Genomic DNA, 56,697 nt, shown 5'->3' with positions numbered 1-56,697 from the left:
GTGCTGGCCTCGCTGCTGATCACCGCGCTGCTGGAGCCCTCGGTCTCCTGGCTGCGCCGGCGCGGGGTGCCGCGCTCGCTGGCGGCGGGCGGGGTGTTCCTGAGCGGTCTGGCCGGGATCGGGCTGGTCGGCTGGTTCGTGGTCTGGCAGGTGTCGACCAACCTCTCGGACGTCACCACCCAGGTGAAGACCGGCGTCAACCAGCTGCGGGACTGGATGGTCACCGGACCGCTGCACCTGACCCAGCAGCAGATCACCGACTTCGCCAACCAGATCACCAAGGCCATCACCACCAACACCGACCAGCTCACCTCGGCCTCGATCACCGGCGCGCAGATCGCCGTCGAGGTGCTGACCGCGCTGCTGATGACCTTCTTCACCACCTTCTTCTTCCTCTACGACGGCGCGAAGATCTGGAACTGGGCGCTGCGCGGCCTGCCCCGGCAGTCCCGCTTCGCGATGGCCGGGGCCGGCCCGAAGGCGTGGGTGACGCTCACCGCGTACGTGCGCGGGACGGTCTGCGTGGCCTTCATCGACGCGGTCTGCATCGGGGTCGGGGTGGACATGCTGGGAGTGCCGCTGGCGATGCCGATGGCCGTGATCATCTTCCTCGGCGCCTTCGTCCCGCTGGTCGGCGCGCTGGTCACCGGTACCGTCGCGGTGCTGATCGCGCTGGTCACCCAGGGGCCGTGGACGGCGCTGATGGTGCTGGTGGTGCTGGTGGTGGTGATGCAGGTCGAGAGCCACATCCTCCAGCCGCTGATCCTCGGCCGGGCCGTCCGGGTGCACCCGCTCGGCGTGGTGCTGGGCGTCGCGGCCGGCGGCATCATCGGCGGCATCGGCGGCGCGGTGGTCGCCGTCCCGCTGATCGCGGTGATCAACACCGTGGTCGGCCACCTGCGCCGGCGCAACGAGGCCGGTCAGGCCGTCTTCACCGCGCTCGAAGCCGCCCGCGAGGCCGCCGAGCGCACCGCGGCCGCCCCGGCGTCCGCCCCCGCGTCCGCGCCGGCGTCCGTGCAGCCGCCCGCGCAGGCCCGGCCCGTGGCGGAGTAGCCGACGGGTACGCGAACGGGCCCGGTCGGACGTGGTGTCCGGCCGGGCCCGTTCGTGTGGACCGCGGGGTGGTGCGTCAGCCGTTGGCGGCGGCCAGGGCGGCCTCGGAGTCGAGGACGCCGGCCACGGCCTGGAGGACGGCGGCGATCTTCATCGAGGCCTGGACGACCTCGCGCTCGACGCCGGCCTTGCGCAGGACGGCCTCGTGCGAGTCGAGGCACTGGCCGCAGCCGTTGATGGCCGAGACCGCGAAGCACCAGAGCTCGAAGTCGACCTTCTCGACGCCCGGGGTGCCGATGATGTTCATCCGCAGACCGGCCCGCATCGTGCTGTACTCCTTGTCGGAGAGCAGGTGCAGCGTCCGGTAGTAGACGTTGTTCATCCCCATGATCGCGGCCGCGCCCTTGGCGGCGGTGTACGCCTCCGGGGAGAGGTTGGCCTTGGCCTCGGGCTCCAGCTCGCGCAGCAGGCCGGGGCTGCGGGTGGCCATCGCGCAGGAGAGCACGGTGCCCCAGAGCTGCTGGGCGGGGAGGTCGGAGTTGCCGATGACCGAGCCCAGGTTGAGCTTGAGGTCCTTGGCGTAGTCCGGGAGGGCGGCCTTCAGGTCGTCGAGAGCCATGGGTCAGCCCGCCAGCAGGGCCTGGGCGTCGAGGGTGTCCTCGCCCTTGCTCCAGTTGCACGGGCACAGCTCGTCGGTCTGCAGGGCGTCCAGCACCCGCAGGACCTCCTTGGGGTTACGGCCGACGGAGCCGGCGGTCACCATGGCGAACTGGATCTCGTTGTTCGGGTCGACGATGAAGACGGCGCGCTGGGCGGTGCCGTCCTCGTTCTCGACGCCGCAGGCGCGCATCAGGTCGTGCTTGATGTCGGCCAGCATCGGGAAGGGCAGGTCGCGCAGGTCCTTGTGGTCCTTGCGCCAGGCGTGGTGCACGAACTCGGAGTCGCCGGAGACGCCGAGGATCTGGGCGTCGCGGTCGGCGAACTCGTCGTTCAGCTTGCCGAACGCGGCGATCTCGGTCGGGCAGACGAAGGTGAAGTCCATCGGCCAGAAGAAGACGACCTTCCACTTGCCCTCGTAGGACTTGTGGTCGATGTCGGCGAAGGCGCTCGCGGCGTCCAGGTCGACACAGGCCTTGAGGTCGAACTCGGGGAACTTGTCACCGATCGTGAGCACGTTCGCTTCTCCTGAAATAGGTGAGGGGAGTTTGTCCGGATTCCGGACAGCACCCACCATTCCACATCGTGGACTGATCAGGGAAATAGCTAGACTTGATGTGTCTGATCGGAGATTGCTATCAGTACCGAACCCCCCATGTCGCGGCCGGGCCCCCGTCGGAGCGCCGCCGCCAAGATCGACTCGACTGTGGCGAGCGCCACAGTCCGCAGCCCCCGCACCCCGACCGTCGCCCAGCTGAAGGCGTTCGTCGCGGTGGCCGAGCACCGGCACTTCCGGGAGGCCGCCGCCGCCACCGGGACCAGCCAGCCCGCGCTGTCCGGGGCGGTCGCGGCGCTGGAGGAGTCGCTGGGCGCGCAACTGGTCGAGCGTACGACGCGCAAGGTGATCGTCACCCCGCTGGGGGAGCGGGTGCACCGGCACGCCCGCCGGGTGCTCGCCTCGCTCCAGGCTCTCACCGAGGAGGTCGAGGCCGCCCGCCGCCCGTTCACCGGGCCGCTGCACCTGGGCGTCATCCCGACCGTCGCGCCCTACCTGCTGCCCCCCGTGCTGCGGCTGGTCCGCGACCGCTTCCCGGAGCTGGAACTGCACGTCCACGAGGAGCGCACCTCCTCGCTGCTGGAGGGCCTGGCCGCCGGGCGGCTGGACGTCCTGCTGCTCGCGCTCCCGGCCGGCGGGGCCTCGCCGACCAGGGACATCCCGCTGTTCGACGAGGACTTCGTCCTGCTCACCCCGCCCGGCCACCCGCTCGCCGGACGGGTCGACGTGCCGCGCGACGTGCTGCTCGACCTGGACGTGCTGCTGCTGGAGGAGGGCCACTGTCTGCGCGACCAGGCGCTGGACATCTGCCGCGAGGTCGGCGCCGACCCGGCGGGCGCGACCACCCGCGCGGCCGGGCTGTCCACCCTGGTCCAGCTGGTCGCCGGCGGCCTCGGGGTGACCCTGCTGCCGGCCACCGCGCTGGACGTCGAGGCCGGGCGGACCGACCGGCTGGCCGCCGTCCGCTTCGCCGCCCCGGCCCCCGGCCGGCGGATCGGGCTGGCCATGCGGCCGGGCTCGGCCCGCAGCGCCGAGTACGAGCGCTTCGCCGCCGCGCTGCGCGAGGTGCTGGCCGAGCTGCCGGTCCGGATCGTCAGCTGACCGACGGTCCGTCGAGGCAGAGCCCGACGGCGGTGGTCACCAGCAGGTCGAGCGCGCGCAGGGTGTCCGGATCGGTGCGCTCGCCCGGGGTGCGCTGCGCCAGGTGGCGACTGGTCAGGCCGTCGAAGCCGGCCAGGAAGAAGACGGCGACCTCCGGTGCCGGCAGGGCGAGCCGGATGCCGTGGGCGCCGGCCAGCGCGCCGAGTATCTCCGCCGCGGTGCCCTCGATCCCGCGCTGCATCGCCCACATGATCTCCTGGAGGTCCGGGTCGCGCATGGCCAGTGCGGCGAACTCGCTGAGCAGTTCGCAACGCCCGTCCGCCTTGGTCGAGTTCTCCCACAGGGCGTGGACCAGGGTGCGGACCTGTTCGCCGAACGGGCCGTCACCCGGGTCGACGGCGCGGACGCTGTCGACGAAGTCGGCGGTCAGCTGTTCCACGACGGCCCGGTAGAGGTCCTTCTTGGTGCCGAAGGTGTAGTGCACCGTCGCCTGCGCCACGCCCAGCTCGGCCGCGATCGCGCGGGTGCTGCCGGCCGCGACGCCTTCCCTGGCCATCAGGTCGAGGGCGGCCTGGACCAGCTGCGGACGGCGTTCGGAGGCGGGGACGTGAGCCATTGGGTCAGGGTATCGCCACGGGCGCACAACTGTGTCATGCGATCTTGTCGAACGATCCTGTCAACCAACTTTGTCATGCGACAAACTTGCCCGTACGGTGGTGCCGACACCCCTCCGACCGACCCCGAGGACCGCCGATGGCCACCTACCTGTACCGATTGGGCCGCTTCGGCTTCCGGCGAAGGCGTGCCGTCCTGGCCGTCTGGATCGCCCTGCTGATCGCGCTCGGCGGGGCCGCGGGCGCGTTCGCCGGCAAGACCAGCGACGAGTTCCGGGTCCCCGGCACCGAGGCGCAGGCCACCCTGGACAAGATCAAGGGCGCCTTCCCGGAGCAGGACCACGGCTCCGCCCAGGTCGTCTTCGCGGCCTCCGCCCCCGGCGGCGTCACCGCGCCGGAGGCGAGCCGGGCGGTCAGCGAGGCGGTCGCCCGGATCGCCGCCGTCCCGGGCGTGGCCGCGGTGCCCGACCCGTACGCCACCGGCGCCGTCTCACCGGACGGCAGGGCCGCGATCGCCCTGGTCTCCTTCGACCACCGGCTCGCCGACATCACCGACCGGCAGCGCGAAGCCGTGAAGGCCGCCGCCGAACCGGCCCGCGCGGCCGGGCTGGAGGTCGCCGCCGGCGGCGACGCGTTCAACAGGATGGCGCAGGTCGAGGGCGGCTCCGAGTCGATCGGCCTGCTGGTGGCCGGGGTGGTGCTGGTGATCACCCTGGGCACCCTGGTCGCCGCCGGGATGCCGCTGCTGACCGCCCTGGTCGGGATCGGCGTGGCGCTCTCCGGGATCTGGGCCCTGACCGGTTCGTTCGAGATCCTCACCGCCGCCCCGGTGCTCGCCCTGATGGTCGGGCTCGCGGTCGGCATCGACTACGCGCTGTTCATCGTCTCCCGGCACCGCCGCCACCTGGCCGAGGGCCTGGAGCCCGAGGAGGCCGCCGCCCGCGCCACCGCGACCGCCGGCAGCGCGGTGGTCTTCGCCGGCCTGACCGTGGTCGTGGCGCTCGCCGGGCTCGCCGTCGCCGGTGTCCCGTTCCTGACCGTGATGGGCCTGGTCGCCTCCGGCGCCGTCGTGGTGGCCGTCCTGGTGGCGATCACCCTGCTGCCCGCGCTGCTCGGCTTCGCCGGCCGCGCGATCGACCGGCTGCCGGTGTGGAAGCGGGCGCTGCGCACCGACGGCCGCACCACCCTGGGCGAGCGCTGGGGCCGTTTCGTGGTCCGCCGCCCGCTGGCCGTCCTGCTCACCGGGCTGGCCGCGCTGGGCGTCCTCGCGGTGCCGGCCGCGAGCCTCTCCCTCGGCCTGCCGGGCGGCGGCTCGCAGGCCGCCGGAACCGACCCGCGCAAGGCCTACGACCTGATCGACGAGAGCTTCGGGCCCGGCTTCAACGCGCCGCTGGTGGTGGTCGTGGACGCCCACGGAACGCCGCAGCCGGAACAGGCGGTGCGGGACGTGGCGGGCAGGCTGCAGACCCTGAAGGGCGTCCGGACGCTGCTGCCGCCGGCCGTCGACCCGGCGAGCGGGACGGCCCTGGTGACCGTCATCCCGCAGACCGGACCGGACCACGAGGACACCAAGGCGCTGGTCAACGAGATCCGCGGCCAGCGCGACGAGCTGAGGTCCGCGACCGGCGCCGGCATCGCCGTCACCGGCACCACGGCCGCCAACATCGACGTCTCCGCCAAGCTCGGCCAGGCGCTGCCGCCGTTCGTCGCGGTGATCGTCGGCATCGCGCTGGTGCTGCTCGCGCTGGCGTTCCGGTCGGTGCTCGTCCCGCTCAAGGCGGTGGCCGGCTTCCTGCTCAGCATCCTGGCCTCGACCGGCGCGGTGGTCGCGGTCTACCAGTGGGGCTGGCTGGACGGCCTGATCGACGTGCCGAAGGTCGGGCCGGTGGTCAGTTTCCTGCCGATCCTGCTGATCAGCGTGCTGTTCGGACTGGCGATGGACTACGAGCTGTTCCTGGTCTCCGGGATGAAGGAGCAGCACGTCCACGGCATGGCGCCGCGCGAGGCCGTGGTGGCCGGGGTGCGCAACGGCGCCCGGGTGGTCACGGCCGCCGCGCTGATCATGGTCTCGGTGTTCGGCGCGTTCGTCCTCGGGGACGACCCGATCGTCCAGCCGATCGGCTTCGCCCTCGCGGTGGGCGTGCTGGTGGACGCCTTCGTGGTGCGGATGGCGCTGGTGCCGGCCGCGATGGCGCTGTTCGGCCGGGCCGCCTGGTGGTTCCCGAAGCGGCTGGAGAAGGTCGTGCCGAAGGTCGACATGGAGGGCGAGCAGCTGCTCGCCGGGCTGGCGAAGGAGCCGGCGAAGGAGCCCGCCGGGGTCTGAGGCCGACCGCTCCGGGGCCGACCGGTCCGGGGCCGACCGGTCCCGGACCGCCCCCGGAGCGCCCGGCGGGAGGCCCTCCCGCCGGGCGCCGTCACGTCTGGACGGGCAGCCGCTGCTCGAACCAGACCACCTTGCCGGTGCCCAGCCGGGTCGCGCCCCAGCGGTCCGCGCACCTGGCCACTATCTGGAGCCCGCGCCCGCGTTCGTCCTCCGGCCCGGTACGGCGCGGGCGCGGCAGCAGCGGGCTGTCGTCGCCGACCTCGCAGCGCAGCCGGGTGGTGCGCACCAGGCTCAGGGTGACCGGCCGGGTGGCGTGCTGGACGGCGTTGGTGACCAGCTCGCTGACCATCAGCTCGGTCGCCTCGCTGAGCTCGTCCAGCCCCCAGCGGCGCAGCGTGTGCGCGGCCAGCCGGCGGGCCCGGCCCGGCGTCTCGTTGCGCGGCTGGAGGTACCAGTGGGCGACGTCCCCGGCCGGGATGCCGTCGAAGCAGGCGCCGAGCAGGGCGATGTCGTCGCCGCGGTCGCCGGGCGGCAGGATCCGCAGCGCCTCCTGGCACAGCTGCTCGGGGGACTGCCAGCGGGCGGCGGCGATCCGGGCGCGCAGCACCTCCAGGCCGTCGCTGATCGGGCGGGTGCGGGTCTCCACCAGGCCGTCGGTGAACAGCAGCAGCGCCGAGCCGGGCGGCGCGGGCAGCTCGACGGAGTTGAAGTCCACCCCGCCGACGCCGATCGGGGCCCCGGAATCCAGCTCGACCAGCTCGGCGGTGCCGTCCGGGCGGACCAGCACCGGCGGGACGTGTCCGGCGTTGGCCATCACCACCCGGTTGGCGATCGGGTCGTACACCGCGTAGACGCAGGTGGCCAGGTGCTGTTCGCGGCCGAGCCGCTGGGCCTGTTCGTCCAGGTGGTAGAGCACCTCGTGCGGCGGCAGGTCGAGGGCGGCCAGGGTCTGGGCGCTGGTGCGCAGCTGGCCCATGATGGCGGCCGAGGTGAGCGAGTGGCCCATCACGTCGCCGACGATCAGGGCGACCCGGTTGCCGGGCAGCGGGACGGCGTCGTACCAGTCGCCGCCGACCTGCGCGCCGCGTTCACCGGGCAGGTAGCGCTGGGCGATCCGGACGCCGTGCGACTGCGGCAGCCGCAGCGGGAGCATGCTGCGCTGGAGCTCGTTGGCGATCTCCCACTCGCGGGCGTAGCGCAGTGCGGTGTCGACGGCCAGCCCGGCCTGGGTGGCGAGGTGCGCGGCGGTCGCGGTGTCCGCCGCGTCGAAGACCGGGCGGCCGCTGCGTTCGGGAGGGCGGCGGATCAGTATCAGCAGCCCGAGGACGGCCTTGCGGCCGCGCAGCGGCAGGGCGAGGACGGAGGTGCCGGCGGCCAGCCGGGCCACCCCGCGGGTGCCGTACAGCTCGCGCAGCAGCGTCTCGGTGCGTTCGGCGCCGGGGGCGCCGAGGACGGCCGCCTCGGCGGGGCGCCGGCTCAGCAGGGCGTGGGCGAGCGCCCCGCCGCGGGTCACCGGGGTGGCCGGGCCGCCGTCGGCGGTCGAGCGGGCGCCGTAGCGGGAGCGCCGCCGGTCGTCCAGGCCGCTCGGGCGGCCGCGGCGGCCGATCCGGGTGCCGGTGCTGTGGTGTATCCGCAGCTCCTCCGGGAAGCCGGGTTCGCGTTCGACGTTGGGCAGCGGGTCGCGCAGGTGGACGACGGCGGCGTCGGCGAGCGTCGGGACCAGCACCCGGCCGATGTTGCGCAGCGTCGCGGCGAGGTCGAGGGCGCTGTTGATCCGCCGGGTCGCCGAGTCGAGGTACCCGAGGCGGTCCGCCATCTCGGCCCGCTCCGGGCGCCCGGCCGTCCGCCTCGCCGGAGCCGCGGCGCCGGCGGACGGCGCCGGGGCCAGGGCGTTCGGCAGGGCCGCTGTCGCTGCCGGTGCCGGGGTCGTCGTCAGGGCCGGGACCTGGCGGCGCTGACCCGGGACGGCGGGCGGCTGCTCCGCCTCGGTCTTGAGCTGGTCGCGCACGGCTGCCTGTCCTGGATTCGGTGTGGTCGGTGAGCTGTTCTGTTGCACCGGCCGCGGGTGCGGCCGGTGCGGTCCCGCTTCGATCAGCCGACGCGTCGACAGCACAGGAACAGCTGTTCCTCCGGCGGCAGCGAGGTACTGGCCGGCGCGTACGGATGCCCCGAACACTCCTCGACGGCGAAGCCGGCCGAGACCAGAACCTGCTCCAGATCCTCCCTCAGATACCCACTGATCCGCAGCTCTCTGCCAAGGAACGGAAGCGGAACGTGATCCAGGTCCGCCTCGACCATACCGAGCGCCAGCAGCCCTCCCGGACGCAGGAGTTCGCGCAGCTGCCCGAGCACGGTCGGGATCTCGTCCTGCGGGAGCAGGATGAGGGAGAAGAACGCGGTCACGGCGGCGAACCGGCCCCGGCCGTCCGGCCCCAGCGCGGGGGCGTTCCAGACCCGGTCCGCGCGGTCGGTGGCCAGATCGTACAGGTCGATCCGGTGGAAGACCGGCGGGAAGTCGCCGGGGAAGACGGTCCGCCGGGCCAGTGCGAGCATCCCGTCCGAGAGGTCCGCGCCGGTCACCCGCAGGCCGCCCGCCGCCAGCTGGCGGACGGTCGGCTCGCCGGTGCCGCAGCCCACGTCCAGCACCCGGTCACCGGGCTCCAGCCCGGCGAGCAGTCGCCGGCCGCAGGTCAGCTGGCCGTCCTTGGCGGGGAAGGCCTCGCCGTACCCGGCACCGATGGTGTCGAAGGCGACCGCCTGCAGGGCCCGGGCCGCCCGGCGGCGCCGTACCTCGGGCTCGTCGTCCCCGGCGTCCTCGCCGACGGGGAACGGGTCGGATATCTGTCCGGTCGTCACGTTGTGAGGCACCCTTCCACCCGTGGCCTCCGGTGGCTCCTCCACGGCCCTGAGGGCCGCTGCCGGCGGCGGTACGTCACGCACGCCTCACCACACGGCCGGATCGCACCCCGATGCGTTTCCGGCAGACACTCGTGTGCGTACTGGCATCTGAGAATATGCGTGATCTCTGCGCCATGGGGTCCCTTTCCGGCCAACTCGCCGTGCTTGGGCCGATGTGGCCGGAGTTGCGGAAGCACGAGGGTGTGGGCCGGGTTGTGCGCCGCGCCCCGCGCGCCGGACGACGCGCCGCGGCAGAGTCGATGACCTGCGGTTTCGCCGATCCGAGGGCTGACCATCCGGCGTTTATCGAACGTCAATCGGTGCGGTGCACAGTGGTGCCCAGCGCCGGGGAAGCGTTGAGGGCGCTCCCGCAGCCGGGGGGCTGCGGGGGCGCCGACGCGCTGAACGGGGGAGGGGTCTCCAGGGGGGAGCGGGGACCCTACGGCGCGGGGGGAGGGAAGGGCTCGGTGTGCTGCTGGGAGATGAGGTCCGCCACGGGGGAGGCCTCTGGCACACCGAGCCGGGTGAAGATCGCGTGCGCCTCCTGGAGGCACGCGAGTCCACGGGCCGGCTGGGCGAGCGCCAGCAGCGCCTCGCCGAGCGCGGCGTTCGCGAGGCCCTGGCAGTAGGCGGAGTCCGTCTCCTGCCCGATCGCGAGTGACTCGCCGGCCGCTTCGGCGGCCTCGGCGGGCTGCGCGTCGGCGAGCAGGGCGGAGGCGAGGCGGGCCAGGGTGTAGCCCTCCCAGAGCGAGTTGCGCTGGGACTGGTAGAGCTGGTGCGCCTCGCGCAGGTGCGGGACGGCCTCGCTGCCGGGGAGCACCACGCCCAGCTGGTAGAGGGTCTGGGCGAGCAGCGGGCCGTTCTTGGACTCCCGTGCGGCGGCGACGCCCTCCCCGGCGGAGCGGATCGCCGTCTCGGTCATGCCGAGGCGGTGCTGCACCCGGGCCATGTTGCTGACGACCCGGGCCTCGGTCTTCGGCGCGCCGACGGCCTGACTGGTGGCCCGGGCCTGCTTCAGGAACGGCAGGGCCTCGGCCGGGCGGTTGCCCATGCTCAGCATCACGCCCAGCATGTTGGCCGTGGCCACCAGCAGGAAGGTCGGGTTGCCCGGGGCCTGGCGGACCAGGCTTCGACGGAAGGACTGCTCGGCGCCCTGGAAGTCGCTGGTGACGGACTGCAGGGTGCCGCGGGCGAAGAACACCCGGGCGAACACGGCCGAGTCGTCGCGACGTTCCGCGTCCTCGCCGATGGCTTCCAGGACCCGGAGCGCCCGAGGGCTGCGGGTCGGGTCCAGGTCGATGCTGATCAGGTAGTTCAGCAGGTCGACGGCCGCGCGTTGCAGCATGCCGGGGCCGCTCGCGGCGGCCTCGACGGTGCTGAGCAGCACGCCGCCCTCGGTGCGCAACCAGTCCTGTGCGGCATGGCTCGTGGCCAGGCCGAGCCCGGGCGAGGTGAGTGCGGTCAGCTGCTCGATCACCGGTTCGTCCGGCTCGATGACCTCGGCCGCGTTGCGCACGGTCGGGATCAGCAGGCCGAGCAGACGCAGCACCGCCTCCTGCTGGTCCTCGGTGTCCCCGATCCGCTCGTTCTGCCGCTGGGCGTAGAGCCGGAGCAGATCGTGGTAACGGTAGCGGCCGGGGGTGAAGCACTCCAGCATGTTCGCCTCGACCAGCGCCTCGGCGAGGTCCTCGGCGGTGTACTCGTCCACGCCGAGCAGCGCCGCGGCGGCGGCCAGCGGGATGTCGGGGGAGTCGATCAGGGCGAGCAGCCGAAAGGCCCGGGCCTCGGCCGCGGACAGCTGTCCGTAGCCGAGCCCGATGGTGGTCTCCACGGCGAGGTTGCCGAGCTGGAGTTCGTCCAGCCGGCGGCGCTGGTCCGCTAACCGACGGGCCAGGTCGGAGACGCTCCAGCGCGGCCGGCTGGCCAGCCGGGCGGCGGCGATGCGGACGGCCAGCGGCAGGAAGCCGCAGGCGGTGACGACCTGCATGGCCGCCTCCGGCTCGGCCGAGACCCGGTGCTCGCCGACGATGGCCGAGAACAGCGCCAGCGCCTCGTCCGGGGTCAGCTCCTCGACGTCGAACAGCTGGGCGCCGGGGATGCCGGCCAGCCGGGACCGGCTGGTGGCGAGCACGGCGCAGCCGGAGACCCCGGGGATGAGCGGCTGGATCTGGTCGGCGTCGCGCGCGTTGTCGAGGAGGATCAGCATCCGCCGGTTGGCGAGCAACGAGCGGTACAGGGCCGCGCGCTGTTCCAGCGACTCGGGGTTCTCGGCGACGCCGAGCGCGTGCAGGAAGTTGCCGAGGACGGCCGCCGGGTCGGCGGGTGAGGCGCCGGCCCCGCGCAGGTCGACGTACAGCTGCCCGTCCGGGAACTCGGCCCGGACCCGGTGGGCGACGTGCACCGCGAGAGTGGTCTTGCCGACGCCGCCGATGCCCGCCAGGGAGGTGACCACCACGGCCTGGCCGGTGGCGTTCATCAGGACCGCCGACAGGTCGCCCACCAGCTCGGTTCGGCCGCTGAAGTCCGATACGTCGGCCGGGAGTTGGGCCGGTGGCGGCGGCGTGGCGAGGCCGTCCTCCTGGAGCGCGGGGGCAGCTACCGTCGGGACGGCGAGCGCCGGGTCCCCCGCGAGGATGCGGCTGTGCATCGCGGACAGGCCCGCGCTCGGTTCGACCCCGAGCTCCTCGATGAGCAGTTTGCGGGTGTCGGTGTAGACGCCGAGCGCCTCGGCCTGGCGGCCGCAGCGGTACAGCGCCAGCATCAGCAGTTCGCGCAGCCGCTCGCGCAGTGGGTGTTCGGCCGTCAGGCTGTTGAGTTCGCCGACGACCTCGGCGTGCAGGCCGACGTCGAGGGCCGCGGCGCACAGTTCTTCGGCGGCGGCCACCTGGCGTTCGGCCAGCCGCCCCCGCTGGGCGTCGGCGTAGGGGCCCGGGATGCCGGTCAGCGGGCGGCCGCTGAACAGGGACAGCGCCTCCGCCAGCAGCTGGTGCGCCTTGTGCTTGTCGCCCGAGGTGCGTGCGGTGGCGGCCTCGGCGGAGAGCCGTTCGAAGACCGTCAGGTCGAGGGCCTCGCCCGGGATGCGCAGGGCGTAGCCGTCGGCGACCGAGACCAGCAGCTCGGCGGGTCGGCGCACCTCGCGGCGGGGCTCGATGACGGAGCGCAGGCGGGAGACGTAGGTGCGCAGCGCGGCCACCGCCTGGGTCGGAGGCCGGTCGCCCCAGAGCGCGTCGACCAGGTCCTGGGTGGCGACCGGGCGTCCGGAGTGCAGCAGGAGAGTGGTCAGAACCGCTTGCTGCTGGGGTGAGCCGAGAGAGAGGGGCTCGCCGTCGAGCCAGGCCTGGACCGGGCCGAGGACTTGGAAGCGCAGCGCAGGGGTCTGCGGCGTCTTCCGCAACTCCATGAAGTCCCCCGATGGCCTGTGATGTCGATTCCGTGAAAGGGCGCTCGGCGGTCCGCCGCGATGCTTCAGCTTAGGCGGACGCCCGACTCTGCCGGATCGCTCCGCAAGCCGCACGATGTTTATCGGACATTTAATCAACCCTACGATACTGTCCGCGCGCCCGCGCCACAGAGGTCGGGCCGATCACATTCGATGACCGAAAGGCGGCCGCCCCATGGCCAACGACCAGAGCGAGACCCCGGTGGCGTCGGCGCCCGAGAACGGGACGAAGACCGAGGCCCCGGCCGCCGCTGTGGAAGCGGGCAAGGTTGTCGAGGGCACGGTGCCCGCGTCCTCGGGCCCGGCCCAGTACGCCGTACCGAGCGACACGGAGAAGAGCACGTTCGAGAACGGTCCGTTCGGTGACGAGGGCGAGTACATAACGGAGCCGGCCCCGTCGGCCGCCGGGCACGTGGACAAGACCTTCGAGCCGCTGAACGCGGTCGGCGGCCACCCGTAGGCGTAGCGGCCGGCACCGGTCCCCCAGGCCCCCGTCCGGGCATGGGGGAACTCACATCTCGACTGCGGGGCAAGCGAGCTGACGCTGTATAGGATCGAACCCGCGTTCACTAGTGGGGTGGGCCTGATGGACTGGAGGGGCAATGAGTAGCCTTCGTCGGATTGCCGTGGTCGCCGCGTCGACCGTCATCGTGACCGCCGGCTACGTGGCGACCGCTGCGGGCGCTTTCGCGAGCGTCATCGGCGGCCACCCGTAAGCCGGGCCGGCTCGAGAGCCCCCGCGCCCCGTCCGGGCGCGGGGGCTCTGTCGGTTATCGGCGCGCCAATTCCCCCTCCGTGCCGACCCGGTGGCCGAAACACGACCATGGTGCACTCATGGTGACCGGCGATATCCGTAACGTGCCCGGCGGTGGGTAGGGACGTTCCGGAATTCCGGATTCACGCCGTGGTATTGCGGTGGTCGGAATGTTGCGTTCTGCCGGTGTTTTGCCGAAATTGGCGGGGAAGATCGTATTCGGTCGAATCGCCGGGCCCGCGAACGGGCGAGACCTGGTGCGGTTCGGCGGTCCATTCCCGGCCGCCGCCTTCGGGGCGCAGGTAGTGCTCGCCGCCGAGGGTGTCCATGTAGATGCCGGTGCGCCCGGTCCTCCGGTCGAGGACCCGCTCGCCCGTGTGTGGCCGGTAGGTCGAGGTGTCGCGCTGTCGTGTGCTCACCGCCTGCTCCTTTCGGCGTGTGCCCAGCATCTCTAGAGAAGCTAATATCTCTAGAGATGTCAACGGTCCGTCGTATCTCCTTACCGGCGACCGGGGGCACGCCTACGATTTGTCCCAGGCAGAGGGAGCGGCGATGACCGGCAGCAGTGGCGACAAGCAGCCCAAGTACCAGCGGATCGCCGAAGCCCTGAAGACGGCCATCGACGCAGGCCGGTACCGCGCGGGGGACCGCCTGCCCGGTGAGAACGACCTCATGGACGAGTACGGCGTGGCCCGGATGACCGCCCGCCAGGCGCTGGGCGTGCTGCAGAGCGAGGGCATCGCCGAAGCGCGCCGCGGTGCCGGGGTGTTCGTCCGGGACTTCCGGCCGCTGCGCCGGCGCGGCATCCAGCGGCTGGCGCAGGGGCACTGGGGGTCCGGCCAGTCGATATGGTCGGCGGACATCGACAACCGCAGCCTGGTGGTCGACCAGGTCTCCGTCACCGAGCAGGGCGCGCCCGAACACGTGGCGCGGGTGCTCGGGGTCGAGCCGGGCGCCCAGATGTGCGTACGGCACCGTCGCTTCGTGCTGGACGGCAAGCCGGTGCTGCTCTCGACCTCCTACCTGCCCGCCGTCCTGGTCGCGGGCACCGCCATCACCCGTGAGGACACCGGCCCCGGCGGCACCTACGCCCGGCTGGCCGAGATCGGCGCCAAGCCCGTGCACTTCCGCGAGGAGGTCCGCTCCCGGATGCCCGCCGCGGAGGAGTCGGCCCGGCTGGACCTCTCCGCCGGCACCCCGGTCATCCTGATCTGCCGCACCGCCTTCGCCGACGAGGGCCAGGTCGTCGAGCTCAACGAGATGATCCTCGACGCCGCCTCCTACGTCCTGGAGTACGACTTCGACGCGTGAGCGCCCCGGTGGCTCAGCTGGTGGTCGACCGGCGGACGTCCTGCTCGCGCAGTTCGCCGACGACCCGGGCGACAGTGGCGAAGTCGTCGTCCAGGTGGAGCACGGTCATGTCGTGGTGGACGGCGGTGCCGGCCAGTAGCAGGTCCGCCAGTCCGGCTGCCCGGTGCTGGCCCTTCTGGGTCAGCTTGTACTGAGCGGTGTCGATCCAGTCCCAGATCGACTTCGGGGGGCTGACGGCCGGGCCGAACAGCGCCGTGAGTTCGTCCTCCAGGTCGTCCCGGTCCGCCGAGTTCCGGGCGGAGAAGAGGATTTCGGCCCGGGTCGACTTGCTGATCCTGATCAGGCCCGACTCGATGTGTCGCCACCACTGCGACCGGAGGTCCCGGTCCGACGTGAGCCGGACGTAGGCCGAGGTGTCGACCAGGAAGCTGCCGATCATTCGGCTTCCGCCCGCTGCGCCCGCTTGCGGGCCTCGTACACCCGGATGGTCGGCTCGAACTGGCCCGCGGCGGCTCGGCGGGACAGTTTCTCCATGGCTTCGAGCCGCTTCAGGCGGTTGACGTAGTCGGCGAGGGCGTTGTTGATCGTGTCCTTCTTGGTCGTCGTCCCCATCAGCCGCATGGCCTCGGCCAGGATCGTGTCGTCGATGTCGACGTTGGTCATACTCATCCGAACACCTCCGTGGACTATGTGGACAATCCACCCCTGCCATCCACGGTACCCACGTTCCGCTCGCGTGGACAGACGGAACCGCCCCGGCCGCAGGGGCGGCCGGGGCGGTGAGGGGGCGTGTGGGACCGCTTGCGCGCCCTACTCCTTGGAGCGGATCCGCAGGCTGGTGATCAGCGGGCCCTCGGTGGTCTCGCGGAAGAAGTCGTTGCCCTTGTCGTCGACGACGATGAAGGCCGGGAAGTCCTCGACCTCGATGCGCCAGACCGCCTCCATGCCGAGCTCGGCGTACTCCAGCACCTCGACCTTCTTGATGCAGTCCTGGGCGAGACGGGCGGCCGGGCCGCCGATCGAGCCGAGGTAGAAGCCGCCGTGCCGGGCGCAGGCGTCGGTGACCTGCTTGCTGCGGTTGCCCTTGGCGAGCATGACCATCGAGCCGCCGGCCGCCTGGAACTGGTCGACGTAGGAGTCCATCCGGCCGGCCGTGGTCGGGCCGAAGGAGCCGGAGGCGAAGCCCTCGGGGGTCTTGGCCGGGCCCGCGTAGTAGACCGGGTGGTCCTGGAGGTACTTGGGCATGCCCTCGCCGGCGTCCAGGCGCTCCTTGATCTTGGCGTGGGCGATGTCGCGGGCGACGACCAGGGTGCCGGTGAGCGAGAGCCGGGTCTTCACCGGGTACTTGGACAGCTCGGCGCGGATCGCGGACATCGGCTGGTTGAGGTCCACGCGCACCACGTCGTCGTCGAGGTGCTCGTCGGTGGTGTCCGGCAGGTACTTCGCCGGGTCGGTCTCCAGCTGCTCCAGGAAGACGCCCTCGGCGGTGATCCTGCCCAGCGCCTGGCGGTCGGCGGAGCAGGAGACGGCCATCGCGACCGGCAGCGAGGCGCCGTGCCGCGGCAGACGCACCACGCGCACGTCGTGGCAGAAGTACTTGCCGCCGAACTGGGCGCCGATGCCGATCTTCTGGGTCAGCTCGGTGACCTTGGCCTCCAGCTCCAGGTCGCGGAAGCCGTGGCCGGTCCTGGCGTCGCCGGAGGTCGGCAGGTTGTCCAGGTAGTGCGCCGAGGCGTACTTGGCGGTCTTCAGCGCGAACTCGGCGCTGGTGCCGCCGATCACGATGGCCAGGTGGTACGGCGGGCAGGCCGCGGTGCCCAGCGAGCGGATCTTCTGCTCCAGGAACGAGAGCATGCTCGCCTCGTTCAGGATGGCCTTGGTCTCCTGGTACAGGTACGACTTGTTGGCGGAGCCGCCGCCCTTGGCCATGAACAGGAACTTGTACGCGTCGCCGTCGGTGGCGTACAGCTCGATCTGGGCCGGCAGGTTGTTGCCGGTGTTCTTCTCGTCCCACATGGTCACCGGGGCCATCTGGGAGTAGCGCAGGTTGAGCTTGGTGTACGCGTCGTACACGCCGCGGGCGATCGCGGACTCGTCGCCGCCCTGGGTCAGCACGTTCTGGCCGCGCTTGCCCATGACGATCGCGGTGCCGGTGTCCTGGCACATCGGGAGGATGCCGCCGGCCGAGATGTTGACGTTCTTCAGCAGGTCGAGCGCGACGAAGCGGTCGTTGGGGCTGGCCTCCGGGTCGTCCAGGATGCGGCGCAGCTGGGCGAGGTGGGCGGGGCGCAGGTAGTGGGAGATGTCGTGCATCGCCTCGGCCGTCAGCAGCCGCAGCGCCTCGGGCTCGACCTGGAGGAAGGTGCGACCGCCGGCCTCGACGGTGGAGACACCCTCGGAGGTGAGCTTGCGGTAAGGGGTCGGGTCAGCGCCCAGGGGGAGCAGGTCGCTGTACTCGAAGTCTGGCGTGGGAGCCATGGGGGCGGTCCTTAGCTATCCAGTTGGTCCGGCTGCGTCGGCGAAGCACCATCCAGGGTAGGACCCGGCGGGAGCCGGCCCGCGGACAGGGCAGCCTTGCGTGACCGGGCTCACTCGCGCAGGAGTGCGAGCGACTAGGCTGACCCCGTGGACAATTCGCCGTCGCACGACGACTCGGGGCAGCCGCCGGTGCCGGCGCCCGTACCGATGACCAAGCCCGAACCCAAGCCCGAGGTCAAGCCCGAGGCCGCGCCGCGGCCGCACGCGCCGGTCGCGGAGGCGGAGCTGCGGGTCTCCGACGCCGACCGCGAGAAGGTCGCGGAACTGCTGCGGGACGCCTACGCCGAGGGCCGCCTGGACGCGGACGAGCACGCGGACCGGATCGAGGCCGCCTACGCGGCGAAGACCGTCGGCGAGCTCGCGCCGCTGACCCGGGACCTGCCGGCCCGTCCGCTGTCCTTCGAGAAGCCGCCGTTGGACGCCCCGCGGCCCGCGCGCCCGCCGCAGCCGCCCGCGCGCCAGGAGTCCCCGATGGTGGTGGCCGTCTTCGGCGGCGCCGCCCGCAAGGGCCGCTGGCGGGTGGGCTCGCACCTGAGCGCCTTCGCCGCGTTCGGCGGGGTGGAGATCGACCTGACCGACGCCGTGTTCGAGTCCCCCGAGGTGGAGATCACGGTGACGGCGATCTTCGGCGGGGTCCAGGTCCGGGTGCCGGAGAACGTCAGCCTCCAGGGGTCCGGCATCGGCATCTTCGGCGGTTTCGACGTCCGCGAGGCGACCGCGGCGGACCCGTACGCTCCGGTTGTCCGGGTCAAGGGCCTTGCGCTGTTCGGCGGTTGCGAGGCCAAGCCGCGCCGGGGCAAGAAGCTGAAGGAGTGGGTGCGCCGCCAACTGGGCACCGACTGACAGCGGTTGACCTGCGCAGCGTCCGATCGGGAAGCAACTCCCGGTCGGACGCTCGGCGTTGTGGCGGGTGCGCTGTGTAGTCGATTGCGTGCAGTGTGCATGAATCGCGGCCGGACGGGGTAGTTCCTTCCGCACATCGCTTCTTGTACGGCTGCGCACCGGAGGCGGCCCCGCGGCCGTGCCGGGGTTCGACAGCGGGGGCTCGCAGCCGGCACGGGAGCGAGGGTTCCCCGTGTCCGAGAGCCTCGTCAGGAGTACGGCCGTGCTGCATCCGATCGAGTCCCGCACCACCTCGCCAGTCGCCGCCGCGCAGGTGCTGGAACGCCGTCCCGGCGTCCGGCCGCAGCCGCAGCCCCCGGGCGGGCCGGCGGGAGCCCCCGCGGGTGAGGACAACCCCTGGCACACCGGCGCGGCGTGCCGGCGGGACGAGGTGGGGCTGTTCTTCGCCCCCTCCAAGGAGCCGACGGCGGCCCGGCTGTCCCGCGAGGAGCAGGCCAAGCAGGTGTGTGCCCGCTGTCCGGTGCTGCTGGAGTGCCGTGAGCACGCGCTGGCGCAGCCGGAGCCGTACGGGGTCTGGGGTGGGCTGACGGCCGCCGAGCGGCGGGTGGTGCTGGCCCGGCGCCGCCGCCGGGAGGCGGAGCTGCGCGAGGCGGCCAGGGCGGCGGCGGCCGCGCGGCGCCGGATAGCCGGGTGACGCCGGGCCGGAGAGCGGCCGGACACGCCACGGCCCCGGCGGAAGGGGATTCCGCCGGGGCCGCCGAGTGCGTTCTGCCGGGCCTCAGTTGGCGCGGTCGAAGTCGATCGCGCTGTACGCCCGCAGCTTCGAGAGCTTGTGGGTGGAGTTGATCTCGCGGATGGTGCCGCTCTTGGAGCGCATCACCAGCGAGCTGGTGGTGGCGGTCTCCGAGCGGTAGTGCACGCCGCGCAGCAGCTCGCCGTCGGTGATGCCGGTGGCGACGAAGAACACGTTCTCGCCGCTGACCAGGTCGTCGGTGGTGAGCACCCGGTCCAGGTCGTGGCCCGCGTCCAGGGCCTTCTGGCGCTCGGCGTCGTCCTTGGGCCACAGCCGGCCCTGGATCACGCCGCCCATGCACTTCATCGCGCAGGCCGCGATGATGCCCTCCGGGGTGCCGCCGATGCCCATCAGCAGGTCGACGCCGGTGCCCTCGCGGGCGGCCATGATGGCGCCGGCCACGTCGCCGTCCGAGATGAACTTGATCCGGGCGCCGGCCTCGCGGATCTCCCGGACCAGGCCGTCGTGGCGGGGGCGGTCGAGCACCACGACGGTGACGTCCTCGACGGCGCTGCCCTTGGCCTTGGCGACCCGGCGGATGTTGACCGCCGGCGGGGCGGTGATGTCGACGAACTCGGCCGCCTCCGGTCCGGCCACCAGCTTGTCCATGTAGAACACGGCGCTGGGGTCGAACATGGTGCCGCGGTCGGCGACGGCCAGCACGGCCACCGCGTTGTTCATGCCCTTGGCGGTCAGCGTGGTGCCGTCCACCGGGTCGACCGCGACGTCGCACTCGGCGCCGGTGCCGTCGCCGACCCGCTCGCCGTTGTAGAGCATCGGGGCTTCGTCCTTCTCGCCCTCGCCGATGACGACGATGCCGTTCATCGACACGGTCGAGACCAGGGTGCGCATCGCCTTGACGGCCGCGCCGTCCGCGCCGTTCTTGTCACCGCGGCCGACCCACCGGCCGGCGGCCATAGCCGCCGCCTCGGTGACCCGGACGAGCTCGAGCGCGAGGTTCCGGTCGGGAGCCTCGGGCGCGACCTCCAGGGCACTGGGAAGGTGGTGCGGGTACTGCGTGGACATCGTCGTTACCTCTCTGTACGCGACGACCAGTGAGCGCCCGACTACTGCCAGGTCGAACGCCGTGGTGAGGGTATTGCGATCGTATCTGCCCATGAGATGACTGTCTGTGGCGCGGGTCGCTGCTCTGTGGTGGAAACGACCGGTTCGTCCCGTATCACCCGTTCGTGGACACCCCTGGTGGCCGCCGTGGGATGTGGATGAGTCACCATGTGGGGGTGGCAGCAGACAGCAAGAGCATGAGGGGCCGGCAGACCGTACGGGACATGGTCCTGTCGATGCTGGCCGTCGGTTTCGTCGTCTGGATCGGGTACCTGTTCCTCCCGCACGGCAACGGCGGCGACTCGGTGCGCGTCGTCGGGTACCAGGTGGAGGCGGCCTCCGCGAAGCGCGCCGCGCCGTACCCGCTGCTCGCCCCGGAGGGGCTGTCGGACAAGTGGCGGGCCAACTCGGTCAGCTACCGGCCGGCCTCCGACAACAACGGCAAGGGCAACGCCTGGCACCTGGGCTTCGTGACCCCCTCCGGCCAGTACGCGGCGATCGAGCAGAGCGACGCGCCGCGCGACTCGCTGCTGGCCGACTACGTGAAGGGCGCCCGGCCGGACGGCACCTCCGAGGTGGACGGCCGCTCCTGGGAGCGGGTGCAGGGCGAGAAGGACCGCGCGCTGACCGCGCGGACCGGCTCCGGCACCACCCTGCTCACCGGCACCGCCTCCTACGAGGAGCTGGCCGAGCTGGCGCAGGCGCTCAAGTAGCGGCCCCCTCCGCACGCCCCGCGCGGGCCTTCGCGCCCGCGCTCGTGCGGCTCCCGCGCTCCCGGGTGAGCCTGCACCACCCCGTGCACGTCGAAGGGCCCCTCACCGGACGAACCGGTGCGGGGCCCTTTCGCGCGGGGGCCGATCAGACGGTGGTGACGACCTCGTCGTAGGCCAGGCGCGGCGAACGCGGGAACCAGGCGTCCTCGCCCGGCTTGCCGATGTTGACGACGGCCAGCACCGAGTGGTCGCCCTCGGCGAAGAACTCCTTGTTGATGCCCGCGGCGTCGTAGCCGGTCATCGGGCCGGCGGCCAGGCCGGCGGCGCGCACGCCGATGATGAAGTAGGCGGCCTGCAGGGCGCCGTTCAGGGCGGCGGACTGCTCACGGACGCCGCGCTCCGAGAAGAAGACGTCCTTGGCCTGCGGGAAGTGCGGGAACTGGGTCGGCAGCTCCTCGTGGAACTCGTTGTCCGCGGCGAGGATGGCGACCAGCGGGGCGGTGGAGGTCTTGGCCTTGTTGCCGTCCGCGAGGTGCTGGACGAGGCGCTCGCGGCCCTCGGTCGAGCGGACCAGGACGACGCGCAGCGGCTGCTGGTTGAAGGCGGTCGGGCCGTACTTGACCAGGTCGTAGATGGCCTGGACCTGCTCCTCGGTGACCGGCTCGTCGGTGAAGGTGTTCGCGGTGCGGGCCTCGCGGAACAGCAGGTCCTGAGCGGCGGCGTCGAGTACCAGGGCGTCGGTGGTCATGCTTCTGCACCTCATGCGGAAAGGGGGTTCGTCGGTGTGATCGGCCGAGGCCGGTCACTTCCTCCAACATAGGTGAATATTCAACGATTCCCCAAGTCGATGTGACCCGGATCACATTCGACGGGCCGGCTCACTCCCCGTCCGCGGCCGGACCCTCCTCGGCGGCCAGTGCGGCGTCCAGCCGGGCCCGGGCGCCGTCCAGCCAGCGCTGGCACACCTTCGCCAGCTGCTCGCCGCGCTCCCACAGGGCCAGCGACTCCTCCAACGACGTCCCGCCGTTCTCCAGCTGCCGGACCACCTCCAGCAGCGCGTCCCGGGCGTGCTCGTAGCCCAGCGCGTCGTCCGGGTTCGGTGCCGCCGCGTCCTGCCGCTGTTCCTGCTGCTCTGCCATGCGTGCCAGCGTAGGGGCTGGCGACGACAGGGACGGCTCCGGCGGGGTGGAAACCCGGGTGCGCCCGTCGAACGTCGGCGCTAGCCTCCGCCGCATGATCGACGTACGACCCGCCGTCCCGACCGACGCGCCCGAACTCGTCCGGCTGCGCAACCTGATGTTCGAGGCGATGCCCAGCATGGCCGCCGTGGCCGGCCCGGGGCCCTGGCAGGCCACCGCGGAGCGGGTGCTGCGCGAGCGCCTGGCCGTCCCGGTCGAGGAGCTGACCATGCCCTCCTTCGTGGTCGACGACCCCGGCCGGCCGGGCCGGCTCGCCGCCTGCGCCGTCGGCACCCTGGAACGCCGGCTGCCCGCGCCCGGCAACCCGGAGGGCCTGTTCGGCTTCGTCTTCAACATCTGCACCGACCCCGGCCACCGGCTGCGCGGATACGCCCGGGCCTGCACCGAGGCGCTGCTCGACTGGTTCGACGGCCACCGGGTCGGCCGGATCGACCTGCACGCCAGCAGCGGCGGCGAGGCGCTCTACCGCAGCCTCGGCTTCGGCGAGCACTCCGTGGCGCTCTCCCGGCAGCGCTCCCACTGAGCCCGGGGCGGGGCTCCTGACCGGAGTTCCTGACCGGAGTTCCTGACCGGGCCCCTGACCGGGGCTCCCGCCCAGGGCGCGGCTCCTACCGGGCTTGCCCGCGGGGCTCCGCCGTGACATCGAAGCCGCCGCCCGCCACCCGGGCGTGCAGGCCCTCCCCGGGTTCGACCTGCGCCGGGTCGGTCACCACGGTGCCGTCCGCCCGCTGGAGCACCGCGTAGCCGCGCTCCAGGGTGGCCGCCGGGGAGAGCGCCACCACCCGGGCCAGGGTGTGCCCGAGGTCGCTCTGCGCGTGGTCCAGCCGGTGCCGCAGGGTGCGCCGGGCCCGCTCCAGCAGGCCGTCCACCTCCTGGCCGCGCCCGTCCAGCATCCGGTGCGGGGCGGCCAGCGCCGGGCGGCTGCGCAGCCCGTCCAGTCCGTGCTGCTCGCGCTCGACCCGGGACAGCACGTGCCGACGGGCGCGGTCGCGTAGCTGGCGGACCTTGGCCAGCTCCTCGCCGACGTCCGGAACCACCCGTTTGGCGGCATCGGTCGGGGTGGAGGCGCGCAGGTCCGCGACGAAGTCCAGCAGCGGCTGGTCCGGCTCGTGCCCGATCGCGCTCACCACCGGGGTACGGGCGGCCGCGACCAGCCGCACCAGGGACTCGTCCGAGAACGGCAGCAGGTCCTCCACGCTGCCGCCGCCGCGGGCCACGACGATCACGTCCACCTCGGGGTGCTCGTCCAGCTCCCGCACGGCCGCGCTGACCCGCTCCACCGCGCTGACCCCCTGCACCGGGACGTTGCGCACCTCGAAGCGGACGGCCGGCCAGCGCCGCCGGGCGTTCTCCAGGACGTCCCGCTCCGCCGCCGAGCCGCGACCGGTGACCAGCCCGACGCACTGCGGCAGGAACGGCAGCGGCTTCTTGCGCTCGGCGGCGAACAGGCCCTCCCCGGCGAGCCGCCGCTTCAGCTGCTCCAGCCGGGCCAGCAGCTCGCCCAGGCCCACCGGCCGGATCTCCGAGGCGCGCAACGACAGCTGCCCGCGCGCCGCGTACCACTCCGGCTTGGCGTGCACGACGACCCGCGCGCCCTCCCGCACCACGTCCGCGACCTGGTCGAACACCGAGCGGAAGCAGGTCACCGTGAGCGACACGTCGGCCTGCGGGTCGCGCAGGGTCAGGAACACCACGCCCGCCCCGGGACGACGGCTGAGCTGGGTGATCTGACCCTCCACCCAGACCGCGCCGAGCCGGTCGATCCAGCCGCCGATCAGCGCGGAGACCTTGCCGACCGGGAGCGGCGCTTCGGGGGAGCTGGTGTTGGCCATGCGAACGACCCTAGCGGCGTTCGCCGACACCTCCGGCGGCGGCGCCCTGGACGGCGAGCACCGCCAGGCCGACCGCCAGCCAGACCGCCCCGACGATCTGCGCCGTCGTCGAGGCCTCGTAGACCACCGCCCCGATCACCGCGATCCCGAGCACCGGAACGACCAGGTGCCGCAGCCGGTCCCGCGAGCCGTGCCGGACGGTGTACCAGCCGACCACCGAGGCGTGCAGCAGCGCGAAGGCGGTCAGCGCGCCCACGTTCACCACCGAGGTCAGCTGGTCCAGCCCGTCGTCCCGGCTCGCGGCCCAGACCGCCGCCGCCATGGTGATCACCGCGGCCGCCAGCAGCGCCCGGCGCGGTACGGCGCTGGCCGGATCGACCGTGCCGAGGAGGCGCGGCAGCCGTCCGGCCCGCCCCATCGCGAAGACCAGCCGCCCGGCCGCCGCCTGCCCGGCCAGGGCCGCGAAGGCCGCGCCGATCGCCTTGCTGGCCGCCACCAGCACGTGCAGCCAGTGTCCGACGCCGCTCTCCACGGTGTCGTAGAAGGCCGAGCCCTGCGCCGCCGGGTCGGCGGCCAGCTGCTCCGGGCCCGTCGGCTCCAGCAGCGCCGCCAGGTAGGTCTGGGCGACGAACAGCAGGCCGGCCAGCGCCAGGCACCAGAGCACCGCCCGGGCGACCGCCGCCGAGGCCCCGACCGCCTCCTCCACGAAGCCGGCGATCGCGTCGAAGCCCAGGTACGAGAGCACCGCGACGGACACCGCCGAGATCACCGCGGTCAGCGAGAAGTCCCCCACCGCGGTGAACGGGGTGCCCCAGCCGCGCCGGGCGCCGTCCTGGGCCAGCACCACCACGGCCGCCACCACGAACACCACCAGCACCGCGATCTCCATCGCAAGCACCGCGAAGCCGACCGTCGCCGCCGTCCGCACCCCGATCAGGTTGAGCGCGGTGGTCACCACCACCGCGAGCGCCGTCCACACCCAGCGCGAGACGTCCGGCACCAGGGAGTTCAGCGCGATCCCGGAGAACAGATAAGCCACGGCGGGGATCAGGAGGTAGTCGAGCATCGCCATCCATCCGGCGACGAAGCCCGGCCCCTCGCCCAGCCCGGCCCGCGCATAGGCGAACACCGAGCCGGTCTGCGGCACCGCGCGCACCATCTGGGCGTAGGAGAGGGCGGTGAAGCCCATCGCCACCGTCGCGGCCAGGTACACCGTGGCGACGGCGCCGTGGCTCTTGGCGTCCAGCACGCCGAAGACGCCGACCGGGGCCATCGGGGCGATGAACAGCAGTCCGTAGACCATCAGATCGCGGACGCCCAGGCTGCGGCGTAGGCCGCCGGACGTCTCCTGCTCGCTCACAGGGCTCATAGGCACCATATTTTGAGCACCGATGACCGGGTCTGCGCGGAAATTGTGCGATGTCGGCGCGGCTTCCCATCGGAGAGTGGAAGGGCAGACACCGCTTGCCGCCGCCCGTACGATGGGGGCCATGTCCAAGACCGCGCAGCGCCGTGTCCTGCTCGCCGCCCCCCGGGGCTACTGCGCGGGAGTCGACCGCGCCGTGATCGCCGTGGAGAAGGCCCTGGAGCAGTACGGGGCCCCCATCTACGTCCGCAAGCAGATCGTCCACAACAAGTACGTGGTGCAGACCCTGGAGAAGAAGGGCGCGATCTTCGTCGACGAGACGGAGGAGGTGCCCGAGGGCTCGATCGTCGTCTTCTCCGCGCACGGGGTCGCCCCGTCCGTCCACGACGAGGCACGGGCCGGCAAGCTCGCCACCGTCGACGCCACCTGCCCGCTGGTCACCAAGGTGCACAAGGAGGCCGTGCGCTTCGCCGACGAGGGCTTCGACATCCTGCTGGTGGGCCACGAGGGCCACGAGGAGGTCGTCGGCACCATGGGCGAGGCCCCGGACCGGATCCACCTGGTGGACGGTGCCGAGGACGTCGCCGCCGTCCAGGTCCGGGACGAGTCCAAGGTCGTCTGGCTGTCCCAGACCACCCTGTCCGTGGACGAGACCATGGCCACCGTCGACGAGCTGAAGAAGCGCTTCCCGGAGCTGGTCAGCCCGCCCAGCGACGACATCTGCTACGCCACCCAGAACCGCCAGGTCGCGGTCAAGAAGATGGCCCCGGAGACCGACCTGCTGATCGTGGTCGGCTCCAAGAACTCCTCCAACTCCGTCCGCCTGGTCGAGGTCGGCCTGGAGTACGGCGCCAAGGCCGCCCACCTGGTGGACTTCGCCGAGGAGATCCGGGAGGAGTGGCTGGAGGGCGTCGGAACGGTCGGCCTGACCAGCGGCGCCTCGGTGCCGGAGATCCTGGTCGAGGGCGTGCTGGAACTGCTGGCCGCGCGCGGTTTCGACACGGTCGAGACGGTCAAGACCGCCGAGGAGCACCTGACCTTCTCGCTGCCCAAGGAACTGCGCCGCGACCTGCGCGCCGAGGCGGCGGGCAAGCTCTGAGCCGGTCGTGAGGAACCCGGTGCCCCGTGCGGGGTGCCGGGTTCCCCGCTGTCCCGGCCCTTGTCACGCGTCCCCTTGCTGTGCGACTTGCTGTGCGACCCCGCCCGGGCTCTCGTAGCTTTGTGCACAGGCTGTGGACGATTCACCGGCCGCGGACCGGCCGGTCCGCGGCCGACGGCAGAGGGCGGACGTGATGACGGCGGTATTCGGTGTGGACATCGGCGGCTCGGGGATCAAGGGCGCACCCGTCGACCTCGCCCGGGGCACGCTCACCGAGGAGCGCTACAAGGTGCTCACCCCGCAGCCGTCCGCCCCCGAGGCCGTGGTCGCCGCCGTCTGCGAGGTGGTCCGGCAGTTCGACCACCAGGGCCCGGTCGGGCTGACCTTTCCCGGCGTGGTGGTCGACGGCCGCACGAGAACGGCGGCCAACGTGGACAAGGGCTGGATCGGTCTGGACGCGGCGGGCCTCTTCAGCCAGGCGCTGGGGATGCCCGCGACCGTCCTGAACGACGCGGACGCGGCCGGAGTGGCCGAGCTGGCGCACGGCGCCGGCCGGGGCGAGCCGGGCGTGGTCCTGGTGCTCACCTTCGGCACCGGCATCGGCAGCGCGCTCTTCGTCGACGGCACGCTGGTGCCCAACACCGAGCTGGGGCACCTGGAACTGCGCGGCAAGGACGCCGAGCGCCGGGCCTCCTCGGCCGCCAAGGAGCGGCACGAGCTGAGCTGGGAGCAGTGGGCCGGGCGGGTCGACGAGTACCTGGACCTGGTGGAGAAGCTGTTCTCGCCGCGGCTGGTCGTGATCGGCGGCGGGGTGAGCCGCAAGCACGAGAAGTTCCTGCCGCTGCTGAAGGCCCGCGAGGCGCGGGTGGTGCCGGCGGAACTGCGCAACGACGCGGGCATCGTCGGGGCCGCCATGGCGGCGGCCCGGGCTGAGGGCTGAGAGGGACGGCCCGTCGGCCCGTCGGCCCGTCGGCCCGTCGCTCCTCAGCGGGAGCGTTCTCGGCCGGGTGGTCTCGGCCGGGCGTTCTCGGCCGGTCGCTCTCAGCGGGAGCGGTGGAACCGGCGCTGGGCGACGAACCGGGCGAGCACGATCAGCGCCGCCAACCCGGTGCCGGTGAACAGCCAGTCGGCCCGCAGTGCCAGCCCGGTCGCGAGCGAGACGACCTGGGCGGTGACGCCCGAGGAGTTCACCGGTTCGAGCAGCAGCAGCGCGAGGGCGAAGGCGATCGGCCCGCTGATCGGCGCGGCCAGCAGGTCGGCGTAGCGCACCCGGACGGCCAGCTGGAAGCAGACCACCAGGTAGCCGAGGCCGAACAGCCAGCCCAGGCCGTCGAACAGCAGCCGGTCCAGGCCCGCCACCGCGAGCGTCGCCAGCACGGCGAGCACGCCGGTGCCGACGGCCGTCAGCCGGGTCGGCCGGCCGCTGCGGCGTCCGCCGTAGGACGGCTCCTCGCCGCGCCCGCGTCCGCGCAGCGGCAGGCGCAGCCGCGGAGCGGCCGGGCGGGCGGCGGACCGGTCGGCCGTCGCCCGCAGCCGGGAGGAGGACGCGGCGGGGCCCCCGGGAGCCCGGCCTGGCCCCGGGACGGCGGCTGCGGACGAGCCGGTCGGCGGACGGCGTCTTGGCCCTGGCGGCTGGGTACGGATGCTCTGCTCCACCCGCCCAACGTACGGTCCGATCATCGCCACACTGTGTAATGCACCGTTCCGGCCTTGCCCCGTGTCTCCGGACGGGGTAGTGATGTGATGGGCATTCAGGTGTGTTGACCTGCACGGCTGCGTCGACGCGCGATGATCACCGGATCCGTTCGCGGATCCTTCGACGGGGGAGCGACATGACCGATTTCACGTTCGAACGGCTCGATCACGTCCAGCTCGACATCCCGGCGGGCGCCGAGGACGAGTGCCGCGCGTTCTGGTCCGGCGTGCTCGGCATGACCGAGCTGGCGAAGCCGCCGGTGCTGGCCGCCCGCGGCGGCTGCTGGTTCCGTGGTGGCGGGGTCGAGGTGCACCTGGGCGTGACCCCGGACTTCCGGCCGTCCCGCAAGGGGCACCCCGGCATCCTGGTCCGCTCGCTGGACGCGCTGGCCGACCGCCTCACCACCCACGGCCACCCGGTGACCTGGGACGACAACCTGCCCGACCACCGGCGCTTCTACGCCGACGACAAGCTGGGCAACCGACTGGAGTTCCTGGAGCCCCGGACGGCGGCGGCCGGGGCGTGAGCCGGGGCGGGGCCTGCCCGTAGACTTGGGGGTCGGCCCGTACGGTGCCGACCCAACTCCTCCAAGCCCACGGGACTGCGCTTCATGTCGCTCACGATCGGAATCGTCGGCCTGCCGAACGTCGGCAAGTCGACCCTGTTCAACGCCCTGACCAAGAACGACGTGCTGGCGGCCAACTACCCGTTCGCCACCATCGAGCCGAACGTGGGCGTCGTCGGCGTCCCGGACGAGCGCCTGGCCAAGCTCGCCGAGATCTTCGGCTCCCAGCGCATCCTCCCGGCCACCGTCGACTTCGTCGACATCGCCGGCATCGTGCGCGGCGCCAGCGAGGGTGAGGGCCTGGGCAACAAGTTCCTCGCCAACATCCGCGAGTCGGACGCGATCTGCCAGGTCGTGCGGGCCTTCACCGACCCGGACGTGGTGCACGTGGACGGCAAGGTGTCGCCCAAGGACGACATCGACACCATCCACACCGAGCTGATCCTGGCCGACCTCCAGACCGTCGAGAAGGTCCTGCCGCGACTCCAGAAGGAGGCGCGCCTCAAGAAGGACACCGCCCCCGTGCTGGCCGCCGCCGAGGCCGCGCAGGCGATCCTGGAGACCGGCAAGACCCTCTTCGAGGCCGGCTTCGACACCGCCCCGATCCGCGACCTCCACCTGCTGACCGCCAAGCCCTTCCTCTACGTCTTCAACGTGGACGAGGCCGAGCTGGCCGACGAGGACTTCAAGAACGCCCAGCGCGAACTGATCGCCCCGGCCGAGGCGATCTTCCTGAACGCCAAGATCGAGTCCGAGCTGATCGAGCTGGACGACGCCGAGGCCCTGGAGCTCCTCCAGTCCATGGGCCAGGAGGAGCCCGGCCTCGCCACCCTCGCCCGGGTCGGCTTCAACACCCTCGGCCTCCAGACCTACCTGACGGCCGGCCCCAAGGAAACCCGCGCCTGGACCATCAAGAAGGGCGCCACCGCCCCCGAGGCCGCCGGAGTCATCCACACCGACTTCCAGAAGGGCTTCATCAAGGCCGAGGTGATCTCCTTCGCCGACCTGGTCGAGACCGGCTCCATCGCCGACGCCCGCGCCAAGGGCAAGGCCCGCATCGAGGGCAAGGACTACGTCATGCAGGACGGCGACGTCGTGGAGTTCCGCTTCAACGTCTAGTCGAACTGCGGAAAGGCCGCCTGACCTGCGACGGAGCGGGTTGGGCGGCCTTTCGGTCCGCAAGGGGTCCGCAACCCTGCCGCCCCTGGCCAACGCAACTGGCGTCGGCTACGCCGCTTCGGCGTCCGGGAGGTTGCCGCGGTCCGCGCTGCCGTCGTCGGCGTACGCGCGGTCGACGGCGGCCCTGGTCCGCTCCTCGGAGTCGGGCCAGAGGTGGGTGTAGATGTTCAGCGTCATCGCGGCGTTGGTGTGCCCGAGCCGCTCGGAGACGGTCTTCACCGACTCGCCGTGCTTGATCAGCAGGCTCGCGTAGTGGTGCCGGAGTGCGTGCGGGCCGGTGCCCTTCGGTATGCCGGCCCGCTGGCAGGCGGGCCGCCACGAGCCGTCCATGAAGTGGGTGTAGACGACCGGGCCGCCTGTGGGAGCGGTGAAGAGCCAGCCCTCGGGGTCGGCGACCGGGAAGTCCCGCAGGTGCGCCGTTACGGCTTGGACGGCCATCTTGGGGAGGGGCACTGTTCGGTACGAGCGAGTGGTCTTCGGCGGGCCGACGTAGACGCCGTGCTTGGCCGTCTGCTGGATCTGCTGCTCCACGGTGACGGTGGCGTGCAGCAGGTCGACGTGCCGGAGCTGGAGCCCGAAGAGCTCGCCCGGCCGGAGTCCCGTGGCGGCGCCCAGCAGGACGAGACCCCGGTAGCGGGCCGGGATCTCCGCCGACAGGCGACGGACCTGCTCCACAGGCAGGGGCACGACCCGCTTGCGGGGGACAGCCGGGAGCTTGGCGCCTTCGCAGGGGTTGTGCGGGATCATGCGGTCGCGGACCGCCGCGCGGAAGACCGCGTTGACCGTGTTGAAGACGGTCCGCGTGGTGCTGGCCGCGAGGCCGTGGGTGGTCGTCAGGTCGGTCACCCACTTCTGGACATCGCCCGGCTTGATGGCGCCGAGCGCCCGCTTCTCCCAGGCCGGGTAGACGTAGCAACGCAGGTGCTGGGCCACGGCTTTGGCCGTTGAGGGCCGGTGGGGCTGACGGGTGCGCCACTCCTCGGAGTACTCCTTGAAGGGCTTCTTGGCGGACCTGGGGTCGACGTACTGGCCCGTGACCAGGCTGGCCGTGACCTCGTCGAGCCAGCGCTGGGCGTCGATCTTCTGGTCGAAGTGGCGGGCATGCTCCTTGCCGTCCAGGTCCCGGTACCGGGCCCGCCACTTGCCGTTCGGTCGTTTCTGGATGTTCGCCAAGTCGGCTCTCCTCTGTGTCAGTAGTAGCCGCCCATCTCGATGTGCTCGGTCAGGGCGCGGGCATCGCGTTCCTCGCCCATGAGGCGGAGGCACTGTTCGTGGATGCCTTTGGAGCTGTTGGGGTGGGCTGCGATGTAGTCGGCGGTGGCGATGACCGCGCGATGCAGGCGGTCCTGCGCTTCGCGGGTCTCATAGAACGCCTCGACCGCCTCCTGGACGATCCGTCTTCCCTCGATGTCGACGCCCTCCAGCGGGGGCGACATCAGCTCCTCCAGCGGCAGCTCGAAGACGCGGGCGAAGCCGAGGGCTTCGTCCAGAGTGATCTTGCGACGGGGGGTGCCGTTCTCGATGCGCCAGACCGCGGTCTGGTTCATCGGGACGCCGACCCTGGTCATGCGGGCCGCCAGTTCGGTGGTGCTCCACCCTCTGACCTCGCGTTCCAACGCGATGCGCGCCGCCGCGTTGCCTTCGCTGAACAGCAGTGGGGCCTCGCCCCCGCTGGTCTCCCTGGACATGCCGCCTCCATCGCGTCTCGCTGCTATCCCGATTGAACCATGGCCTTTCCCGTTTGACTCAGCCGAGATCGCGCAGTACATCTGTGCACATCGGAAAGACGCCTAGTCGAAAGGGAAAGCGCCCCGATGGACCGCTACCTCACCACCGCTGAAGTCGCCCACCGCTACCGAACCGCCGAGAGCACCGTGCGCTACTGGCGGCACACCGGCTACGGCCCGCGAGGGGTGAAGGTCGGGCGGCGCGTTCTGTACCTGGAGTCCGAAATCGCCCGCTTCGACCAGGAACTGCGCGAGCGGAGCGACGGCTGGGTGCTGGGCGCGTGACGCGCCGCTCGAATCCCGCAGCCAACTGGAAGGCCCCCGGCGCGCCAACGCCGAGGGCCCGATGAACACCCCTACGCCTACAAGCCGTTCGAGCCGGTGGAGCAGGGCCTGCCAGCCCGCAGGCTCCACCAGGAGGAGTGCACGTTGAACCCTACGTCTCCCCAGTCCAATGACGCACCCCTGAATGCGTCGTGGCCGCCTGTCGCGATACCGGGCCAGCCGGATCGACGGCACGAGGCCGAGGTGTCTGCAGCCTGTGGACAGTCGGCGGCGGTACTGGCCGAGGCTGCCATCCCGTGCGAGATCGACCTGATCCCTGACACGGAGGCGTCGGAGGGCGCCGAGCTGCTGGCCCAGCTGAAGGCTCGGATCGCGCGGTTCGTGATTCTGCCCTCCGAGGAAGCGCTGGATGCCACCACGCTGTGGGTGGCGGCGACACACCTGCAGAAGTCGTGGCAGCACGCCCCGCGTCTGGCGGTGGTCGGTCCGGCGAAGCGGTGCGGCAAGTCGCGGCTGCTGGATGTGCTCACCGAGACCGTCCATCAGGCGCTCCTGACGGTGAACTCGTCTCCGGCTGCCGTGTTCCGCTCGATCACCGAGGAGCCGCCGACCCTGCTGGTGGACGAGGCGGACACGATCTTCGGCAGTCCGAAGGTGGCGGAGAAGAACGAGGAGATGCGCGGCCTGCTCAATGCTGGGCACCAGCGCGACCGTTACGTGCTGCGGGTCGTCGGCAACGACCACACTCCGCGCCGATTCCATACCTTCGCCATGGCGGCCATCGCCGGCATCGGCGATCTCCCGGACACGATCATGGACCGCTCGATCGTGATCCGGATGCGGCGGCGCGCCGAGGGCGAGACGGTCTCGCCGTACCGTTCTGAGCGCGACAGGCCCGGGTTTCACGAGATCCGGGACCGGATCGCCCAGTGGACCGCGCCGCTCGCTGACCGGGCCCTGCAACTGGAGCCGGAAATGCCCGTGGAGGACCGAGCCGCCGACACCTGGGAACCCCTGGTGATCGTTGCCGAGCTGGCGGGTGGCCCCTGGCCCAGGCTCGCCCGACAGGCGTGCAAGCGCATGGTCGATGCCGAGGTCCAGACGGAGGAGAACAACCCTGGTGGGGCCAAGATCCTCGCCGACATCCGGCGTACGTTCCACGCGGCTGGCGACCCGGACAGCATCACCACCGACCAGCTGTTGCTTGCCCTCAACGGCGACCATGAGGCGCCGTGGGCGGAGTGGGGCCGAGGCGGCCTGACCCCGCGTGGTCTCGGCTCGATGCTGCGCGAGTTCGGCATCTCCTCCGGCAACGTCCGCATCGGCGATGGCACTCAGCGCAAGGGTTACATGCGGCACAAGTTCACCGACGCCTGGCGGCGGTACTGCCCTGCGGTCTACCCGATCACTCTGGCCAGCAGCGTGAGCTGAACGTATCGCCCTGGCTGCCGTCCGTGCCGTCCGTGCCGTCCCTGCCGTATCAACGCAGGCCGCGCCCCACGAGGCCAAGACGGCAAGCCGAACAGGACGGCCATCGGTCCGCCGCCGCACGGACCCGAGTGTGAGCGGCGGGCCGGGCCCGGGAAGGGAAGCACACCCGTCTCGTGCCGTCCCAACCGTCCCTGTCGTAGAAGCGCAGGTCAACGGCCTTTCTGCTGGGACGTTTCACAGTCCCAAGACGGAAGAGCTTCCGTACCGGATTCCGGTGGCCGCGCCACGCCTGTCCCTTGCCGTACCGCCCTGACCTGCAGATGCAACGGCAAGACGGCGAAGACGGAATTCCCGCGAACACCCCTCCATCGCAAGGACAGGTCCCGCATGCCCACCACCCAGCCGGCCACCCGCCCGACCGGCTCCGGCACCCTCGCGCCGACAAGCTCGAGGCGGTTCAGGCGCACGCCGTGATCGCCTGACGGTCCCCCGACACACCGCTCGCCCGGTTCCGGATCCGGAACCGGGCGAGCGGCACACAGTCGGCGTGAACCGCTCGTTCCGGAACTTCACATGCCGATGCCGGGACTTCCGGAAACGGCGCCAGGCAAAGCAAGTTATCGAGTGCGACCGTCCTACGCACACAGCACACCAGGAGGACGGAGTCGAATCGGCTGGTGGGCTGTGGGAGGAGGTGCGGCCGACAGCGGTGTTTCAGGCGCTACTCGGGAATCGTGGACACTCCCAGCATTTCGCGGAGGGAGCCTTCTGCGGCTGCAACGCCTTGTTGGTCACCGAGCCTGCGGTACAGGCGACGAGCTGCCATGTAGTGCACCTGTGCCCGACTCGGGTTGTCGGACATCCATTCGAGGGTGCCGAGGAGAGTCAGCGCGCCCGCCTCGTAGGGCTCGTGTGAGATCTCTCGGAAGTAGTCGTGGGCCAGCTGGAGTGAGTGCCGGGCCTCTTGCAGTCTGCCCATCGCGAGCTGGGCATGGCCAAGATTCAGGTGGTTTAGGTGAATGCCAAATTCGTCCTGGACCTCCTGGTACGCCGGGAAGGCCGTCTGGAACGAATTTACTGCTCGTTCCGACTGGCCCAGTTGGAACAGGGCGGTGCCGAGGCCAGCATGTGCGGAGGCCTCCTTCCGGCGGTCCCCTGATTTTCGGTGGTAGCGGATAGATTCGGCGTATGCCGTGGCAGCAGGGCCAGGCATGCCAGCCTCTCGATAGGCAATGCCAAGATTCGTGAGCGACGTGCCCAGGTCGTTGACATCCCGGTTTCTTCGGGCGAGTTGGACCGCTTCGATGAGAATCGGGATGGCTTTGGCGGGACTGTGGTGCTGGCGGACTGCCGTGCCCAAGCTGACGGTGGCGTCGCACTGGCCATCGAGGAATCCGATTCTCTCCGCAATGGCGAGGGCCCTCGTCAACGTCAGGATGGCCTCCTCGAACCTGCGCAGGCTGGTCAGGGCGGTACCCACGTTGTTTAGTGCCCTGACTTGTCGCTCGGCGTCGCGCTCCTGGTGTGCGGCTTCGTATGCCGTCTGAGCGGATTGTAGGACCTCCGCTGCCCGACCCCTCAGATCAAGGAACAAGAGGAGGTTCATCGACAGCATGTACGTGTTTTCCGTCATGCCGAACTCTTGGGCCTGCCGGGCCGTTGCCTGGAGGTTCGCGCATTCGACATCGAACCAGCTCAGAGCATCACTCACCGTGTCGAAGCGCGGTGGATTCCCTTCGGGCGTTCCTCTCAGTGTGAGGTTGGCGTCGTACGAAATCTGGTCGTAGAGCTCGGCCGCGGAGGTGGTTGCGTGGCACTGTTCAGCAGAGAACAGATGCACCAGGTCGTGCATCCTCCATCGAGAGGTTCCAGGGACACGTGAAACCAGGCTGGCCTGGCCGAGCCTGCGGAGGACCGAGCGGGTCTGTGGGTAGTCCTCACCCAGAACGGCAGCAGCGATCTGCTCTGACATCTGGCTGCCCGGATGAATGGACAGCCTACAAAACGGGGCCTTCAGGGACTCATCGAGTCGGATCAGCGAGACGTGCAGTGCGGCCCTAACGGCCGTGTCTCCGAACTGCAGGACATCCAATCGGGACTTCTCAGCTGCGAGTTCCGTCAGCAACTCGGCAGGGACAAGGTCGGGATCGTCCTTCAAGATCGCCGCTGCGATGCTCAGCGCCAGCGGAAGGTGACCACACAGCTCGGTGATCTCCCGGATTGGATGCGGATCGCGGAGGCGTTTGTCACGGGGACTGAGGGTCTTGCCGAAGAGGGCTTCCGAATCCGTGGGATCGAGGCAGTCGAGCTTGACAGTCTCGATGCCTTCGATGATGCCAAGTCGGCTGCGCGAAGTGATGATCACGCCATGGCCGGCTGCTCCAGGTAGCAGCTCGGCGACTTGCGAGAGCTCGGCTACGTTGTCGAACACCAGAAGTATCGGAGTGCCAGATGCACTGAGGGCGTCGAGCGTCCGGTGGTAGAGCGCAGCCTGACTCTCGATGTCCCGTGGAATCTCGACGGAGGGGACCCCGAGTGCGGACAGTAGGGGCGCGTAGGCGGTACCAGCGCGAGCCAATTGTTCGCGGTTTACCGAGAAGCCGTGCATGTCCGCGACGATCACACCACCGGAGAACACCGCATGTGTGTCTGGTTCCCCAGCGACCCAGTCGACGAGGGATGTCTTGCCGACGCCAGCCATCCCGGAGACGAGGACTCTGCGTCTGCCGCTCTTGGCCAGCGTCGCCTTGATGGTCCGTCTCTCCTGGCTGCGGCCGACGAACCATGGTGGGGCTGTACGGGAAGTCCCCGACATGCGTGTGACCTGGAGCGCAGTCTCGCCTGAGTGCCGGCTCGCGCGCTTCTCGACGAACGCGTGGGCGACTTCTAGGAACGAGTCGAGGTTGCCTGTGTGGAGTTCTTGCTCACGGGGAACGGGGATCCAGGTCGGCGCATCCTCGGACGATTCCAAGGTTTCTGTCAGGTTGACCCAGAACAGCTGCCGTGACCCGACATCGAAGACCACGCCGAAAACAGGCAGAAGTGCGTTCCTCCAGTCACTCGCATGTGCGTCAACAGGGATCGCGTAGCCATTCGCCCGCTTGTACTTGTCACCGCTCTTAACCTGGACGGTGATCGATGCACCGGTTCGCTCACCTCCCTGAGTGAGCATGACGAACAGATCCTCACCGAAGTCGTTGCCGCCGTCGATCTCCTGGACGATCTGATCGTGTTCCTCGAGGAGCGCGCGAAGAGCGTTGACTCCCGCTCGTTCGATCCTTCTGTTCCGGGTGACGCTTGCTGGCATTGTCTCTCCCCACCCCTACCGCGCCAGCCAGCGCGGCCGATGAAACGAGAGACTACCGCTCAGTCCAGTGGCGGTGGCATGGCGAAGGCTCATCCATCGTGTTTGCCGCTGTACGGTCATCGGGGTACATGGCCGCCCGATGGGCTGAGCCGGTTGACTCCAGTACAAGGATCCAAAAGTGCCAACCGCGAAGGTCGCCCGGCCGACCTGATCAGCGTGCCTTGCGGAGCAAGTTGTGGGGTAAGGAGTCCTTACCCCGCCCCGCCCCGAACGGGACGGCGGAACCCTGGTCGGTGGCAGGCCCAGGGGCGCCTGCCAGCGACCAGGGAGTCGGCCCAGGGGTGCCGGAACGTCAGCGCGGGGATGGTGCAGAAGGGAGGTCATACCCATAGTGCGATGCCTCGGTGGGCCGCGAAGGAGTCGAAGCGGTCGAGCTGGAGAAGGGCGTCCACCGACTCAGCTGTGTGGCCTGACGGGTTTCGGAAGAGCACCATGCCGTCCTGATGGCCCGTGACGAGCACCAAGTGTCCGCCGCGTGCGGCTGCTGGGCGGTCGGGGCGGCGGATCTCCTTGTGGACGGATGCCATGACGAGGTGGCCGTGGTTGAGTTCAGCGAGGAGCCGGTCTGGGGTGAGGTCGGTGATGATCTCCGACTGGAGCCCGTGGCTGGCGAGGGCGTACTCGGTGAACGGCTGGTAGTAGAGGCCACCGACGCTGCCGTCGTCCTGCTGGACGTAGCCGCCGTAGGCGAGGCAGCCGTTCAGGAGGTCGAACAGGGTGGGCGCGTGTCCGTCGCGGGCGAACAGGGCCATCCGCAGGCAGGCCATGCCGCAGAGGCGGGTGGACCAGTAGGCGTAGGTGTCCCGGTCGGGGGCGCCGGTGTCGGCCCAGTTGTCGTCATCGCCGGGCGGGTGGCCTTCGTAAGCGATGGCGTTGATCAGGGCGGGGGTGGCGTACTGGGTGATCAGCGGGATCGGGTGGTGCTTGGGGTAGTCAGGCAAGAGCCGGCTCCTTCCGGGGTGGCGGGGTGGCCACAAGTCGGTGGAAGACGTCCAGGTCGACCGAGCCACCGGAGAGGATCACCCCCACGGGGCCGGGCCGCGGGTCGAGGTCGGCCAGGGCCGCGAGTGCGACGGCTCCGGAGGGTTCGGTCACCACCTTGAGGTGCTTGAACGCCCAGCCCATAGCCTGCACGATCTGGACGTCCGTCACGGTGATGACGCCGTCGAGCAGGGCGTTGTTGATCTCCCAGGGCAGGGCGGCCGGGGTGGTGTGGCGGAGGCCGTCCGCGATGGTGTCGGGTACGGCGGGCAGCTCCGCGATTCGCTCGGCGCGGAAGGAGGCGGCAGTGTCGGCCGCGGTCTCGGGCTCGACGCCGATCACCTTGATGTGCGGGTTGATGTGCTTGGCTGCGACGGCGGTGCCGGCGGCGAGGCCCCCGCCGCCCACAGGGACCAGGATCGTGGTCAACACCGGGGCCTGCCAGAGCAGCTCCAGCGCGGCAGTGCCCGCTCCGGCCATCACCTTCAGGGCGTCGGCGGACGGCACGACGGCGAGGCCTTGGTCCACGGCCAGCCGGGTGACGATGGCATCGCGGTCGTCGCGCTGCCGGTGGTAGGCGACGATCTCGGCGCCGAGAGAACGGGCACTGTCCACCTTGCCCTGGGGCGCGTCGTGCGGGACGACGACGGTGACCGGGACGGACAGCAGCTGGCCCGCGAGGGCGAGCGCCTGGGCGTGGTTGCCGGACGAGGCGCCGATCACCCCGCGGCGGCGCTCGAGCGGGCTCAGGGCTGCCAGGGCGTTGTAGGCGCCGCGGAACTTGAACGAGCCGGCGCGTTGGAGGGCTTCGGCCTTGCAGACCACGGTCCGGCCGGCGATCTCGTCCAGCGCCGGGTGGGAGAGCACCGGGGTGGAGGCGGCGACACCGCGTAGACGGCGCTGGGCGTCGTAGATGTCGTCCGCCGACAGCGGCAGTTCGGCGGCGTTCACGGGCGGTACCCGTCGGTGTGGACGGTGGCGAGGATGGTCGCGATGAGGCGGTCGTAGCTGATTCCGGCAGCGGCGGCCATGGTGGCGAGGTTGCCGTGCGTGGAGAGGCCGGGCAGCGTGTTGATCTCCAGCCAGTGGACCTCGCCGACCGGGGTGACGAGGAAGTCCGATCGCGAGTAGCCCGAGCAGTTCAGCAGCTGGTGGGCGCGGACGGCCGCGCGGGAGATGGTGGCGAGGGCGGCGCCCGGGAGTTGTGCGGGGCAGCGGTAGCGGTGGCCGGCCGGGTTGCGCTTGGCCTTGTAGTCGTAGAACTCCGCGGTGGTTGGGAGGGTCTCCAGCGGCGGGAGCGTGACCAGAGCGCCGTCCTGCTCCAGCACGCCGCAGGTGACGGCGGTGCCCTCCTTGAACGGTTCGATGAACCACTCGCCGCCCCGGGTGTCGTGGGTGAGCGTGGTGGTGAGCGAGTTCAGGTCGCGGAAGACGCGCATGCCGATGGAGCCGCCTTCGGAGGTCGGCTTGAGGATGACGGGCAGGCCGAACTCGTCGGCGCAGGTCTGAGCGACCTCCTGGGCGTCCTCCGTGCCGCGCAGGGGGAGGTGCGGGAGAACGGTGACGCCGCCGGCGAGGACGAGGATCTTGGCCGTGGGCTTGTGCATCGCGACGGCGCTGGCCAGGACCCCGGAGCCGGTGTACGGGACGCCGAGGCTGTCGAGGAGGCCCTGCAGTTTGCCGTCCTCGGCCCACTGGCCGGCGATGGCGAGGAAGGCGACGTCGGCCTCGCGGACGCGGTCGGCGAAGTCCTTGTCGGTGGGGTCGAGGACGAAGTGCGGCAGGCCCTGGCGGACCAGCGACTCGCGAACGGCCTCGCCGGAGATCAGCGAGCGGTCGCGTTCGCCGGAGCGGCCACCGATGACGAGGGCGATACGACGTTCAGCTGCAGACATGCTCATCTTCCTTTTGTCACAGTCTGGTTCGGAATGCGCGGGATGGCGGGCGCGATGATGGGGAGCCGCTAGCGTCGAGGGCAGGCCGCCCTGAGGACGGGCGAGTGCGTCGATGGATCGGAGCCACCGTGGTCCCCATGACCCTGCAAGAGATCGCCGAGGCTGTCGGGGGCGCTCTGCACGACGTCTCCGATCCGGGCGCCGTGGTCGACCGACCGGGGGTCATCGACTCGCGCTTGGTAGAGCCCGGGGCGCTGTTCATCGCGCTGCCGGGCGAGCACACCGATGGGCACCGGTTCGCCGAGGCCGCCGTCCGCGCCGGGGCTACGGGAGTGCTCGCCGCCCGGCCGGTGGGGGTGCCGGCGATCGTGGTGCCGGACGTCCAGGACGCGATGGGCGCCCTGGCCCGCGCGGTGCTCGACCGGCTGAAGGCGCCGACCGTGATCGGGCTGACCGGCTCGGCCGGGAAGACCAGTACCAAGGACCTGCTGGCCCAGGTGCTGGAGACCATGGACACCACGGTGGCCACGCCGCTGTCGTACAACGGCGAGATCGGTCTGCCGCTGACCGTCTTCCGGGCGGACGAGAGCACCCGCCTGCTGGTGCTGGAGATGGGCTCGCGCGGTGCCGGGCACATCAAGTACCTGACGGGGATCGTCCCGCCGAAGGTCGGCCTGGTGCTGAACGTCGGGACCGCGCACGTGGGCGAGTTCGGCGGCGGGAAAGAGTCGATCGCCGTCGCGAAGGGCGAACTCGTCGAGGCTCTGCCCGTCGACGGCTTGGCGGTGCTGAACGCCGACGACCCGTATGTCATGTCGATGGCGCCGCGCACGGTCGCGCCGGTCCTGACGTTCGGGGTGCAGGCCGGGGACGTGCGGGCCATCGACGTCGAGCTGGATGCCGCAGGGCGGCCGTCGTTCACCCTCACGTACCGAGGCGAGAGCGCCCCCGTGACGCTGGGGCTGCACGGCGCCCACCACGTGTCCAACGCGACGGCCGCCGCCGCTGTGGCGATCGGCCTGGGCGCGAGCGTGCAGCAGGCGGCAGATGCGCTGACCGGTGCCCGGCAGCTGACGCCGGGCCGGATGGACGTCACCGAACGGACGGACGGCGTGACAGTGATCAACGACGCGTTCAACGCGAACCCCGATTCGATGGCCGTCGCCTTGTCCGCGCTTACCGCCATGGCCGGCGGTGGGCGGAGGACGGTAGCGGTGCTGGGCGAGATGCGGGAGCTGGGCGAGGAGTCCGAGGCCCACCACGCGGAGCTGGGCCGCCTCGTCGCCCGCAGCGGGATCACGGACCTCGTTGCGGTTGGCGACTGGGAGGCCCGGCTGGTGCACACCTGGGCGGTGGAGGGCGGCGTCAACGGCACGCTGGTGCCCGACCGTGACACCGCCCTCGACCTGCTGCTGACCTACCTCAAGCCCGGAGACGTAGTGCTGGTGAAGGGCTCCCACAGCGTCGGGCTGGAGGACACCGCGATGCGGCTCGCCAAGCCCGACGCCATGGGTATCACCTGCTGACTACGCGACCGAGACCGCCGCCGGGGCCTCGGCCAGCCGCAGCAGGACCGCCCTGCCGACGCGACCGGCGGTCCCGGCGCCCATCGTCACGACCAGGTCGCCGGGCCCGACCAGCTCGGCGACCACGTCCGCCACGTCGCGCCCGTCGCCCGCGGTGTGGGCCCGGCCGCCGCAGGCGACGACCTGCGCGGCCATCGGCGCGGTGCTGATCCCGGTGAGCGGGGACTCGACCGAGGCATGCACGTCCAGGAGGACGACCTCGTCGGCCGCCGCGAGCCGACAGCCCATCTCCTCGCCGAGGGCGGCGGTGCGGGTCCAGCCGGTGGGCTCGAACACCGCAATCACCCGGCCCTCGGTGAGCATCCGGGCGGTGGCCAGGTCGGCGGTGATCTCGCTCGGGTGGTGGGCGTAGGAGTCCAGCACCGTGACCCCGCCGTGGGTGCCGGTGGTGGTGAGCCTGCGCTTGATGCCCTTGAAGGCGTTGATGCCAGCCGCCAGGTCGGCGGGTTCGGCACCGAGCGTCCGGCCTGCCGCGAACGCGGCGGCGGCGTTCAGCGCGTTGTGCCGACCGGGGACGGCCAGGGTGAACTCGTGCCACGACCCGTCCGTATCCTGCACGGTGACGTGGCTGGCAGCCCCGTCCCACAGCACGCGCAGCACCCGCACGTCGGCGTCCTTGGCCTCGCCGACCGTGACGACCCGCGGGCCGGGCGCTGCCTGGAGGCGCTCAATCAGCAGTCGGGCGCCCCGGTCGTCGGAGGAGACGACGAGGACGGAGCTGTTGCGGGCCAGGCGCTCGAAGACGTCCAGGACGTCGTTCAGGTCGACGTACTGCTCGGGGTGGTCGTCGTCCACGTTCAGGACGACGGCGACCTGCGGGTGGTAGCGGCCGGCGGTGCGGTCGCTCTCGTCGGTCTCGGCGACCAGGAGGCCGCCGAGACCCTGGTGGGCGTTGGGGCGGCCGACGGGGGTGGCGCCGATGGCGTACGAGGGGTCGAGGTGGACCAGGGCGGCGCTGAGGATGCCGGTGGTCATGGTCTTGCCGTGCGTGCCCGCCACGGCGACGGACTGCTCGGCGGTGGCGATCAAGTGCGCGAGCACGTCCGAGCGGTGCACGACCGGGATGCCGACCCGGCGGGCAGCGGCGATCTCGGGGTTGCTCGGGGTCACCGCGCTGGACCATACGAGGACGGTGGCGTCAGCGGGCAGGTTGCTGGCGGTGTGGCCGATGGCGACGGCGGCGCCCGCGTCCTCCAGCTCGCGCAGGGCGGCGGTGTCGCCGGTGTCCGAGCCGGAGACCCGGTTGCCGCTCTCCAGCAAGAGGCGGGCGACGGCCGACATGCCGGCGCCGCCGATGCCCACGAAGTGCGGACTGGTGAGGTCGATGGGGCCGTCGTGGACGGGGACGATCACGTTCCTGGTTTCCATGCTGTGCGCTCCAGTTCGGAGTCCAGCCCGTGATGGGCGATGGGTGGAAGGGCGCTACACGTAGGTGCCGTCCGGCGCCGAGTTGGCCGCCGGGTGAGCACCGAGTCGGGCCGAGTCGAAGTCGTCGTGCACGATGACGCCGAGCAGAGCGATCACCACGGCGTTGCCGACCGCCCACAGGGCACCGAGGAAGGCACCGACCGGATCGCGATGCCGACCTCGACGGCTGGACGGGGAATCGTGCACGGCTAACTCCTCACGGCAGAGGGGGAGATGGGGTCTGGTACTGACTGGGCGCTTGAAGTGCGTGCCCGATGGGGTAATGAGAGCCGGAGGCAGGATCGTGACGGGATGGTGAGCTAAGGTCACTCACGGTTCATTCATCACTCACTGGGGGCGGAGCGGATGGAGACACAGGCCGACCACGATGCGGTCGACCAGGCCATGGAGGCGTTCGCTGCTGAAGTCGCCCACTGGCGCGAGGTGCGTGGACTCTCCAAGCGCGGGCTGGCCGGGAAGATGGGCTTCGACCCCTCGTACGTCAGCCACATCGAATCCGGCCGCCACAAGCCGACCGAGGAGTTCGCCCGCCTCGCCGACGAGATCCTCAACGCCGGGAAGGCCATCTGGCGGCGCTGGCTCGACTACGACGCCGCCCGCTCCCGCAGCCGCACCCCGACCTCGCCGCCGGCGCCCCGCCGTTCCGAGCAGCCGTACGCCTCCGGGGCCGCGATCGTGGTCGAACACGATGAAGCCGCGCTCCAATTCGACGGCTCCACCTACCGGTTGACCATGCGCCGCCGCCTGCGGAACACCGGCACCGAGCCCATCACTCGCTACCTCATCCGCATCGCCGTCGACCGTTACCCCGGCGAACCCGAGCGCTCCAACGCCCACTACCGTGAGCACCCACTGACCTGGGACGAGCTGGCACTCACCGCCTCGTGTCAGGGTGAGGACATGCGGTGGCAGGCCAAGCACGATCGCGACGCCTTCAAGGAGGTCTGGCTCCTGTTCGACAACGAGCACGGCCGCTTCCCGCTCTACCCGGGCGACGCGACCTGGATCGAGTACGCCTACAGCGTTGGCTCCGACAAGTGGGGCCACTGGTTCCAGCGCGCCGTCCGCCTGCCCACCGAACACCTCGCCGTCCGGCTCGATTTCCCCGCCGCTCTGGACCCGGTCGTGTGGGGCACCGAGACCTCGATGACCGCCGAGGCCGTGCCCCTCCGTACCGCCGTCAGCCGCCGCGACGAGAGCGAGCGCCGGCACTTCGCCTGGGCCACCGACGACCCTCCGCTGCACGCCCGCTTCCGCCTCGAATGGCGCTTCCGCGCCACCGCCAACAACCAGCAACAGACCAAGGAGACCAGGTGATCGAGGTGCGGCCCAGCCAGCAGATGCAGTCCCTCGGTGTGATCCAGCAGGGCACCCCCATCCTCAACCGCCCAGCCGAGCCCTTCGATCTCCCGGCTGAACGCGCCGCCGCCCAAGCCGTGATCGACGAACTGTTCACCGCCGTCGACCGGATCGGCCGCGTCCACTCCTTCGCCAAGGGCATGGGCCTCGCCGCCCCACAGATCGGCATCCCCCGCGCCGCCGCCCTCGTCCTGTCCCCGACCGCCGGCGCCGACCCGATCATCCTGCTCAACCCGAAGATCACCGCCGTCTCGGACGAGACTGATGAACAGTACGAGGGCTGCCTCAGCTTCTTCGACGTCCGCGGCATGGTCCCCCGCCCCTTCCGCATGGACGTCACCGCCACCACCCTCGACGGCACCATCACCACCGCCACCTACGAGTTCGGCCTCGCCCGCCTCATCGCCCACGAGATCGACCACCTCGACGGCCTCCTCTACACCGACCGCATGCGCTCCGGCGTCCAGCCGATCCCGGTCGAGGAGTACCGCGGCACGGGCTCGTCCTGGGTGTATTGAGGGCGAGTCCTGTCGGGTGGGGTAGTCGATGATCACAGCCCTGCGCCCGTGAGCTAAGACGGCGGTTTGACCGGAGGCAACGACTTTAAACGGCGACCAGAAGCTCCTTGTCGATCCTGCGATACTGCAGAATGACGCAAACTCTGGCCACGGTTCGACAGGTACGTCTTAGGATTACCTCATGACGGGTGGGGTGCAGCAGACACGGCCAACGAACGGGGAAGGTGCGTTCGAAGGGATGCTGGAGAGACTTCCGGAGGACCGAGCCAACACGGGGCCGGCCACTCGGGCGCGCTTCGAGTATCAGGACGAGTGTATTGCCTTAACCATCCTTGATCATTGGTCTGACGGTCTTGCCGGAGTACTGATCGAACACTCGACGGACGCCGTGCTGATTCCTTTGGATGCCGCGCCAGAGCTAATTTCAATAAAGCATAGAGAGCCCCACCATGGGGTCGATTCCGGTTGGACCTGGAGCGCATTGGAGAAGGACTCCGTACTGTCCGACCTGTATAGCGCGTGGGTAGCCACAGAAAAGCGCGTTACCGTGGCCTTTCTCAGCAATGCTGGAATGAGTGGACCTGCAAAGATTCTCTGGAATGCGTGCCGGAAGCGCGATCCTGAGGTGGCAGCGCAGGTTTCAGACCGAATTTCAAAAATGCTCAAGGTGAGCAAGTCTGAGGCGGTCGAGTTCATCGCCAATCTTAATTTCCCGGAACACCCGCTGCCGCGCCGTAATGAGATTACGGACGTGGGTGTGCGAAAGATGGAAGCGCACCTTGTGCGTCTAGGGATGAACCCGGGGTATGGGGAGTCCTGTTACCGCACGCTTTTGGGAAGGATCGCAGAGGCTGGTACAGATCGCCCTGATTCGCGGCGCAGTCATTTGCGAGAAATTTGCTCTACAGTGCGGGCGGATGTGATTGCCGACTTTCCTGGGCGATTCGCCTCACGATACCTGTCCGTTGAAGAGATTCAGCGACTTCTTAATGCTGAGTGTAGGCGACTTGAGTCTACCGCTGCCCCGCTGACGATGCGCAGCGGAACCGTTCTAATACGCCCGATTGAAGAGCTTGACCCAGTTGTCGATATGGGAATCCACTTGCCGACTCGGAGTCCTGATTGGCGGGATCTTCCCGCCTACGTATGGCGGAACGTGGACGGGCGTCTAGATGAGGAACTGCTGAAAGGAGGTTTCATCCTCCTGGAAGGAAACTCGGCAGCGGGAAAGTCCCGTACGGGGTACGAAGCTCTCCGTAGAAACGCAGCTGCGGCTGGCTGGCGGGCCGTGGTGGTGCCGAGTACTGGTGAGTCCATTCGAGACCTCTTGGTGTCGGGGCATGACTTCTCGAATACCGCGATCTGGCTCGATGATCTCGAGCGCTACCTTGGTGGTGGTGGCCTTGATGCTGGCGCGCTTCGCGCGCTGTGTGCTTTTAGCAATACCGTCATCCTTTCCACCGTTCGATCCCGGGCGAAGGCCGCCATGCTGTCCGTTGGCAGGGGTGGGTCGGATGCGGCAGCAAGAAAGACCCTGTCCGCTTCAACCACCATACGGCTAAGTCGTGAACTTGATTCTTCCGAGCGTGCGCGTGCAACTGAACTTCGAGCAGATCCAAGGATCTCGAGCGCATTGGACCGCGCAGGAGCTGCAGGATTCGCGGAGTATATAGCGGCGGGTCCGGCTGCAGTGGAGCGATGGCTGACCGGGAAGGATGGCGGGAATGAAATCGGAGCTGCGCTGATCTCTGCTGCAATCGACTTCAGAAAGGCTGGCTACCTGGCGCCGGTGCCGAGAGAATGGATCGCGGCCACCTACTCTCACTATCTCGGACAGCGGACGCGGCGGCGGGAGCGGGCGGAAGATTTGGCAGAGGCATTTTCTTGGGCGACTGAGGAGGTGGAAGGCGCCAGTTCCTGCCTTGAGCCGGTTGATGAGGGTGCAAAGTACGAGGTATTCGACTACTTGCTCGACTATAGCCAGTTGGATGATTCTGACGAGGACGAGACGGAGGGGGTGTCTGCCATTGTCCGACTCAGAGGAGTTCCAGATGTTATCTGGCATGAAATTGCCGACCGCATTTCATTTGACGACTCTCAATTCATGGGATGCGTAGCAGTTTCCTCGATATCGGAGCATCCGGCGCTTGACTACGCGTTCCGCGATCGCCTTGCTGCTGGGAAAGTTCCGAAACGGTATCTTTCCGATCCGGACCGGCTGATGCATCTTGCGCGGGCATGCCTGTCGGTTAGGCTTTGCATCGCCTGCCAGTGTGCTGTCCTCGGTATTGATTTGCAATACCTCATGCAGGTGGCAATCGATGCGCTCCGGCCACTTTTTTCCCGTTCTGTGATAGTTCCTAGCTCAAGCCAGATTGTGTGCCTTGACATATTTCAGGAGCTGGGCAACGAGGGGAGTCTTGAGGGGGCGGGATCCATCTTCGAGGCTTGTGAGGCGTTGCCGCTGGAAGATCTCCAGAATATTCAGAGGGTGCTCATGCAAGAGCGAAGGCTGGAGGCTGCGGGGGAGTGGGAGCGCTACGTTGGTGCGCGAAGGCCTCGCGAGTGGATCCAGGCCTCGATCTTCGAAGTGGATTCGTAGGTATCGGCCGGATTGACGCATGGCGGCGGTCCGCGAGCTTGGCGAAGCGTGGGCTTGCCTTGGGTTAGCGTTTCGCCATTTCGAGGGCCGGAGCCTGGAAGGAAGCCAACTTCCTGCATCCTCAACTGGCCAGGGCAGAGAACGGCCAGTCTTGGAAACGGGTGGGCAGAGCATCCGGCTTAGGAAGCATGTTGGTGCGGCAGCGGCGCAGGTGAGGGGATGGGGTGGGCTGTCGGTCCGCAGGCAGTCCGCAGGACGTCCGATCGCGACCGTCGCAGGCCGTCGTTGGTCAACAGGGAAATGCCTGGTCAGAGGCATGTGTGGGGCTCCGCCGCAGGTCAGGTTCGGCCGGCATTGGTTCCGCTTCAACGTCTGATCGAGCCATTGCTGCGCGTGAGATCGCCTGGCGCGTGTGGACTGGGGAGGGTCGGGCTTCGCGGAGTCCGGCCCTCCCCGTTCGGTGCCCGGGCGACCCGGAAATTCCCTGCCTGGGGTCGGCGATCATGAGCTAGCGTTGTACCGCACCGCGTGTCCTCCCGGAGGATGTGCGCGACGCGACCTGCGCGAGCCCCTCGCGGGATCGGTGATGAGGCCTCAGGTGTGTTCCCGGCGGGAGCCATCCGGCAGCCGCCATCGAACTCGATTCAAGGGGACGCTCTGAAATGGCTGTCGTCGAGTACACGTCCAAGCGCCGCAGTTGGGTCCGTGATGTCCTGGTGGGCATCGCGGCGAGCCTTGGCTCGAACCTGATGTGGGAGCTGGCGCAGGTTGTGCTGCGCCGCCTCGGCTGAGCCGGGCGGTGGGCGGGCCTCCGGGGGTCCGCCCTTCACCATGCCAGAGTCGGGTTAGCCTACGGTTGTCATTGCGGCCCGACGGGCTTCCGCTCCGCGCCTACGGAGCCACGAAGGACATGCCCCCACCCGCACGAGTCATCTCCGTGCCCTGGGAATCCTCGTGCTCCTGCAGCTGTCCGCGGCCGAACTCGGTCATCTCATCGCAGTCCCCGCGGGATCGGAGCACTCTCCGCTCACCGAGCAACTGATCGACGCGCATCGCCGGCTCAAGGATCGACCAGCCGGGTCGGGCGACATCAAGGCTTGGAACAACAGCATTCCGGTCGTGGTCAGGGCGCTACTGGAATGCGGGCTGGGTGATGTGGAAGTGCAGATCGAGGTTGATCTGCCCCACACCGATTCCGCAGTCGACCTGGTGCTGTGCGGTCGGCATCCAGGCACGAGAGCCGACTCGTACGTCGCGGTCGAGCTGAAGCAGGTGCGGCACGCCACGGTCGACCCCGAGTGCCCGACCGCCGTCGATCTCGGGTTCCGTGACGGAACGATCAAGCTGCATCCGGTGCGGCAGATCCAGAACTACTGCGACTACATGATGCGTTACCTGTCCCATCTTCGGGGGGACGACGATCGCTTGAAGGGCGTGGCGCTGCTTCACAACGCGCGGGACGGGGACGTGGCGGCACTCTTCGAGCTGCCCGAGTCCGAGTACGGCTTCCTCTGCACGCTCGATGACCTGGATCTGTTCCGGGACCTGCTCACCTCGAGGTTTGCCGCCGAATCCGGGAAGGATGCGGCACTCGCATTGGAGAAGTCCCGTCGTGACCCCTTGCTGAAGGTCACCGATGTGGCGCGACAGCGATCCGTCGTCGGGGGAGGACTCGCACTCCTCGACGAGCAGTTCGTCGCGTTCGATCGGATCGTCCGGCACCTGAAAAGGAATTCCCTTCCCAGGAATCTCGATGTCGGGCTGTTCCGCGATGCTGACAATGCTCCTCATTCCGCCCCTGGTCCGGTCGGCAAGAAGCGGGTCTACATCCTGCGCGGAGGTCCTGGCAGCGGGAAGAGCGCCGTGGCCTTGGAGCTTCAGCGCGCGCTCGGGCTCGAGGGCCACGAGGCCGTGCTGGCGAGCGGGTCCCGCGCCTACACGGAGACCCTGCGCGAGACCATGACCATGTCGGCACGCCGGGGGCAGGCATCGAGCAAGGGCAAGGCCGCTCGTTGGCTCTACCAGTACTTCAACAGTTTCACCAAGACCCCCCGGAATGGCATCGAGGTTCTGATCTGTGACGAGGCGCACCGGTTGCGGCGCAGTTCGACGGATCGCTGGACACCGAAGGAGTTCCGCGACGACGACCGGCCGCAGGCGACCGAATTGATCAATGCCGCACGAGTGCCGATTTTCCTGCTCGACGATCACCAGTCGATCCGTCCGGAGGAGGTGGGTGCGGCCGACTACCTCAAGAGGCTCGCTGAGGAAAGCGGATGCCTGGTCGAGGTCACTGATCTGGAAGGAACGTTTCGGGCCGGTGGCAGCAGGCGGTACCAGCGGTGGGTCCAGCAGCTGTTGGGGCTGGGCGTTTCGGATCCGGTGCCCTGGCAGCCGGACGGCCGGATGATACTCACAGTCGCCGACTCGCCGGAGCAATTGCAGCAGTTCATTCTGGAACGCGCCGCAGCGGGGGCAACGGCCCGCATCACCGCAGGTTTCTGCTGGCCGTGGAGCGATCCGGACGGGCAACGCCTCGTCGATGACGTGTGTATCGGAACCTGGCGCCAACCGTGGAACGTGAAACCGGGACACCACGTCAACAGCGCACCGAAGTCCGCGTTCTGGGCAACCCAGGCCGGTGGAATCGATCAGATCGGCTGCGTGTACACGGCGCAGACCTTCGAGTACGACTGGAACGGCGTCATCATCGGTCCCGACCTGGTGTTCCGCGAGGGGAAGTTCAGGGTGGAGCGGACCGCCTCCTGTGATCCGGCATTCCGCAAGTCGGTCGACGACGAGGTCGTCGACCGGTGCGTTCGCAACGCCTACCACGTGCTCCTCACCCGTGGCATGGTCGGCACCATGGTCTATGCGGTGGACCCGGCCACCCAGAGCGAACTGCGCAGGCTGATCACGGGGGCGGTCGGCCTGCAGAACCGCAAGGGCGCCCCGCCGGAACTCACAGCCGAGGGATCGCAGCTGCCCCCTGCCCTCAGCAAGAGTCGCGGGTAGCCTTGGTCCGTCGTCGCTGCGGCCCGCCAGGCTTCCGCTCCGCCTGACGGGGCACCCAAGGACATGCCTCCACCCGCACGAGTTCCTTCGTGCTGCCTTGGGGGGCATTCCTTGCTGTTCCGCGACTCCGCTACCGCGGTCGCCGCCGAGTGCCATTCTGGTGCTCTCTTCTTCCGGCTGACGGAGCAGTTCGGGCGCGCCCACGGTCACAAACCGAGCGCCTCCGAGGTCCGCTCCTGGGAGCGGAGCATTCCGGCCCTCGCGAGCGCTCTGAACGACGCGGGGCTGGGGCAGGTGGAGATGCTTCTGGAGTACGGGCTGCCGCTGAACAGCAAGCGCGCCGACGCGGTGCTGGCCGGGGTGCATCCGCAGACGGGGCTGCCGTCGTACGTCGTCGTGGAGCTGAAGCAGTGGAGCAGCGCGGAACCGGACGACGGTGATCCGTCGCTGTGCCGCGTCGATGCGTACAACCGGGCGGTGCTGAACCCCGTCGACCAGGTGCGCGGCTACTGCGAGTACCTCATCTCCTTCAACGGAACCCTGGCCGAGTACCCGGAGCGCGTCAGTGGCGCTGCGTACCTGCACAACGCGACCGAGTTCGGTGTCGCCGGGTTGTTCGAAGCCGAGCAGGACCAGCACGGTCAGCTGTTCATCGGCGCGAGGCGCGGGGAGTTCATCGATTTCCTGCGCGAGAGGTTGGGGCCCGAGTCCGGTGCCTCGGCAGCAGACGAACTCCTCGACGGGAAGGTCGGACCGTCGAAGCAGCTCATGGCGGTGGCCGCCCAGGAAGTGAGGGAGCGCGAGCAGTTCGTGTTGTTGGACGAGCAGAAGGTCGCGTACCGAACGGTCCTCAACGCGGTCCGTCGTGCCAAGCGCTCCGACCACAAGGAGGTCGTGGTCGTCACCGGTGGGCCCGGTACCGGCAAGAGCGTCATCGCGCTGTCGCTCCTCGGCGAGTTGTACCGGCAGGGCACCACCGCGCTGCACGCGACCGGTTCCAGCTCGTTCACGACGACGATGAGGAAGGTCGCGGGCGCCCGAAGGCGCGAGGTGAAGGACCTCTTCAAATACTTCAACAGCTTCATGACGGCCGAGCGCAACGGGCTCGATGTCCTGATCTGCGACGAGGCCCACCGTATGCGGGAGACCTCGGCCAACCGCTACACGTCGGCGGCGAACCGAACGGGCAAGGCCCAGATAGAGGAGCTCATCGACGCGGCGCGCGTGCCGGTCTTCCTCCTGGACGAGCACCAGGTGGTTCGGCCGGGTGAGATGGGGACGGTCGCGGAGATCGAGGCCGCCGCCGAGAAGAAGGGCCTCCGGTGCCAGGTGGTGCCGCTGGACAGCCAGTTCCGTTGTGGAGGCAGCGACGCGTACTTGCGCTGGGTGGTGAGGCTGCTGGGACTCAAGCCGGGCGGCCCCGAAGTGTGGGAACCCGACGACAAGATGCAACTCGTGGTCGTGGACAGCCCGCAAGAGGTCGAGACCTTCCTCGAAGAGCGACGCGCGCGGAACTACAGCGCCCGCATGACTGCGGGCTACTGCTGGAGGTGGACCAAGCAGGTGCCGCCCGGGCAGGCGCTGCCCACGGATGTCGTCATCGGTGGATGGGAGCGACCCTGGAACGTCTTCGGCGACCGGGCCATCGGCGGTGCGCCGCCGGCGGCTCTGTGGGCGACCGATCCGGCCGGGTTCGGCCAGGTGGGTTGTGTGTATACGGCGCAGGGGTTCGAGTACGACTGGAGCGGTGTCATCATCGGCCCCGACCTGGTGTGGCGTGGTGACCGCTGGGTCGTCGACCGTGCGGCTTCCAAGGACCCGATCTTCAAGAAGTCGACTCCCGACGCGGATGCGGACCGGCTGATCCGCAACACGTACAAGGTGCTGTTGACGCGGGGAATGATCGGCACGGTGCTGTATTCGACCGATGCCGAGACACGCGGGAAGCTTCGGGAACTGGCCGGTGTCCCGGCGCCGCGGCAGGTCTCCGATGCCGTGCTGGAGAGTGAGCCCGGCCTCAGGGGCTGATCGCTGCCGTGTACCCGGACCGCCCGGTCCCCGCGCATCTGGGGGGGGCCGGGCGGTCGTGGTTCCGGGGTCAGGCCACGGTGATGGTGATGGTGAGGAGGCCGTCCGGGGTGGGGGTGACGGTGATGGTGTCGAGGGTGGCCGCGTGGGCGTCCGGGTGGTGGGGGAGGGCGCGGGGGCCGATGCCGATGACGCGGGTGCCGGCGGCCTTGGCAGCGGCGATGCCGGCGCCGGAGTCCTCGAAGGAGACGCAGTCGGCGGGGGCGAAGCCGAGGGCGGCGGCCCCCTTGAGGAAGCCCTCGGGGTCGGGCTTGCTGGCGCCGACGGACTCGGCGGTGATCAGGACGGGCGGCAGTGGGAGGCCGGCGGCGGCCATCCGGACCCGGGCGAGCGGTTCGTCGGCGGAGGTGACCAGGGCGTGCGGGAGGCGGGCCAGGGAGGCGAGGAAGGCGGGGGCTCCGGGGACCGGGACGACGCCCTCGGTGTCGGCGCGCTCCTCGGCGAGCATCCGCTCGTTGTCGGCCAGGTTGGCCTCGACCGGGCGCTCGGGCAGCAGTTCGGCCATGGTCGCGTGGCCCTGCCGCCCGTGGGCGACGTCGAGCACCGCGGCGGGGTCCAGGCCGTGCCGTTCGGCCCAGCGGCTCCAGCAGCGTTCGACCACGGCGTCGGAGTTGACCAGGGTGCCGTCCATGTCCAGGAGGAGGGCGCGGGCGGTCAGCTGTACGGGGGCGGTGGGCACGGGGCGGCTCCTCGGTGGCAGGGCGGTGGCAGGGCGGTGGAAGGCGGTGGAAAGGATCAGCCGAGCAGGTGGGCGTTGACCGCGCGGGCTTCCTCGGCCAGCTCCGGCAGCTCCAGCACCTCGACGCCGGCCGCCGTCAGCAGGGCGGTGCCCTGGCAGTCGGTGACGAACAGGTCCGGCTCGCGCCAGGCGACCACCACGCGCGGGACGCCCGCGGCGAGGAGCAGCCGGGAGCACGGCGTCGGCCGTGAGGCGCGCTCCCCGCAGGGCTCCAGCGAGCTGTAGACGGTCGCGCCGCGCAGTCGGGGATCGCCCGCCGGGAGCTTGGCCAGGGCCGCCTCCTCGGCGTGGTCGTGCGGGTCCGACTCCCGGCTGTAGCCCTCCGCCAGCACGGTGCCGTCGGCGCCGACGATCACCGCGCCGACCGAGAAGGCCGTCCCGGAAGGCGGGCAGCGGCGGGAGAGCTCGACGGCCCGGCGCAGGTGGTCGAGGTCGGCGGCGATGGCGGGCTGGGTCACGGCGCGGGCTCCTTCGGGGCGTACCTGAGCAGGACGACATCGCCCACGGTACGTGCCTCCAACAGCCGCATCCGCCGGGTCGGGCCGCCCGGGAACGCGGCCGGGCGGACGAACCGGGGCGCCTCGGCCTGGCCGACCAGCAGAGGGGCGACGGCCAGTTGGAGCTCGTCCGCCAGCCCCTGGGACAGGAACTGGGTGTGCACGCCGCCGCCGCCCTCGACCATCAGCCGGCGCACCCCGCGCGCGCCCAGGTCGTCCAGCACCGCGCCGAGGTCCACCGCGCCGCCGAGCGCGACCACCTCGGCCAGCCCGTCCAGCCGGGGGCGCAGCAGCGTGGCCCCGGTGTCCGTGCTGTAGACGAGCTTGGCGCCGCCGGTGTGCCAGAACCGCAGCCCGGCGTCGAGTGCGCCGCTCGCGCTGAGCGTCACCTTCAGCGGGTGCTCGGGCCGGCCGGCCGCCAGCCGGGCGGCCCGGCGTCCGGGGTCGGCGACCAGCAGCCGGGGGTTGTCCGCGCGCAGCGTGTTGCCGCCGACCAGGATCGCGTCGGCGGCCGCGCGCTCCTCGTCGACCCGGTCGAAGTCGGCGGTGTTGGAGAGCAGCAGCCGTTCGGGGGAGGCGTCGTCGAGGTGGCCGTCGAGCGAGACGGCGGCGCTGAGCAGGACGAAGGGGCGCGGGCCGGGCATGGGCGGGACCGTTCTGTCGGGGGCGCCTCCACGGTACGGCGGCCGGGCGCGGGCCGGGGCTGCTCCGGCCGGTCGGCCGACATGTGAGACGGATGTTCTCGGGATGCGGACATCGGAGTAGCGTCACGGGGTGTCGAAGCCGACCACGTCCAAGGGGGACGCCATGACCGCACCGCAGCCCGCCGCCGTCTACACCCACGGCCACCAGGAGGCCGTGCTGCGCTCGCACCGCTCCCGCACCGCCGCGGACTCGGCCGGCTACCTGCTGTCCGAACTGTGGCCCGGGCAGTCCCTGTTGGACGTCGGCTGCGGGCCCGGCACGATCACCGCGGACCTCGCCGAGCTGGTCGGCCCCGAGGGGCAGGTGGTGGCGGTGGACGCCTCCGCCGAGGTGCTGGAGCAGGCGGCCGGGTACGTCGTCGCCCGGGGCCTGTCCAATGTCGTCTTCGAGCGCGCCGACGTGCACCGACTGCCCTACGGGGACGGCGAGTTCGACGTGGTGCACGCCCACCAGGTGCTCCAGCACGTGGCCGACCCGGTGGCCGCGCTGCGCGAGCTGCGGCGGGTGACGGCGCCGGGCGGCGTGGTCGCGGTCCGGGACGTCGACTACGCGTCGATGACCTGGTTCCCGGAGGTGCCCGCGCTGGACCGGTGGCTGGAGCTGTACCGGCGCACCGCCCGCGCCAACGGCGGCGAGCCGGACGCCGGCCGGCGGCTGCTGTCCTGGGCCCGCGCGGCCGGCTTCACCGAGGTCACCGCGAGCGCCACCACCTGGACGTACGCGACGCCCGAGCAGCGCGCCTGGTGGGGTGGGATGTGGGCCGACCGGGTGACGGGCACCGCGCTGGGCCGTACGGCGGTCGAGCGGGGCTTCGCGGAGCCGGAGGAACTGGACCGGATCGCGGACGGCTGGCGGGAGTGGAGCGCGGCCGGGGACGGTTGGTTCTCGATGCTGCACGGCGAGGTCCTGGCCCGCGGCTGAGCGGGCGGGCGGCGGTTCGGGGAGGTCGGGCAGGTGTTCGGAAAGATCGGGTAAAGTCGCGCGACCGTTCAGATCGGGCCCGTTCGGGTCCGAGCCATGGTGCCGGGGGCCGGGCCGACGCCCGTCCCGGCGGGTTGGGGGAGTCCACGTGTCCACGCCTGAGTCCGAGCGGCCCGCCTCGGGGCCGGATTCGCCCGCGGCTACGGGGACCGGTGCGGATGCGGGTACGGATGCGGGCGCGGGTACGGCGGCGGTAGCGGCACCGACGCCGGCACTGCCGTCGGAAGCGGCGCCGAAGGCTCCGCCGGCCGGTCAGGACCCCCGGGTGGACTTCCGTAGGGACACGGCCGAGCCCGAGGGGCCCGCCGAGCCCGGAAAGCCCGTCACGCCCGGGCAACCGGTCCCCGTCACGCCCGGGCAGCCGGCCCCGGCCGACCCCTGGGCCGCACCCGGCGTCACCGCCGGCCCGTTCGCCGCCCCGCCCACCGCGACGGCCCCGCCCCCCGCGACGGCCCCCCGGGCCGTACCGTCGTCGGCCGTCCCGCCGTCGGCCGCCCCTCCCCAGCCGCCGCACCCGTTGCCCGCCGGCGGCTGGGCCTCCGCCGCCCCCTCCGCGCAGCCCGGCTTCCCGCCGGGCCACCCCTACGGGCCGGCGCCGGCCCCGGGCATGCCCTTCGCCGCCCCCGGCCCCGCCCCCACCAACGGCCTGGCCGTCGGCTCCCTGGTCACCGGCCTGCTCCTGGTGGCCCCGGTGGCCCTGGTGCTCGGCATCGTCGCGCTGGTCCAGATCAACCGCCGCAAGGAGCGCGGCTCCGGCCTGGCGGTGACCGGACTGGTGCTCGGCACGATCGGCACGCTGCTGCTGGTCCTCGGGCTCGGGGCCGCCGACTTCAGCTCGGCGCGGGCCGGCCGCTTCGGCCAGCCCCTGAAGGCGCCGGCCGGCTCGGTGTCCTGGTCCGACCTCAAGGCCGGCGACTGCTACGACTCCCCCGGGGGCGGAACGACGGAGGGCGGGAACGGCGACGCCAAGGTGTACTGGGTGCACCGGCTGGCCTGCGCCGACCCGCACCACGGCGAGGTGGCGGGCACCGCCGGCCTCCCGAACGCCGAGGGCCCGTACCCGGGCGAGAGCGAGGTCCGCGCGTCGGCCGGTCGGCTGTGCCGCAAGGTGCTGGGCGACTACGCGCTCGACCAGTGGGTCCTCCCGGACGGCATGGACGACGTCTACCTCTACCCGACCGCGAAGAACTGGGCGTCCGGCGACCGCTACGTGACCTGTGCCTTCGAGGACCGCGAGGACCGGCACCAGGGCACGGTCCGCACCGACCGGAGCCGGCTGGCCGCGCCCCAGCTGGCCTACCTGGAGGCCGCCCGGGGCTTCAACGACGTGTACCTGGAGCCGCCGGCGGGGGACGTCTCCGCCGCCGCGGCCGAGTACCGGGTGTGGGCCCGCCAGGTGGCCGCGGCCTCCCGGGCCGAGGCGGCGGCGCTGGGCGCGCCGTCGGTGCCCTGGCCCGCCGACGTCCAGCCGAAGATCGCCAAGCTGGTCGAGGCCAAGTCCCAGGCGGCCGCCGCCTGGGACGCCATGGCCTCCGGCGACGACGTGGAGGGGGACTTCCGCCGCGCCGGGGTGCTGGAGGCCAGGATGGGGCCGGTGATCCTGGAGATCCGCCGCGGGCTGAGCCTGTCCACCGGTGAGCAGGCCCCCGATCTGCGGGTCTGAGCGGCCGCCGCGACCGGTTACCGGGCGTTGACCGTGTCCACACCCGCCGGTAACCCGCCGACCGTACGGTGACGGGCACGTCCCCGGCCCGACCCCCACGCGAGCCGGGGACCGACCGCCCTCCGCCCGGGCGTGCGACAGTCCGCGCGAGCCCCCGGTACCCTCCGGCCATGGGCACCTACCGGGTGATGCGGCAGGACGACAACGGCAACCGCTTCGTGGTCGCCAGGGACCTC

The 56,697-nt window shown here is 70.7% G+C and carries 50 protein-coding genes and 1 pseudogene (2 of these 51 running past the window's edge); 25 read left to right on the top strand and 26 right to left on the bottom strand.

Going from position 1 to position 56,697, the window contains the following annotated elements:
* Positions 1-1,053, top strand: partial view of an AI-2E family transporter gene (locus ACFRAR_RS07150; RefSeq protein ID WP_380695663.1) — the 3' portion only. Its footprint begins 528 nt before the window's first position; 1,053 of the gene's 1,581 nt are visible here — the last part of the coding sequence; the start codon falls outside the window, past its left edge; its stop codon occupies positions 1,051-1,053.
* A gap of 76 nt (positions 1,054-1,129) precedes the next feature.
* On the opposite strand, the gene ACFRAR_RS07145 is transcribed toward ACFRAR_RS07150, so the two are convergent.
* Positions 1,130-1,672 carry an alkyl hydroperoxide reductase gene (locus tag ACFRAR_RS07145; protein WP_380695661.1) on the bottom strand — a complete coding sequence of 181 codons (543 nt, stop codon included), beginning with the start codon at positions 1,670-1,672 and terminating at the stop codon, positions 1,130-1,132.
* Positions 1,673-1,675: 3 nt separating this feature from the next.
* The gene (locus ACFRAR_RS07140) at positions 1,676-2,227 is read right to left on the bottom strand and encodes a peroxiredoxin (RefSeq protein ID WP_380695659.1); all 552 of its coding nucleotides are present in this window, start codon (positions 2,225-2,227) and stop codon (positions 1,676-1,678) included.
* Between the two features lie 189 nt (positions 2,228-2,416).
* On the opposite strand from ACFRAR_RS07140, the gene ACFRAR_RS07135 reads away from it, so the two are divergent.
* Positions 2,417-3,367 (top strand): LysR substrate-binding domain-containing protein, encoded by a 951-nt coding sequence (locus ACFRAR_RS07135; RefSeq protein WP_380695657.1) that lies wholly within the window; start codon positions 2,417-2,419, stop codon positions 3,365-3,367.
* Here the strand turns inward: ACFRAR_RS07135 and ACFRAR_RS07130 are convergent.
* Positions 3,360-3,983, bottom strand: coding sequence for a TetR/AcrR family transcriptional regulator (locus tag ACFRAR_RS07130; protein WP_380695655.1), 624 nt, complete (start codon positions 3,981-3,983; stop codon positions 3,360-3,362). The genes ACFRAR_RS07135 and ACFRAR_RS07130 overlap by 8 nt on opposite strands.
* A 137-nt stretch (positions 3,984-4,120) precedes the next feature.
* Here ACFRAR_RS07130 and ACFRAR_RS07125 point away from each other — a divergent pair, with 137 nt between their 5' ends.
* Positions 4,121-6,304, top strand: coding sequence for an MMPL family transporter (locus tag ACFRAR_RS07125; protein WP_380695653.1), 2,184 nt, complete (start codon positions 4,121-4,123; stop codon positions 6,302-6,304).
* 91 nt (positions 6,305-6,395) lie between these two features.
* On the opposite strand, the gene ACFRAR_RS07120 is transcribed toward ACFRAR_RS07125, so the two are convergent.
* The 3 genes from ACFRAR_RS07120 to ACFRAR_RS07110 all read right to left on the bottom strand — a co-directional run bounded on the left by ACFRAR_RS07120 (position 6,396) and on the right by ACFRAR_RS07110 (position 12,602).
* On the bottom strand, positions 6,396-8,312 hold the full coding sequence (locus ACFRAR_RS07120) for a SpoIIE family protein phosphatase (protein ID WP_380695651.1): 1,917 nt from the start codon (positions 8,310-8,312) through the stop codon (positions 6,396-6,398).
* A gap of 83 nt (positions 8,313-8,395) precedes the next feature.
* Positions 8,396-9,160 carry a class I SAM-dependent methyltransferase gene (locus ACFRAR_RS07115; protein WP_380695649.1) on the bottom strand — a complete coding sequence of 255 codons (765 nt, stop codon included), beginning with the start codon at positions 9,158-9,160 and terminating at the stop codon, positions 8,396-8,398.
* Positions 9,161-9,641: 481 nt separating this feature from the next.
* Positions 9,642-12,602: a BTAD domain-containing putative transcriptional regulator gene (locus ACFRAR_RS07110; protein WP_380695647.1), complete on the bottom strand. Its 2,961-nt coding sequence runs from the start codon at positions 12,600-12,602 to the stop codon at positions 9,642-9,644.
* A gap of 214 nt (positions 12,603-12,816) precedes the next feature.
* On the opposite strand from ACFRAR_RS07110, the gene ACFRAR_RS07105 reads away from it, so the two are divergent.
* On the top strand, positions 12,817-13,101 hold the full coding sequence (locus tag ACFRAR_RS07105) for a hypothetical protein (RefSeq protein WP_380695645.1): 285 nt from the start codon (positions 12,817-12,819) through the stop codon (positions 13,099-13,101).
* Between the two features lie 437 nt (positions 13,102-13,538).
* On the opposite strand, the gene ACFRAR_RS07100 is transcribed toward ACFRAR_RS07105, so the two are convergent.
* Complete coding sequence (locus ACFRAR_RS07100) at positions 13,539-13,814, bottom strand: hypothetical protein (protein WP_380695643.1); 276 nt, start codon at positions 13,812-13,814, stop codon at positions 13,539-13,541.
* A 133-nt stretch (positions 13,815-13,947) separates the two neighbouring features.
* On the opposite strand from ACFRAR_RS07100, the gene ACFRAR_RS07095 reads away from it, so the two are divergent.
* Positions 13,948-14,706 carry a GntR family transcriptional regulator gene (locus ACFRAR_RS07095; protein ID WP_380695641.1) on the top strand — a complete coding sequence of 253 codons (759 nt, stop codon included), beginning with the start codon at positions 13,948-13,950 and terminating at the stop codon, positions 14,704-14,706.
* A gap of 13 nt (positions 14,707-14,719) precedes the next feature.
* Here the strand turns inward: ACFRAR_RS07095 and ACFRAR_RS07090 are convergent, their stop codons facing one another.
* The 3 genes from ACFRAR_RS07090 to ACFRAR_RS07080 form a co-directional block, all read right to left on the bottom strand.
* Positions 14,720-15,145 (bottom strand): PIN domain-containing protein, encoded by a 426-nt coding sequence (locus ACFRAR_RS07090; RefSeq protein WP_380695639.1) that lies wholly within the window; start codon positions 15,143-15,145, stop codon positions 14,720-14,722.
* Positions 15,142-15,375, bottom strand: coding sequence for a type II toxin-antitoxin system VapB family antitoxin (locus tag ACFRAR_RS07085; RefSeq protein WP_380695637.1), 234 nt, complete (start codon positions 15,373-15,375; stop codon positions 15,142-15,144). The genes ACFRAR_RS07090 and ACFRAR_RS07085 overlap by 4 nt, the downstream gene beginning before the upstream one ends.
* 141 nt (positions 15,376-15,516) lie before the next feature.
* Positions 15,517-17,184: a fumarate hydratase gene (locus ACFRAR_RS07080; protein WP_380695635.1), complete on the bottom strand. Its 1,668-nt coding sequence runs from the start codon at positions 17,182-17,184 to the stop codon at positions 15,517-15,519.
* A 147-nt stretch (positions 17,185-17,331) separates the two neighbouring features.
* On the opposite strand from ACFRAR_RS07080, the gene ACFRAR_RS07075 reads away from it, so the two are divergent.
* Both ACFRAR_RS07075 and ACFRAR_RS07070 read left to right on the top strand, forming a co-directional pair.
* Entirely contained in the window at positions 17,332-18,087 is a 756-nt protein-coding gene (locus tag ACFRAR_RS07075) for a DUF1707 domain-containing protein (RefSeq protein WP_380695633.1), read from the top strand.
* A 262-nt stretch (positions 18,088-18,349) separates the two neighbouring features.
* Positions 18,350-18,781, top strand: a complete 432-nt coding sequence (locus ACFRAR_RS07070; protein ID WP_380695631.1) for a WhiB family transcriptional regulator — start codon at positions 18,350-18,352, stop codon at positions 18,779-18,781.
* A gap of 84 nt (positions 18,782-18,865) precedes the next feature.
* Here the strand turns inward: ACFRAR_RS07070 and glpX are convergent, their stop codons facing one another.
* Positions 18,866-19,906 carry a class II fructose-bisphosphatase gene (glpX, locus tag ACFRAR_RS07065; RefSeq protein ID WP_380695629.1) on the bottom strand — a complete coding sequence of 347 codons (1,041 nt, stop codon included), beginning with the start codon at positions 19,904-19,906 and terminating at the stop codon, positions 18,866-18,868.
* Positions 19,907-20,121: 215 nt separating this feature from the next.
* Here glpX and ACFRAR_RS07060 point away from each other — a divergent pair, with 215 nt between their 5' ends.
* Positions 20,122-20,658: a DUF4245 domain-containing protein gene (locus ACFRAR_RS07060; RefSeq protein WP_380695627.1), complete on the top strand. Its 537-nt coding sequence runs from the start codon at positions 20,122-20,124 to the stop codon at positions 20,656-20,658.
* Positions 20,659-20,803: 145 nt separating this feature from the next.
* On the opposite strand, the gene ACFRAR_RS07055 is transcribed toward ACFRAR_RS07060, so the two are convergent.
* On the bottom strand, positions 20,804-21,406 hold the full coding sequence (locus ACFRAR_RS07055) for a malonic semialdehyde reductase (protein WP_380695625.1): 603 nt from the start codon (positions 21,404-21,406) through the stop codon (positions 20,804-20,806).
* A gap of 130 nt (positions 21,407-21,536) precedes the next feature.
* Positions 21,537-21,797 (bottom strand): exodeoxyribonuclease VII small subunit, encoded by a 261-nt coding sequence (locus ACFRAR_RS07050; RefSeq protein WP_380695623.1) that lies wholly within the window; start codon positions 21,795-21,797, stop codon positions 21,537-21,539.
* Positions 21,798-21,891: 94 nt separating this feature from the next.
* Between ACFRAR_RS07050 and ACFRAR_RS07045 the strand changes: the two genes are divergently transcribed.
* On the top strand, positions 21,892-22,380 hold the full coding sequence (locus tag ACFRAR_RS07045; RefSeq protein WP_380695621.1) for a GNAT family N-acetyltransferase: 489 nt from the start codon (positions 21,892-21,894) through the stop codon (positions 22,378-22,380).
* 85 nt (positions 22,381-22,465) lie between these two features.
* On the opposite strand, the gene xseA is transcribed toward ACFRAR_RS07045, so the two are convergent.
* The gene (gene xseA / locus ACFRAR_RS07040) at positions 22,466-23,689 is read right to left on the bottom strand and encodes an exodeoxyribonuclease VII large subunit (protein WP_380695619.1); all 1,224 of its coding nucleotides are present in this window, start codon (positions 23,687-23,689) and stop codon (positions 22,466-22,468) included.
* A 10-nt stretch (positions 23,690-23,699) separates the two neighbouring features.
* Positions 23,700-25,058, bottom strand: a complete 1,359-nt coding sequence (locus ACFRAR_RS07035) for an APC family permease (protein ID WP_380695617.1) — start codon at positions 25,056-25,058, stop codon at positions 23,700-23,702.
* A 112-nt stretch (positions 25,059-25,170) separates the two neighbouring features.
* On the opposite strand from ACFRAR_RS07035, the gene ACFRAR_RS07030 reads away from it, so the two are divergent.
* Together ACFRAR_RS07030 and ppgK are read left to right on the top strand one after the other, a co-directional pair.
* Positions 25,171-26,154: a 4-hydroxy-3-methylbut-2-enyl diphosphate reductase gene (locus ACFRAR_RS07030; RefSeq protein WP_380695677.1), complete on the top strand. Its 984-nt coding sequence runs from the start codon at positions 25,171-25,173 to the stop codon at positions 26,152-26,154.
* A gap of 193 nt (positions 26,155-26,347) precedes the next feature.
* Positions 26,348-27,094, top strand: a complete 747-nt coding sequence (gene ppgK / locus ACFRAR_RS07025; RefSeq protein WP_380695615.1) for a polyphosphate--glucose phosphotransferase — start codon at positions 26,348-26,350, stop codon at positions 27,092-27,094.
* Between the two features lie 101 nt (positions 27,095-27,195).
* Here the strand turns inward: ppgK and ACFRAR_RS07020 are convergent, their stop codons facing one another.
* Positions 27,196-27,810, bottom strand: coding sequence for a DUF6542 domain-containing protein (locus ACFRAR_RS07020; protein WP_380695613.1), 615 nt, complete (start codon positions 27,808-27,810; stop codon positions 27,196-27,198).
* A 176-nt stretch (positions 27,811-27,986) separates the two neighbouring features.
* Here ACFRAR_RS07020 and ACFRAR_RS07015 point away from each other — a divergent pair, with 176 nt between their 5' ends.
* Positions 27,987-28,376, top strand: a complete 390-nt coding sequence (locus ACFRAR_RS07015; protein ID WP_380695611.1) for a glyoxalase — start codon at positions 27,987-27,989, stop codon at positions 28,374-28,376.
* An 84-nt stretch (positions 28,377-28,460) separates the two neighbouring features.
* Complete coding sequence (gene ychF, locus ACFRAR_RS07010; RefSeq protein WP_380695609.1) at positions 28,461-29,534, top strand: redox-regulated ATPase YchF; 1,074 nt, start codon at positions 28,461-28,463, stop codon at positions 29,532-29,534.
* A gap of 108 nt (positions 29,535-29,642) precedes the next feature.
* Here the strand turns inward: ychF and ACFRAR_RS07005 are convergent, their stop codons facing one another.
* Entirely contained in the window at positions 29,643-30,767 is a 1,125-nt protein-coding gene (locus ACFRAR_RS07005; protein ID WP_380695607.1) for a tyrosine-type recombinase/integrase, read from the bottom strand.
* Between the two features lie 17 nt (positions 30,768-30,784).
* A complete protein-coding gene (locus tag ACFRAR_RS07000; RefSeq protein WP_380695605.1) occupies positions 30,785-31,282 on the bottom strand; it encodes a helix-turn-helix transcriptional regulator in 498 nt (165 codons plus the stop codon).
* Between the two features lie 126 nt (positions 31,283-31,408).
* On the opposite strand from ACFRAR_RS07000, the gene ACFRAR_RS06995 reads away from it, so the two are divergent.
* Positions 31,409-31,606: a helix-turn-helix transcriptional regulator gene (locus tag ACFRAR_RS06995; protein WP_380695603.1), complete on the top strand. Its 198-nt coding sequence runs from the start codon at positions 31,409-31,411 to the stop codon at positions 31,604-31,606.
* Positions 31,607-31,750: 144 nt separating this feature from the next.
* Complete coding sequence (locus tag ACFRAR_RS06990; protein ID WP_380695601.1) at positions 31,751-33,037, top strand: DUF3631 domain-containing protein; 1,287 nt, start codon at positions 31,751-31,753, stop codon at positions 33,035-33,037.
* 721 nt (positions 33,038-33,758) lie between these two features.
* Here the strand turns inward: ACFRAR_RS06990 and ACFRAR_RS06985 are convergent.
* From ACFRAR_RS06985 to ACFRAR_RS06970, 4 genes are all read right to left on the bottom strand, one after another.
* On the bottom strand, positions 33,759-36,344 hold the full coding sequence (locus tag ACFRAR_RS06985) for a DUF4365 domain-containing protein (RefSeq protein ID WP_380695599.1): 2,586 nt from the start codon (positions 36,342-36,344) through the stop codon (positions 33,759-33,761).
* A 380-nt stretch (positions 36,345-36,724) separates the two neighbouring features.
* Positions 36,725-37,345, bottom strand: coding sequence for a C39 family peptidase (locus ACFRAR_RS06980; protein ID WP_380695597.1), 621 nt, complete (start codon positions 37,343-37,345; stop codon positions 36,725-36,727).
* Positions 37,338-38,336: a threonine/serine dehydratase gene (locus tag ACFRAR_RS06975; protein WP_380695595.1), complete on the bottom strand. Its 999-nt coding sequence runs from the start codon at positions 38,334-38,336 to the stop codon at positions 37,338-37,340. The genes ACFRAR_RS06980 and ACFRAR_RS06975 overlap by 8 nt, the downstream gene beginning before the upstream one ends.
* A complete protein-coding gene (locus ACFRAR_RS06970; protein ID WP_380695593.1) occupies positions 38,333-39,280 on the bottom strand; it encodes a D-alanine--D-alanine ligase in 948 nt (315 codons plus the stop codon). Before ACFRAR_RS06970 ends, ACFRAR_RS06975 begins: the two co-directional genes overlap by 4 nt.
* 128 nt (positions 39,281-39,408) lie before the next feature.
* On the opposite strand from ACFRAR_RS06970, the gene murF reads away from it, so the two are divergent.
* Complete coding sequence (gene murF, locus ACFRAR_RS06965; RefSeq protein WP_380695591.1) at positions 39,409-40,806, top strand: UDP-N-acetylmuramoyl-tripeptide--D-alanyl-D-alanine ligase; 1,398 nt, start codon at positions 39,409-39,411, stop codon at positions 40,804-40,806.
* Here the strand turns inward: murF and murC are convergent, their stop codons facing one another.
* Positions 40,807-42,234 (bottom strand): UDP-N-acetylmuramate--L-alanine ligase, encoded by a 1,428-nt coding sequence (murC, locus tag ACFRAR_RS06960; protein ID WP_380695589.1) that lies wholly within the window; start codon positions 42,232-42,234, stop codon positions 40,807-40,809.
* A 54-nt stretch (positions 42,235-42,288) separates the two neighbouring features.
* A complete protein-coding gene (locus ACFRAR_RS06955) occupies positions 42,289-42,480 on the bottom strand; it encodes a hypothetical protein (RefSeq protein WP_380695587.1) in 192 nt (63 codons plus the stop codon).
* A 159-nt stretch (positions 42,481-42,639) separates the two neighbouring features.
* On the opposite strand from ACFRAR_RS06955, the gene ACFRAR_RS06950 reads away from it, so the two are divergent.
* The 6 genes from ACFRAR_RS06950 (at position 42,640) to ACFRAR_RS06925 (ending at position 51,816) form a co-directional block, all read left to right on the top strand.
* Positions 42,640-43,611, top strand: a complete 972-nt coding sequence (locus ACFRAR_RS06950) for a multiprotein-bridging factor 1 family protein (RefSeq protein WP_380695585.1) — start codon at positions 42,640-42,642, stop codon at positions 43,609-43,611.
* Complete coding sequence (locus ACFRAR_RS06945; RefSeq protein WP_380695583.1) at positions 43,608-44,171, top strand: peptide deformylase; 564 nt, start codon at positions 43,608-43,610, stop codon at positions 44,169-44,171. The genes ACFRAR_RS06950 and ACFRAR_RS06945 overlap by 4 nt, the downstream gene beginning before the upstream one ends.
* Before the next feature lie 238 nt (positions 44,172-44,409).
* Positions 44,410-46,773: a hypothetical protein gene (locus ACFRAR_RS06940; protein ID WP_380695581.1), complete on the top strand. Its 2,364-nt coding sequence runs from the start codon at positions 44,410-44,412 to the stop codon at positions 46,771-46,773.
* Positions 46,774-47,435: 662 nt separating this feature from the next.
* On the top strand, positions 47,436-47,564 hold the full coding sequence (locus ACFRAR_RS06935) for a DUF6408 family protein (RefSeq protein ID WP_380695579.1): 129 nt from the start codon (positions 47,436-47,438) through the stop codon (positions 47,562-47,564).
* Between the two features lie 163 nt (positions 47,565-47,727).
* A complete protein-coding gene (locus ACFRAR_RS06930; RefSeq protein WP_380695577.1) occupies positions 47,728-49,788 on the top strand; it encodes a DUF2075 domain-containing protein in 2,061 nt (686 codons plus the stop codon).
* A 111-nt stretch (positions 49,789-49,899) separates the two neighbouring features.
* Complete coding sequence (locus ACFRAR_RS06925; RefSeq protein ID WP_380695575.1) at positions 49,900-51,816, top strand: DNA/RNA helicase domain-containing protein; 1,917 nt, start codon at positions 49,900-49,902, stop codon at positions 51,814-51,816.
* Positions 51,817-51,886: 70 nt separating this feature from the next.
* Here the strand turns inward: ACFRAR_RS06925 and ACFRAR_RS06920 are convergent, their stop codons facing one another.
* Both ACFRAR_RS06920 and ACFRAR_RS06915 read right to left on the bottom strand, forming a co-directional pair.
* Positions 51,887-52,507: an HAD-IA family hydrolase gene (locus ACFRAR_RS06920; protein WP_380695675.1), complete on the bottom strand. Its 621-nt coding sequence runs from the start codon at positions 52,505-52,507 to the stop codon at positions 51,887-51,889.
* A gap of 104 nt (positions 52,508-52,611) precedes the next feature.
* Positions 52,612-53,756 (bottom strand): annotated as a pseudogene (locus tag ACFRAR_RS06915) (dihydrofolate reductase family protein).
* Between the two features lie 163 nt (positions 53,757-53,919).
* On the opposite strand from ACFRAR_RS06915, the gene ACFRAR_RS06910 reads away from it, so the two are divergent.
* The 3 genes from ACFRAR_RS06910 to ACFRAR_RS06900 all read left to right on the top strand — a co-directional run.
* Complete coding sequence (locus tag ACFRAR_RS06910; protein WP_380695573.1) at positions 53,920-54,738, top strand: methyltransferase domain-containing protein; 819 nt, start codon at positions 53,920-53,922, stop codon at positions 54,736-54,738.
* 325 nt (positions 54,739-55,063) lie between these two features.
* On the top strand, positions 55,064-56,461 hold the full coding sequence (locus tag ACFRAR_RS06905) for a DUF4190 domain-containing protein (protein ID WP_380695571.1): 1,398 nt from the start codon (positions 55,064-55,066) through the stop codon (positions 56,459-56,461).
* Between the two features lie 170 nt (positions 56,462-56,631).
* A protein-coding gene (locus ACFRAR_RS06900) for an SPOR domain-containing protein (protein WP_380695569.1) crosses the window boundary here: on the top strand, positions 56,632-56,697 show its 5' portion. It continues 126 nt past the right edge of the window; the window shows 66 of its 192 coding nt (coding positions 1-66); its start codon is at positions 56,632-56,634; its stop codon lies off the right edge, out of view.

This window comes from Kitasatospora sp. NPDC056651 (genome assembly GCF_042792155.1).
In the GTDB taxonomy this organism is placed as follows: Bacteria; Actinomycetota; Actinomycetes; order Streptomycetales; family Streptomycetaceae; genus Kitasatospora.
Note: the sequence above shows the minus strand (reverse complement) of the source record. Positions and strands in the feature narration are given on the sequence as shown.

Excerpts from the sequence above, each read along its gene's own strand:
- ACFRAR_RS07050 (WP_380695623.1), bottom strand. The coding sequence starts at position 21,797 with ATGGCAGAGCAGCAGGAACAGCGGCAGGACGCGGCGGCACCGAACCCG.
- ACFRAR_RS07105 (WP_380695645.1), top strand. The coding sequence starts at position 12,817 with ATGGCCAACGACCAGAGCGAGACCCCGGTGGCGTCGGCGCCCGAGAAC.
- ACFRAR_RS07035 (WP_380695617.1), bottom strand. The coding sequence starts at position 25,058 with ATGAGCCCTGTGAGCGAGCAGGAGACGTCCGGCGGCCTACGCCGCAGC.
- ACFRAR_RS07015 (WP_380695611.1), top strand. The coding sequence starts at position 27,987 with ATGACCGATTTCACGTTCGAACGGCTCGATCACGTCCAGCTCGACATC.
- ACFRAR_RS06940 (WP_380695581.1), top strand. The coding sequence starts at position 44,410 with ATGCTGGAGAGACTTCCGGAGGACCGAGCCAACACGGGGCCGGCCACT.
- ACFRAR_RS07090 (WP_380695639.1), bottom strand. The coding sequence starts at position 15,145 with ATGATCGGCAGCTTCCTGGTCGACACCTCGGCCTACGTCCGGCTCACG.
- xseA (WP_380695619.1), bottom strand. The coding sequence starts at position 23,689 with ATGGCCAACACCAGCTCCCCCGAAGCGCCGCTCCCGGTCGGCAAGGTC.
- ppgK (WP_380695615.1), top strand. The coding sequence starts at position 26,348 with ATGACGGCGGTATTCGGTGTGGACATCGGCGGCTCGGGGATCAAGGGC.
- ACFRAR_RS07000 (WP_380695605.1), bottom strand. The coding sequence starts at position 31,282 with ATGTCCAGGGAGACCAGCGGGGGCGAGGCCCCACTGCTGTTCAGCGAA.
- ACFRAR_RS07130 (WP_380695655.1), bottom strand. The coding sequence starts at position 3,983 with ATGGCTCACGTCCCCGCCTCCGAACGCCGTCCGCAGCTGGTCCAGGCC.
- glpX (WP_380695629.1), bottom strand. The coding sequence starts at position 19,906 with ATGTCCACGCAGTACCCGCACCACCTTCCCAGTGCCCTGGAGGTCGCG.
- ACFRAR_RS06935 (WP_380695579.1), top strand. The coding sequence starts at position 47,436 with ATGGCTGTCGTCGAGTACACGTCCAAGCGCCGCAGTTGGGTCCGTGAT.
- ACFRAR_RS06920 (WP_380695675.1), bottom strand. The coding sequence starts at position 52,507 with ATGGACGGCACCCTGGTCAACTCCGACGCCGTGGTCGAACGCTGCTGG.
- ACFRAR_RS06950 (WP_380695585.1), top strand. The coding sequence starts at position 42,640 with ATGGAGACACAGGCCGACCACGATGCGGTCGACCAGGCCATGGAGGCG.
- ACFRAR_RS07045 (WP_380695621.1), top strand. The coding sequence starts at position 21,892 with ATGATCGACGTACGACCCGCCGTCCCGACCGACGCGCCCGAACTCGTC.
- ACFRAR_RS07030 (WP_380695677.1), top strand. The coding sequence starts at position 25,171 with ATGGGGGCCATGTCCAAGACCGCGCAGCGCCGTGTCCTGCTCGCCGCC.
- ACFRAR_RS07110 (WP_380695647.1), bottom strand. The coding sequence starts at position 12,602 with ATGGAGTTGCGGAAGACGCCGCAGACCCCTGCGCTGCGCTTCCAAGTC.
- ACFRAR_RS06995 (WP_380695603.1), top strand. The coding sequence starts at position 31,409 with ATGGACCGCTACCTCACCACCGCTGAAGTCGCCCACCGCTACCGAACC.
- ACFRAR_RS07055 (WP_380695625.1), bottom strand. The coding sequence starts at position 21,406 with ATGACCACCGACGCCCTGGTACTCGACGCCGCCGCTCAGGACCTGCTG.
- ACFRAR_RS07125 (WP_380695653.1), top strand. The coding sequence starts at position 4,121 with ATGGCCACCTACCTGTACCGATTGGGCCGCTTCGGCTTCCGGCGAAGG.
- ACFRAR_RS07095 (WP_380695641.1), top strand. The coding sequence starts at position 13,948 with ATGACCGGCAGCAGTGGCGACAAGCAGCCCAAGTACCAGCGGATCGCC.
- ACFRAR_RS06970 (WP_380695593.1), bottom strand. The coding sequence starts at position 39,280 with ATGTCTGCAGCTGAACGTCGTATCGCCCTCGTCATCGGTGGCCGCTCC.
- ACFRAR_RS06985 (WP_380695599.1), bottom strand. The coding sequence starts at position 36,344 with ATGCCAGCAAGCGTCACCCGGAACAGAAGGATCGAACGAGCGGGAGTC.
- murC (WP_380695589.1), bottom strand. The coding sequence starts at position 42,234 with ATGGAAACCAGGAACGTGATCGTCCCCGTCCACGACGGCCCCATCGAC.
- ACFRAR_RS07145 (WP_380695661.1), bottom strand. The coding sequence starts at position 1,672 with ATGGCTCTCGACGACCTGAAGGCCGCCCTCCCGGACTACGCCAAGGAC.
- ACFRAR_RS07085 (WP_380695637.1), bottom strand. The coding sequence starts at position 15,375 with ATGAGTATGACCAACGTCGACATCGACGACACGATCCTGGCCGAGGCC.
- ACFRAR_RS07080 (WP_380695635.1), bottom strand. The coding sequence starts at position 17,184 with ATGGCTCCCACGCCAGACTTCGAGTACAGCGACCTGCTCCCCCTGGGC.
- ACFRAR_RS06910 (WP_380695573.1), top strand. The coding sequence starts at position 53,920 with ATGACCGCACCGCAGCCCGCCGCCGTCTACACCCACGGCCACCAGGAG.
- ychF (WP_380695609.1), top strand. The coding sequence starts at position 28,461 with ATGTCGCTCACGATCGGAATCGTCGGCCTGCCGAACGTCGGCAAGTCG.